The 57,671-nt window shown below is 59.2% G+C and carries 48 protein-coding genes and 2 pseudogenes (1 of these 50 cut by a window edge); 32 read left to right on the forward strand and 18 right to left on the reverse strand.

The features are described from left to right. Nucleotides 1-311: 311 nt before the first annotated feature. The 3 genes from ftsZ (at nt 312) to QSK43_RS08390 (ending at nt 3,246) form a co-directional block, all read left to right on the forward strand. Nucleotides 312-1,274 (forward strand): cell division protein FtsZ, encoded by a 963-nt coding sequence (ftsZ, locus tag QSK43_RS08380; RefSeq protein WP_332303064.1) that lies wholly within the window; start codon nt 312-314, stop codon nt 1,272-1,274. Nucleotides 1,275-1,473: 199 nt separating this feature from the next. Beyond that, nucleotides 1,474-2,172, forward strand: coding sequence for a GntR family transcriptional regulator (locus QSK43_RS08385; protein WP_332303065.1), 699 nt, complete (start codon nt 1,474-1,476; stop codon nt 2,170-2,172). Between the two features lie 108 nt (nt 2,173-2,280). Next, the gene (locus tag QSK43_RS08390) at nt 2,281-3,246 is read left to right on the forward strand and encodes a dihydrodipicolinate synthase family protein (RefSeq protein WP_332303066.1); all 966 of its coding nucleotides are present in this window, start codon (nt 2,281-2,283) and stop codon (nt 3,244-3,246) included. A gap of 279 nt (nt 3,247-3,525) precedes the next feature. Here QSK43_RS08390 and QSK43_RS08395 read toward each other — a convergent pair whose 3' ends face one another. Further along, a complete protein-coding gene (locus tag QSK43_RS08395; protein ID WP_332303067.1) occupies nt 3,526-4,563 on the reverse strand; it encodes an Ldh family oxidoreductase in 1,038 nt (345 codons plus the stop codon). A 417-nt stretch (nt 4,564-4,980) separates the two neighbouring features. Between QSK43_RS08395 and QSK43_RS08400 the strand changes: the two genes are divergently transcribed. From QSK43_RS08400 to QSK43_RS08430, 7 genes are all read left to right on the forward strand, one after another. Continuing rightward, complete coding sequence (locus QSK43_RS08400; RefSeq protein ID WP_332303068.1) at nt 4,981-5,787, forward strand: ABC transporter substrate-binding protein; 807 nt, start codon at nt 4,981-4,983, stop codon at nt 5,785-5,787. Nucleotides 5,788-5,856: 69 nt separating this feature from the next. Continuing rightward, nucleotides 5,857-6,522, forward strand: coding sequence for an amino acid ABC transporter permease (locus QSK43_RS08405; RefSeq protein WP_332303069.1), 666 nt, complete (start codon nt 5,857-5,859; stop codon nt 6,520-6,522). A 12-nt stretch (nt 6,523-6,534) separates the two neighbouring features. After that, complete coding sequence (locus tag QSK43_RS08410) at nt 6,535-7,188, forward strand: amino acid ABC transporter permease (protein WP_332303070.1); 654 nt, start codon at nt 6,535-6,537, stop codon at nt 7,186-7,188. Continuing rightward, nucleotides 7,181-7,903: an amino acid ABC transporter ATP-binding protein gene (locus QSK43_RS08415; protein WP_332303071.1), complete on the forward strand. Its 723-nt coding sequence runs from the start codon at nt 7,181-7,183 to the stop codon at nt 7,901-7,903. Before QSK43_RS08410 ends, QSK43_RS08415 begins: the two co-directional genes overlap by 8 nt. Beyond that, on the forward strand, nt 7,903-9,144 hold the full coding sequence (locus tag QSK43_RS08420) for an NAD(P)/FAD-dependent oxidoreductase (protein ID WP_332303072.1): 1,242 nt from the start codon (nt 7,903-7,905) through the stop codon (nt 9,142-9,144). Before QSK43_RS08415 ends, QSK43_RS08420 begins: the two co-directional genes overlap by 1 nt. Before the next feature lie 12 nt (nt 9,145-9,156). Next, nucleotides 9,157-10,866 carry a cis-3-hydroxy-L-proline dehydratase gene (lhpI, locus tag QSK43_RS08425; protein WP_332303073.1) on the forward strand — a complete coding sequence of 570 codons (1,710 nt, stop codon included), beginning with the start codon at nt 9,157-9,159 and terminating at the stop codon, nt 10,864-10,866. Between the two features lie 97 nt (nt 10,867-10,963). Then, the gene (locus QSK43_RS08430) at nt 10,964-11,992 is read left to right on the forward strand and encodes a trans-3-hydroxy-L-proline dehydratase (protein WP_332303074.1); all 1,029 of its coding nucleotides are present in this window, start codon (nt 10,964-10,966) and stop codon (nt 11,990-11,992) included. Nucleotides 11,993-12,138: 146 nt separating this feature from the next. On the opposite strand, the gene QSK43_RS08435 is transcribed toward QSK43_RS08430, so the two are convergent. Both QSK43_RS08435 and QSK43_RS08440 read right to left on the reverse strand, forming a co-directional pair. After that, the gene (locus QSK43_RS08435; RefSeq protein ID WP_332303075.1) at nt 12,139-13,161 is read right to left on the reverse strand and encodes a LacI family DNA-binding transcriptional regulator; all 1,023 of its coding nucleotides are present in this window, start codon (nt 13,159-13,161) and stop codon (nt 12,139-12,141) included. A gap of 157 nt (nt 13,162-13,318) precedes the next feature. After that, the gene (locus tag QSK43_RS08440) at nt 13,319-13,639 is read right to left on the reverse strand and encodes a hypothetical protein (RefSeq protein WP_332303076.1); all 321 of its coding nucleotides are present in this window, start codon (nt 13,637-13,639) and stop codon (nt 13,319-13,321) included. 294 nt (nt 13,640-13,933) lie between these two features. On the opposite strand from QSK43_RS08440, the gene QSK43_RS08445 reads away from it, so the two are divergent. The 17 genes and pseudogenes from QSK43_RS08445 (at nt 13,934) to QSK43_RS08525 (ending at nt 36,738) form a co-directional block, all read left to right on the forward strand. Beyond that, a complete protein-coding gene (locus QSK43_RS08445; RefSeq protein ID WP_045021389.1) occupies nt 13,934-14,737 on the forward strand; it encodes a transporter substrate-binding domain-containing protein in 804 nt (267 codons plus the stop codon). 68 nt (nt 14,738-14,805) lie between these two features. After that, complete coding sequence (locus QSK43_RS08450) at nt 14,806-15,510, forward strand: amino acid ABC transporter permease (RefSeq protein WP_332303077.1); 705 nt, start codon at nt 14,806-14,808, stop codon at nt 15,508-15,510. After that, on the forward strand, nt 15,507-16,166 hold the full coding sequence (locus QSK43_RS08455; protein WP_332303078.1) for an amino acid ABC transporter permease: 660 nt from the start codon (nt 15,507-15,509) through the stop codon (nt 16,164-16,166). Before QSK43_RS08450 ends, QSK43_RS08455 begins: the two co-directional genes overlap by 4 nt. After that, complete coding sequence (locus QSK43_RS08460) at nt 16,147-16,878, forward strand: amino acid ABC transporter ATP-binding protein (protein WP_332303079.1); 732 nt, start codon at nt 16,147-16,149, stop codon at nt 16,876-16,878. Before QSK43_RS08455 ends, QSK43_RS08460 begins: the two co-directional genes overlap by 20 nt. A 23-nt stretch (nt 16,879-16,901) precedes the next feature. After that, nucleotides 16,902-17,837, forward strand: a complete 936-nt coding sequence (locus QSK43_RS08465; protein ID WP_332303080.1) for a 2-hydroxyacid dehydrogenase — start codon at nt 16,902-16,904, stop codon at nt 17,835-17,837. Nucleotides 17,838-18,029: 192 nt separating this feature from the next. After that, nucleotides 18,030-20,249, forward strand: coding sequence for a putative bifunctional diguanylate cyclase/phosphodiesterase (locus tag QSK43_RS08470; protein WP_442967802.1), 2,220 nt, complete (start codon nt 18,030-18,032; stop codon nt 20,247-20,249). Between the two features lie 81 nt (nt 20,250-20,330). Continuing rightward, nucleotides 20,331-20,546, forward strand: a pseudogene (locus tag QSK43_RS08475) (porin); the annotation flags it as partial. 303 nt (nt 20,547-20,849) lie between these two features. Then, nucleotides 20,850-21,785, forward strand: coding sequence for a LysR family transcriptional regulator (locus QSK43_RS08480; protein WP_332303081.1), 936 nt, complete (start codon nt 20,850-20,852; stop codon nt 21,783-21,785). Nucleotides 21,786-21,897: 112 nt separating this feature from the next. Next, nucleotides 21,898-22,377 (forward strand): formate dehydrogenase subunit gamma, encoded by a 480-nt coding sequence (locus QSK43_RS08485; RefSeq protein WP_332303082.1) that lies wholly within the window; start codon nt 21,898-21,900, stop codon nt 22,375-22,377. Further along, nucleotides 22,374-23,930: a formate dehydrogenase beta subunit gene (locus QSK43_RS08490; protein WP_332303083.1), complete on the forward strand. Its 1,557-nt coding sequence runs from the start codon at nt 22,374-22,376 to the stop codon at nt 23,928-23,930. Before QSK43_RS08485 ends, QSK43_RS08490 begins: the two co-directional genes overlap by 4 nt. A 4-nt stretch (nt 23,931-23,934) precedes the next feature. Further along, nucleotides 23,935-26,817, forward strand: coding sequence for a formate dehydrogenase subunit alpha (gene fdhF / locus QSK43_RS08495; protein WP_332303084.1), 2,883 nt, complete (start codon nt 23,935-23,937; stop codon nt 26,815-26,817). Nucleotides 26,818-26,888: 71 nt separating this feature from the next. Next, nucleotides 26,889-27,227: a formate dehydrogenase subunit delta gene (locus QSK43_RS08500; RefSeq protein ID WP_332303085.1), complete on the forward strand. Its 339-nt coding sequence runs from the start codon at nt 26,889-26,891 to the stop codon at nt 27,225-27,227. A 132-nt stretch (nt 27,228-27,359) separates the two neighbouring features. Beyond that, on the forward strand, nt 27,360-29,012 hold the full coding sequence (locus tag QSK43_RS08505; RefSeq protein ID WP_332303086.1) for an OFA family MFS transporter: 1,653 nt from the start codon (nt 27,360-27,362) through the stop codon (nt 29,010-29,012). Nucleotides 29,013-29,177: 165 nt separating this feature from the next. Then, entirely contained in the window at nt 29,178-30,167 is a 990-nt protein-coding gene (locus tag QSK43_RS08510; protein WP_332303087.1) for a Bug family tripartite tricarboxylate transporter substrate binding protein, read from the forward strand. A 577-nt stretch (nt 30,168-30,744) separates the two neighbouring features. Further along, nucleotides 30,745-32,535 (forward strand): ABC transporter ATP-binding protein, encoded by a 1,791-nt coding sequence (locus tag QSK43_RS08515; protein WP_332303088.1) that lies wholly within the window; start codon nt 30,745-30,747, stop codon nt 32,533-32,535. Nucleotides 32,536-32,958: 423 nt separating this feature from the next. Continuing rightward, entirely contained in the window at nt 32,959-35,724 is a 2,766-nt protein-coding gene (locus QSK43_RS08520) for an autotransporter family protein (RefSeq protein ID WP_332303089.1), read from the forward strand. Nucleotides 35,725-35,814: 90 nt separating this feature from the next. Next, the gene (locus tag QSK43_RS08525; RefSeq protein WP_332303090.1) at nt 35,815-36,738 is read left to right on the forward strand and encodes a DUF2865 domain-containing protein; all 924 of its coding nucleotides are present in this window, start codon (nt 35,815-35,817) and stop codon (nt 36,736-36,738) included. A gap of 52 nt (nt 36,739-36,790) precedes the next feature. Here the strand turns inward: QSK43_RS08525 and QSK43_RS08530 are convergent, their stop codons facing one another. Together QSK43_RS08530 and QSK43_RS08535 are read right to left on the reverse strand one after the other, a co-directional pair. Continuing rightward, nucleotides 36,791-38,386: an EAL domain-containing protein gene (locus QSK43_RS08530; RefSeq protein ID WP_332303091.1), complete on the reverse strand. Its 1,596-nt coding sequence runs from the start codon at nt 38,384-38,386 to the stop codon at nt 36,791-36,793. Nucleotides 38,387-38,676: 290 nt separating this feature from the next. Then, nucleotides 38,677-39,066, reverse strand: a complete 390-nt coding sequence (locus QSK43_RS08535) for an SH3 domain-containing protein (RefSeq protein ID WP_332303092.1) — start codon at nt 39,064-39,066, stop codon at nt 38,677-38,679. 442 nt (nt 39,067-39,508) lie between these two features. On the opposite strand from QSK43_RS08535, the gene QSK43_RS08540 reads away from it, so the two are divergent. Then, a complete protein-coding gene (locus QSK43_RS08540) occupies nt 39,509-41,452 on the forward strand; it encodes a methyl-accepting chemotaxis protein (RefSeq protein ID WP_332303093.1) in 1,944 nt (647 codons plus the stop codon). A gap of 190 nt (nt 41,453-41,642) precedes the next feature. Here the strand turns inward: QSK43_RS08540 and QSK43_RS08545 are convergent, their stop codons facing one another. Further along, nucleotides 41,643-43,658 carry a hypothetical protein gene (locus QSK43_RS08545; protein WP_332303094.1) on the reverse strand — a complete coding sequence of 672 codons (2,016 nt, stop codon included), beginning with the start codon at nt 43,656-43,658 and terminating at the stop codon, nt 41,643-41,645. 190 nt (nt 43,659-43,848) lie between these two features. Between QSK43_RS08545 and QSK43_RS08550 the strand changes: the two genes are divergently transcribed. After that, nucleotides 43,849-44,280, forward strand: a complete 432-nt coding sequence (locus QSK43_RS08550; RefSeq protein WP_332303095.1) for a GNAT family N-acetyltransferase — start codon at nt 43,849-43,851, stop codon at nt 44,278-44,280. A 146-nt stretch (nt 44,281-44,426) separates the two neighbouring features. Here QSK43_RS08550 and QSK43_RS27150 read toward each other — a convergent pair whose 3' ends face one another. Further along, nucleotides 44,427-44,765: a hypothetical protein gene (locus tag QSK43_RS27150; RefSeq protein WP_442967804.1), complete on the reverse strand. Its 339-nt coding sequence runs from the start codon at nt 44,763-44,765 to the stop codon at nt 44,427-44,429. On the opposite strand from QSK43_RS27150, the gene QSK43_RS08560 reads away from it, so the two are divergent. Beyond that, on the forward strand, nt 44,764-45,765 hold the full coding sequence (locus QSK43_RS08560) for an alpha/beta fold hydrolase (protein ID WP_332303096.1): 1,002 nt from the start codon (nt 44,764-44,766) through the stop codon (nt 45,763-45,765). The genes QSK43_RS27150 and QSK43_RS08560 overlap by 2 nt on opposite strands. Then, a pseudogene (locus tag QSK43_RS08565) lies at nt 45,762-46,030 on the forward strand (aspartate-semialdehyde dehydrogenase). The gene QSK43_RS08560 and the pseudogene QSK43_RS08565 overlap by 4 nt, the downstream one beginning before the upstream one ends. Nucleotides 46,031-46,199: 169 nt before the next feature. Here the strand turns inward: QSK43_RS08565 and QSK43_RS08570 are convergent. Further along, nucleotides 46,200-47,357, reverse strand: a complete 1,158-nt coding sequence (locus QSK43_RS08570) for an esterase (RefSeq protein WP_332303097.1) — start codon at nt 47,355-47,357, stop codon at nt 46,200-46,202. 258 nt (nt 47,358-47,615) lie between these two features. Here QSK43_RS08570 and QSK43_RS08575 point away from each other — a divergent pair, with 258 nt between their 5' ends. Further along, nucleotides 47,616-47,738 (forward strand): hypothetical protein, encoded by a 123-nt coding sequence (locus QSK43_RS08575; protein ID WP_332303098.1) that lies wholly within the window; start codon nt 47,616-47,618, stop codon nt 47,736-47,738. Nucleotides 47,739-47,930: 192 nt separating this feature from the next. On the opposite strand, the gene QSK43_RS08580 is transcribed toward QSK43_RS08575, so the two are convergent. The 10 genes from QSK43_RS08580 to QSK43_RS08625 all read right to left on the reverse strand — a co-directional run. Then, nucleotides 47,931-49,472 carry an aldehyde dehydrogenase family protein gene (locus tag QSK43_RS08580; protein ID WP_332303099.1) on the reverse strand — a complete coding sequence of 514 codons (1,542 nt, stop codon included), beginning with the start codon at nt 49,470-49,472 and terminating at the stop codon, nt 47,931-47,933. 11 nt (nt 49,473-49,483) lie between these two features. Next, nucleotides 49,484-50,371 carry an NAD(P)-dependent oxidoreductase gene (locus QSK43_RS08585; protein ID WP_332303100.1) on the reverse strand — a complete coding sequence of 296 codons (888 nt, stop codon included), beginning with the start codon at nt 50,369-50,371 and terminating at the stop codon, nt 49,484-49,486. A 135-nt stretch (nt 50,372-50,506) separates the two neighbouring features. After that, nucleotides 50,507-51,418, reverse strand: a complete 912-nt coding sequence (locus QSK43_RS08590; RefSeq protein WP_332303101.1) for a LysR family transcriptional regulator — start codon at nt 51,416-51,418, stop codon at nt 50,507-50,509. 63 nt (nt 51,419-51,481) lie between these two features. Beyond that, nucleotides 51,482-52,639 (reverse strand): M20 aminoacylase family protein, encoded by a 1,158-nt coding sequence (locus QSK43_RS08595; protein WP_332303102.1) that lies wholly within the window; start codon nt 52,637-52,639, stop codon nt 51,482-51,484. 59 nt (nt 52,640-52,698) lie between these two features. Continuing rightward, nucleotides 52,699-53,217, reverse strand: a complete 519-nt coding sequence (locus tag QSK43_RS08600) for a hypothetical protein (protein WP_332303103.1) — start codon at nt 53,215-53,217, stop codon at nt 52,699-52,701. Then, nucleotides 53,214-54,047: a DUF3100 domain-containing protein gene (locus QSK43_RS08605; RefSeq protein WP_045021325.1), complete on the reverse strand. Its 834-nt coding sequence runs from the start codon at nt 54,045-54,047 to the stop codon at nt 53,214-53,216. Before QSK43_RS08605 ends, QSK43_RS08600 begins: the two co-directional genes overlap by 4 nt. 231 nt (nt 54,048-54,278) lie before the next feature. Next, the gene (locus QSK43_RS08610) at nt 54,279-55,478 is read right to left on the reverse strand and encodes an amidohydrolase family protein (RefSeq protein WP_332303104.1); all 1,200 of its coding nucleotides are present in this window, start codon (nt 55,476-55,478) and stop codon (nt 54,279-54,281) included. A 36-nt stretch (nt 55,479-55,514) separates the two neighbouring features. Further along, the gene (locus tag QSK43_RS08615) at nt 55,515-56,480 is read right to left on the reverse strand and encodes an ABC transporter ATP-binding protein (RefSeq protein WP_332303105.1); all 966 of its coding nucleotides are present in this window, start codon (nt 56,478-56,480) and stop codon (nt 55,515-55,517) included. Continuing rightward, complete coding sequence (locus QSK43_RS08620; protein WP_332303106.1) at nt 56,477-57,460, reverse strand: ABC transporter ATP-binding protein; 984 nt, start codon at nt 57,458-57,460, stop codon at nt 56,477-56,479. Before QSK43_RS08620 ends, QSK43_RS08615 begins: the two co-directional genes overlap by 4 nt. Further along, nucleotides 57,457-57,671: the 3' end of an amidohydrolase family protein gene (locus QSK43_RS08625; RefSeq protein ID WP_442967805.1), read on the reverse strand. Its footprint extends 1,282 nt past the window's final position; the window shows 215 of its 1,497 coding nt (coding positions 1,283-1,497); the start codon falls outside the window, past its right edge; it ends in the stop codon at nt 57,457-57,459. Before QSK43_RS08625 ends, QSK43_RS08620 begins: the two co-directional genes overlap by 4 nt.

Consider the following 57,671-nt stretch of genomic DNA (forward strand, 5'->3'; position numbering starts at 1 on the left):
TCCAAAGTGAGATAAACATGGTGAATGGAGTGTAAACGACATGGCTTTTCGGCTATCACCTGTGAATAGCGAAGCAGTTGATTCGGTTTGGTTTTCATCCGGGGAAGGGGTCGGAGACAGTCGCCGCAGCGCATCTTCGCCCTGGAGCACGAGCCTTTTACCGTAAACGGCCGAAAGGCTCACTGCAAATTCAAAGCGTTACAGCGTCCTTCATTCGCCAGGAAGGAAGCGCCGGAACGTCGCCGATCATTCGAGTGCCGAGGTCAAAAAAACGGCGCGAGACCCTATGAGTTTAGAAAGAGAATAAAACGATGACCCAGTCTCCGCGCGCTCCGATCGCCCGCAACACGCCCAATATCGCTGTCATCGGCGTTGGTGGCGGTGGCGGCAACGCAATCAACAACATGATCGCCGAGGGCATCAGCGGTGTTGATTTCATCGCGGCCAATACCGATGCGCAGGCGCTGAAGAAAACCAACGCACCGAGGCTCGTGCAGCTTAGCTCCGAACTGACCGGTGGGCTGGGAGCGGGGGCGGACCCGGAAGTCGGCCGGCAGGCGGCGATCGATTCGCTCGATGAGATCATGGATCACCTGAACGGTTACGACATGTGCTTCATCACCGCCGGCATGGGCGGCGGCACCGGCACGGGCGCTGCACCCGTCATTGCGGAAGCCTGCCGTGCGAAGAATATCTTGACCGTTGGCGTGGTCACGCTGCCGTTCAGCTTCGAGGGTGCGCGCCGCATGCGCGCTGCCGAATACGGTTTCGCGAACCTGCTCAACACCGCCGATACCGTCATCGTCATCCCCAACCAGAACCTTTTGCGCATCGCGGATCTAGGCACCACCTTCGAAAACGCCCTGAAGACGGCCGATAAAGTTCTGTCGCTCGGCGTGCGCTGCATCACCGATCTCGTCCTGCGCGAAGGTCTGGTCAATCTCGATTTCGCCGATGTGCGTTACGTGATGAAGAATGGCGGGCGCGCGCTTATGGGCACGGCGCAGGCCAAGGGTGCAAAACGCGCCTCGGAAGCGGCAGCGGCGGCCATCGCCAACCCGCTGCTCGGCGAGCCGTCGCTGAAGGATGCGCGCGGTGCGCTCGTTGCCATCTCGGGCGGCAATGATCTGACACTATACGAAATCGACGAGGCGATGACGCTGGTGCGCGAGGCTGTCAGCGAGGAGACCGACGTGGTGATGGGCGCCTCCTTTGATCCAACCCTGGACGGTGCTTTCAAGATTTCCGTCGTGGCCACCGGTCTGCGTAACTGAGACCCAGTCCTCAAGTCGGTGCTGTTGAACGCGCCTACGTCGCAAATTGAATGGTTGAAGCCGTCGCGGGTAATTTTCGCGACGGCTTTTTGTTATTTTTGAACAATTATTCCGCCATTCGAATTGGCAGCGCCGCGACGCGGCGTTGATAACAAAAAAATATAATAGTACTCTTTATGTCGACAAGAGGGATTTGGTTATGACGGATATAATTGCTTCTGCCGAGCGTAAGCGTGGCTCCGGCGTGAAGATGGTCTACGATCTGCTGCGCGACGAGATTCTCGATCTGGTCCTGCCGCCCGGCAGCCCCATCGACGAAGTGCAGCTTGCCGAACGGTTCAAGATGTCACGGACACCCATTCGCGAGGCGCTGGTGCGACTTTCGGGTGAGGGGCTGATCGATACGTTGCCGAACCGCTCGACCATGGTGTCGAACATCGATTTCCTCAACATGCATACCTATTTTGATGCACTGGTGCTGATGTACCGGGTCACGACGCAGTTGGCTGCCCAATATCACCGCTCCGAAGATCTGGCGGAAATCCGCGCTCATCAGGCGGAATTCGCCGTTGCGGTGGAAGCGCAGGATGCGCTGGCGATGATCTCTACCAATGCCGCACTTCACCTTTCCATCGCGGAAGCTGGACGAAACCCCTATTTCACCACGCTGTTCAAGCGCCTGCTGGATGAGGGGCGGCGCATTTTGCGGCTCTACTACCAGTCCTATGATGACCGCCTGCCGAAGCGTTTCGTTGATGATCATAACGAGATGATTGCGGCGATTGCCGCGCGTGACACCGCCCTTTCCGAAAAACTGGCCCGCGAGCACGCCGAACAGATCGTGCAGCAGGTGCAGAAATTGCTGGTACGCAATGAGCGCCTGGAAATAAAGCTGTAGCCTGTCGAATTCTTGTCGACAAATAAAATACAATATTGTAATGTCCTTGTCGAAAGGGTGGCGCGGACGTGCGTCCATTCCCGAAAAACATGTCCTTAGGAGCTAGTAATGACGGCCAGCATTTTTTCCGGCGTGATTCCCGCGTTGATGACCCCCTGCAAGGATGATCGCACACCCGATTTCGACGCGCTTGTCCGCAAGGGCAAGGAACTGATCGCCGACGGCATGTCGGCCGTCGTATATTGCGGTTCCATGGGTGATTGGCCGCTTCTGACGGACGAGCAGCGCATGGAAGGCGTGGAGCGTCTGGTGAAGGCTGGCATTCCCGTCATCGTCGGCACCGGCGCGGTCAACACGGCGTCCGCAGTCGCGCATGCCGCCCATGCCCAGAAGGTTGGTGCAAAGGGTCTGATGGTCATTCCCCGCGTTCTCTCCCGCGGTTCGGTCATTGCCGCCCAGAAGGCGCATTTCAAGGCCATTCTTGCGGCTGCTCCCGAAACTCCTGCGGTCATCTACAACAGCCCCTATTACGGTTTCGCCACCCGCGCGGATCTCTTCTTCGCCCTGCGTGCCGAACACAAGAACCTCGTCGGCTTCAAGGAATTCGGTGGTCCGGCGGATATGCGTTACGCCGCTGAAAACATCACAAGCCGTGATGACGAAGTTACCCTGATGATCGGTGTCGATACCGCCGTTTTCCACGGCTTCGTCAATTGCGGCGCAACCGGCGCCATCACCGGCATCGGTAATGTTCTGCCGAAGGAAGTCATCCACCTTTGCAAGCTGTCGCAGGCCGCCGCCAAGGGCGATGCGGATGCCAGGCACCGTGCTCTGGAACTGGAGCAGGCGCTGGCCGTGCTCTCCTCCTTCGATGAAGGCCCGGATCTGGTTCTCTATTTCAAGCACATGATGGTGCTGAAGGGCGACGGGGAATACACGCTGCACTTCAACGAGACCGATGCTCTGAGCGACAGCCAGCGCGGTTATGTCGAGACGCAGTTCAAGCTGTTCAACAGCTGGTACGCCGACTGGAGCAAGCTTCCGGGCGCGGTGCAGGCCTGCAAGGCAGCCTGATTACTTTCTGCAGTGAAAAGGCCCGCGCTTGCGGGCCTTTTTGCGTATTATGACGCTTGATTGCTCTCTTCCGTCGTGCCGGACTTGATCCGGCATCCAGCCACGGCGCGTCTGCGCCGTGAAAGGAGTCTCTCGCGATCAAGGACTTGATCGCGCTAGACCCCGGATCAAGTCCGGGGTGACGGAGTGGGATGCTACGAAGCTGCAAAAAGGCGGGGTAACTTTGTCATCCACACGGCCCGCAGTCGCGGGCTCTTTTTATTTCCGCACCCAACACGGTCAGGAGATCGCGTCCAGTCCCTTTTCCAGCAACCGGTCGAGCCCGGCTATTTCGGCGGCAGTGAGAGTGATGCCTTCGCTTTCGGAGTTGGCGCGGGCGGTGAAGCGGCGGCCGGAGGGCAGGCGGGCGCCCTGGCCGATGATGGCGTCGAACAGGATTTCAGCCCGCTGGAAGGGATCGCCGGGGCGGCCCTTGGCGAAGGCTTCCGGGGAAAATGCAACTATCAGCTCCCCATGGAACGGTGCAAGCGCCGTGGTGCCAAGATAATCCAGCACCTCGGGGCTGGTGAGGTCGCCGATCATGATACCCGCGAGAAGCTCGATCATCGTGCCGATGGCCGAGCCCTTGTGGCCGCCGAAGGGAAGCATGGCGCCGGCAAGCGCAGCCTCCGGGTCGGTCGTCGGGTTGCCGTCGGCATCCATTGCCCAGCCTTCGGGCAAGGATTTCCCCGCACGCCGGTGCAGTTCTATCTCGCCGCGCGCCGCAACAGATGTCGCAAAATCAAAAACATAGGGGGAAGTGTCCTTGCGAGGCCAGCCGAAGGCGAAGGGGTTGGTGCCGAGCAGCGGCTTGCTGCCGCCCGTTGGGGCGACGGTGGAATAGCTCGGACACATGACGAGGCCCGCTAGACCGTTTGCGGTCAGCCCTTCGACTTCCGGCCAAAGCGCCGAGAAATGCGTGCAATCATTGATGACGAGCGCGGCGATGCCTGAGCGTTTCGCCCGTTCCACCAGAACCGGCAGGCCAAGCTCGAAGGCGGGGTTGGCAAAACCACCGTTGGCGTTGACTTTCACAATGGCCGTGCCGTCGTCCTCGGCCACTTCCGGTATCGCGTCGGGTTTCACCTTGCCCGCTTTGACGGTGCGCAGGGCGCCTTCGATGCGATAGATACCGTGCGACTTGCAGGCGTCCCGTTCGCCGGCGACTATAACGCGTGCAAGCGCTCCCGCCTGTAAGGCATTCAGCCCCGCCTTGCGGAAAATCGCCTCGACCCGCTCCAGAAGCCCGTCGATTGTCAGGATGGTGGTGTCGCTCATCATAGTCCTCCAATATCAGGCTCGCACACTTTGAATACATAAAGTATACAAAGGCTAATCGATTGCAACTCGTCTTTTCGGCATCTTGCCTGAAGTGAGCGTCGGCCCAGATCCCGTCATTTCATTCTTGCGGGGTGATAGCGTTGCGGGCGCAGGCGCCACGAAATCAGGCAAAGATCGATCCAGCGGCACCGCGCCGACCGCTACCTGGTAACGGCGACGGCAAGAGCAGGGAAAATAGATCGACCCTTAATATCAAGCAGTTGATCTGCGGAGCTTGCGTGTCGCAACAATCCGTTCGCAAACGCAAAAAATTCTTTTTGTATACTAGTTGTATTTTTAGGTTGATTTATAGCTCCCGTGGGGAAATAGTGACCGCGCCTTCAACGGCAGAGCAATTCTGGGAGCAAATCAACAATGAAAAAATCGATCATCGTCGCCGGCCTGCTGGCCGCCGCTTTCGCTATCACTCCGGCCAAGGCCGACAAGCTTGACGACATCATTTCGTCCGGCACGCTGCGTTGCGCCGTCGTGCTCGATTTCCCGCCCATGGGCGCGCGTGATGACGCCAATAATCCGATCGGCTTCGATGTCGATTATTGCAACGATCTTGCCAAGGCGCTCGGCGTCACGGCTGAAATCGTCGAGACGCCTTTCCCCGAGCGCATTCCGGCGCTGATGTCCGGCCGCGTCGATGTCGGTGTCGCTTCCACCTCGGATACGCTGGAGCGTGCTAAGACGGTCGGCATGACCGTGCCTTACTTCGCCTTCGAAATGGCTGTCACCGCCAACGACAAGTCCGGCGTCAAGTCCTTCGAGGACATGAAGGGCAAGACCGTCGGCGCGACTGCCGGAACTTTCGAAGCCATTGCGCTCGAAAAGACCGTCAATGAATGGGGCGTAGGTGAGTTCCGTCCCTACCAGACGCAGGCAGATGTTTTCCTCGCCCTCAGCCAGGGCCAGATCGACGCCACCGTGTCCACCTCGACCGTTGCGCAGGCCAACGTCAAGACTGGCAAATTCGCCGGCATCTCGGTGGTCGGCAAGGCGCCCTATGACATCGACTATGTCGCGCTCTTCACCAACCGTGACGAATACGGCTTCATCAACTACCTGAACCTCTTCATCAACCAGCAGGTTCGCACCGGTCGTTACGCCGAACTCTATGAGAAATGGGTTGGCGGCGAAGTTCCCTCGCTCACCGTCAACGGCGTTTATCGCTGATCAGGATTTTTCGTAAACGGCGCGGTCGACATGACCGCGCCGTTGATCGTTTCTGAAAGGTGAGAGCGTATGTTCAATTACACATTCCACTGGAATCAGGCGCTGAAGGCTTTGCCGCAGCTTCTGGACGGTGCGGTGGTGACGCTGCAGATCGCCATTCTGTCGATGGTGATCGGTCTTTCCTTCGCTATCGTGCTGACGCTGTTCCGGCTCTCCGGCAACCGCATTCTCAGTGCTTTCGCCGCCGTCTGGGTGGAGATTGCGCGCAACACACCGGCGCTGTTCCAGATTTACATGGCCCATTTCGGCCTGGGCAATTTCGGCATCCACCTCAGCCCCTTTACGGCGCTTCTGGCCGGCATCGCCTTCAACAATGCCGGTTATCTGGCGGAGAATTTTCGCGGTGCGCTGAAGGCCATTCCGGACACGCAGACGCGGTCCGGCCGTTCGCTCGGCATGACGTCGATGCAGACCTTCCGTCTCATCATCCTGCCGCAGATGCTGCGTGTCGCCTTTCTGCCCGCCACAAACCAGATGGTATGGGCGATCCTGATGACCTCGCTCGGCGTCACGGTCGGCATGAATACGGATCTTGCCGGCGTCACGCAGGCATTGAACGCCCGCTCGTTCCGCACCTTCGAATTTTTTGCGCTCGCTGCGGTCATCTATTACGTGATCGCCAAAATCGTCACCCTCGCCGCCAGAATGCTGGCCTGGCGTCTGTTCCGTTACTGAGAGAGGTGCGCCATGTTTGAAACCGCTCTCACCTGGAGTGATCTCGCCTTCCTTGCCAAGGGTGCGGGGATGACACTTGCCGTCACCGCCGTCGCCGTTACGGCAGGCACCATCATGGGGATCATCTTCGGCGTCATCCGTTTCCAGCTCGGGTCCTACTGGTCCCTGCCGCTGACCTTCGTGCTGGATATTTTCCGCTCCGTACCGCTGCTCATCCAGCTGGTGCTCGGCAACGCATTCCAGTCGATCGCCAAGCTCGGCTGGCCGCCATTCACTACTTCCTGCGTGGTACTGTCGCTTTATACGGCGGCCTATTGCACGGAGATCGTGCGTGGCGGCATCGGCGCCGTTCCGTCCAATACGCGACGCGCCTGCCGATCACTGGGCATGACCTGGTCGCAGGACATGCGCTACATCGTGCTGCCGCTTGCGACCCGCGTGTCGCTGCCTTCGTGGATTGGCCTGACGCTCGGCGTCATGAAGGATTCTGCGCTGGTGCTGTGGCTCGGCCTTATCGAGCTTCTGCGCGCCTCGCAGATCCTCGTCACCCGCCTGCAGGAACCGCTGACCATTCTTATGATCTGCGGCGCCATCTATTTCCTTATCAGCTTCCCCATCGCCCGTTTCGGCGGGTATCTCGAAAGACGGTGGTCCCCCAATGATTGAGATCGAAAACGTCCGCAAATCCTTCGGCCCGCTGGAGGTTCTGAAAGGGATCAACTTGACCGTCAACAACGGCGAGGTTGTCACCATCATCGGCGGTTCCGGCTCCGGCAAGTCGACGTTACTCACCTGTATCAATGGCCTTGAGCCGATCGACAGCGGCAAGATCGTCATTGACGGCACCGAGGTGCACGCCAGATCGACCGACCTCAACAAGCTGCGCCGCAAGGTCGGCATCGTCTTCCAGCAATGGAACGCCTTTCCGCATCTGACGGTGCTGGAAAACGTCATGCTGGCGCCACGCAAGGTACTGGGCATCTCGAAAGAGCAGGCCGAGGAAATTGCGGTCAAACAACTGACCCATGTGGGGCTGGCAGAAAAGCTGAAGGTCTATCCCAACCGCATGTCCGGCGGACAGCAGCAGCGTATGGCGATTGCGCGTGCGCTCGCCATGTCGCCGGAATATATGTTGTTCGATGAAGTCACCTCCGCGCTTGATCCGATGCTGGTGGGGGAAGTGCTCGATACGCTGAAGATGCTGGCCGACGAGGGTATGACGATGATCTGCGTCACCCATGAAATGGCCTTCGCACGTGATGTGTCGAACCGCGTCGCCTTCTTTCATCAGGGCGTGATGGCGGAAATCGGCACGCCGGATCAGCTTTTCGGTGCGCCGCAGCATGCCGAAACGCAGAAATTCCTGTCGAGCGTGCGGTAATGCCTGCAAACGACGTCATCGTCATAGGGGCCGGTGTTGTCGGCCTTTCGGCGGCAATCGCGGCGCAGACGCGCGGTCTTTCGGTCACTGTCATCGATCGCGAAGGTCCGGCGTCGGGCGCATCCGCAGGGAACGCCGGTGCCTTCGCTTTCACAGATATCCTGCCGCTCGCATCGCCGGGCATTCTCTGGAAAGCGCCGAAGTGGCTTCTCGATCCTCTCGGTCCCCTCAGCGTGCCGCCGGCCTATGCGCTGAAGATCGCGCCGTGGATGTTCCGTTTCTGGCGGGCCTGCGCCGCCTCCAGGGTAGAGCATTCCACCGCTGCCCAGACGGCGCTGATGGATCTTTCGAAATCCGAGCTGGAACCCTTCCTCAAAAAGACGGATACGATCGCCATGCTGCGCAAGGAGGGCAACCTTCAGGTCTATGAAAGCGAGGCAGAATTCGAAAGCTCGCTTGCCGGCTGGAAGGCGCGCGAGCGGCACGGCATCGAGTTCCGGCATCTCAACGCCGAGCAGATGGCCGATATACAGCCTGGCATCGCGCCGCGTTTCACCTGCGGCACGTTTACACCGGGCTGGCATTCCATTGCCGATCCGAAGCTTTATACGCTGACCCTTGCCGAGCATTTCCGCACCATCGGTGGTCGTTTCGAGCGCCTCGACATCGCAGCGCTCAGACCGCTGGAAGATGGTATCGAGGTGGTGAGCCATGACGGGCGAACCCGCAAAGCCGGCAGGGTCGTGCTGGCGGCGGGTGCTTTTTCGCATCGCATCGCCCGTTCGCTTGGGGAAAAAATTCCTCTGGAAACGGAACGGGGGTATAATACCACACTTCCGTCCGGTGCCTTCGATCTGCGCACACAAGTGACCTTCGGTGGTCATGGTTTCGTCGTCACGCGGCTTTCTACCGGCATTCGCGTCGGCGGCGCGGTGGAACTGGGTGGGCTTGAACTGCCGCCAAATTTCACCCGCTCGGAGGCGCTTCTGGCCAAGGCGGCGAGCTTCCTGCCGGGCTTGAAAACTGAAGGCGGCAAACAATGGATGGGTTTCCGCCCATCGCTGCCGGACAGCCTGCCGGCGATCGGGGCGGCGCGGCACACGGCGCGCGTGGTCTACGCTTTTGGCCATGGCCATCTGGGGCTGACGCAATCGGCGGGCACGGCCCGCATCGTCGCCGATCTTCTGACGGGGCAAAAACCCGTCATCGATATAAGGGCATTTTCGCCGCAACGTTTCTGACGGGGATTTTCAATGTCTTCTTCCGTTTCGACAACAACCGTTCCTCAGGCGCGCAGCATCTTGGCCGGTGCGGCTGAAGGCGCGGTGATTGCCACGAGCGAGGCGCTGAGCTTCTGGGGCGGGGTCGATCCCGCCACCGGCAAGGTTATCGACGTGCACCACCCGCTGCACGGCGTCCGTCTCACCGGCGGCGTGCTGTTCATGCCGTCGAGCCGGGGCTCCTGCACCGGTTCGGGCGTGTTGCTGGATCTTATCGTGACGGGCCGTGCGCCCTCGGCGCTGGTTTTCTGCGAGGCCGAAGACGTACTGACGCTCGGCGCGCTGATTGCCGCCGAAATGTTTGGCAGGCCTTTGCCGGTGCTGCGCCTCGACGCGGAGAGTTTCGCCCGGTTTTCTCAAGCCGCTCATGTCCGTATCGATGAAAAGATCATCGAGGCCGATGGCGTTTCCCTCGTAATCGCGCCGTCGGCGACGGCACATCTCGATCTCAAGGGTGATGATCGGGCAATGCTCGAAGGCCGCGACGGCATTGCCGTGCAGCAGGCGATGCGGATCATCGTCGCCATGGCCGCCCAGCAGGGAGCATCAGCGCTTGTGGATGTCACGCAGGGCCATATTGACGGCTGCATCTATGCCAGCCCCGCCAATCTCACTTTCGCGGAAAAAATGGCGGAGATGGGCGCAGGCGTGCGTGTGCCAACGACGATGAACGCCATTTCGGTGGACAAGGCAAACTGGCGGACGCAGGGAGTGCCGGAGGATTTCGGCGATCCGGCCGCAAGGCTGGCGGATGCTTATGTGCGCATGGGTTGTCGGCCCACCTTCACCTGTTCGCCTTACCTGCTCGACAGCGCGCCGCAGGCCGGCGACATGATCGCCTGGGCGGAATCGAATGCGGTGATCTTCGCCAATACGGTTCTCGGTGCGCGCACCGCCAAACATCCGGATTTTCTCGATCTGTGCATTGCGCTTACGGGCAGGACGCCGCTTTCCGGCGTCTATCTGGAGGAAAACCGCCGCCCACAGCGCATCGTTGATGTCGCTTTGCCACAGGGCATAAACGACGCCTTCTGGCCGCTCGTCGGTTATCTGGCCGGCAAGGTTGCACCCGATTGCATTCCACTTTTGCGAGGTCTCAGTGCTGCCAATCCTTCGCGGGATGATCTGAAGGCGCTCTGCGCCGCCTTCGGTACAACGTCCGCCGCTCCGATGCTGCACATCGAGGGCGTGACACCGGAAGCCGGGCTGGCTCCGAATGAGACGGCTGACACCGTCATCATCTCGCTTGCCGATATGGCCGCCGGCTGGTCGCTTCTCAATGAGGGGCCGGAGGATGTGCAACTCGTCGCCATCGGCAGCCCGCACGCCTCGCTGGAGGAATGCCGCGCGCTCGCGGCTGCATTCGCCGGTCGCAAACGCCATGCGAATGTTGCCGTCATTGTTACCGCCGGACAGCAGGTCATCGACGCAGCAGAGCGGGACGGCACTTTGCAAAGCCTGCACGACAGCGGCGTGCAGGTATTGCCTGATCTCTGTTGGTGCTCCATCTCCGAACCGGTCTTTCCGACGAAAACCCGCACCCTGATGACCAATTCCGGCAAATACGCCCATTACGGTCCCGGCCTCAGCGGCCGCGCAGTGCGCTTCGGCAGCCTTGCCGAATGCGTGGAAAGTGCGCTGACCGGCCGTGCTGTTTCCCGCCTTCCATCCTGGCTTTCCTAGAGCGCGTACAGACACGCGCTCTATCTTTGGTTTCATTCATTTTCCGGACGTAAAACCGCTACGCACTTTTACTGGAAATGCTCTTGAGGAGATTTAGATGCGCAGTATCAAGACCGTTCACGTCATCTCGGCCCATGCGGAAGGTGAGGTGGGGGATGTGATCGTCGGTGGCGTCAAGCCGCCGCCGGGCGAGACGATCTGGGAACAGAGCCGGTTCATCGCCCGCGACGAGACCCTGCGCAATTTCGTGCTGAATGAGCCGCGCGGCGGTGTGTTCCGTCACGTCAACCTTCTGGTGCCGCCGAAACATCCGGATGCGGATGCCGCCTTCATCATCATGGAGCCGGAAGACACGCCACCCATGTCCGGCTCCAACTCCATCTGTGTTTCTACCGTGCTGCTGGATGGTGGCATCGTGCCGATGCAGGAGCCGGAAACCCATATGCTGCTGGAAGCGCCGGGCGGGCTCGTGAAAGTGCGTGCCGAATGCCGCAACGGCAAGGCCGAGCGCATTTTCGTGCAGAACCTGCCGAGCTTTGCCGCGCGGCTGGGTGTCGAACTCGAGGTGGAAGGTCTTGGTGTTCTCAAGGTCGATACGGCCTATGGCGGAGACAGCTTTGTCATTGTCGATGCCGAAGCGATGGGCTTTAGCCTCAAGCCTGAAGAGGCGCATGACATTGCCCGCCTCGGCGTGCGCATCACCAATGCCGCCAACAAGGCATTGGATTTCGATCATCCCGAAAATCCGGACTGGCGGCATTTTTCCTTCTGCCTGTTTGCGGGCAAGGTGGAACGCTCCGAAGAAGGTCTGCGGGCAGGGGCGGCCGTGGCCATCCAGCCGGGCAAGGTGGATCGCTCGCCCACCGGTACGGCGCTTTCGGCCCGCATGGCAGTTCTGCATGCGCGCGGAGAGATGAAAGAGGGTGAGACGTTGACTGCAGTGTCACTGATCGGCTCGACTTTCACCGGCCGTATTCTCGGAACGACAACAGTTGGCGACCACCTGGCCATTCTGCCGGAAATTTCCGGTCGCGGCTGGATCACCGGCATCCACCAGCACATGCTCGATCCTTCCGATCCCTGGCCGGAAGGGTATCGACTGACGGATACATGGGGTGCGCGTTAAAGCGCAAGAAATCTCGCATGAGCGGGCAAGCTCGCGGCTCACGGCTGACCTTGCCCCCTCAATCCGCCGCCGCGATCTTCTCCCCGGCAGGGAGAAGGCGAAAGGCGCACCCACTCGCTAATGGCGTATGCTGTACCTGCGGCCGATCAACCGCCAGCCCGCTTCGTCGTCTCGCGCACAATCAGCTCGAACCCGACATCTACGCGTGCACCTTCGGGAACGGCAGCGCCTTTTTCCGCTTCCAATATGGAAAGCAGCAATTCACCCGCCTTGCGGCCGATCATCTGGGCGTCGACCCTGATTGTCGAAATCGCCGGATAACATTGCCTGCCTATGTCAAAGTCGCCAAAGCCGAGGATGGAAATGCGTTCGGGCACATGAATGCCCCGTCGATGGCACTCCATCAACGCGCCGACAGCGGAAATATCCGAGACTGCGAAGATCGCCTCGACATCCGGTTCCCTCGCCAGCAGCGAGCCGAGCGTTTTTGCCCCGTGGTCATAGGAAACGGGGGCGCTGCCTTCGCGGATGATGAGGTCGTCGGCAATGCCGGCTTCGCGCAGCGCTGCACCAAAACCGAGGAGGCGGCTTTCGCCGCGCCAGTCCTTCACATCCCCGTCAGCGCGTGAACCGAGCGCGCCTATCCTAGTATATCCAAGTGATATCAGGTACTTGGCGGCGTTTCTTCCCACTTCGTAGTTGGAAAATCCGACCGCGTGGTCGATGGGATGTTCGGGAACGTCCCAGATTTCCACGATCGGAATGCCGGCGCGCATCAAAACTTCGCTCGCCATCTTGGTATGTACGGTTCCAGCTACCACTATGGCGTCAGGGCGGCGCTCCATCATGGTGCGGATGACGCGCTCCTCCTCCTGCAAATCATACATCGTATAGCCGATCAGCAATTGGTAGTCGGCGGCCCGGAGCGCATTGGCAAGCCCTTGCGCGCTGTCGGCGAAGTTGGAGTTGGTGAGCGTCGGCAGGATGGCGGTGATGAAATTGGTACGACGGGAGGAAAGCGATCCGGCGATTCTATCAGGCACATATCCCAGCTGCTCGATGGCTTTCATCACCTTCCGGCGTGTGTCTTCAGACACCAGCGCCGGATCGGCCAACACCCGCGAGACGGTCATCTTGGAGACGCCCGCGAGTTTGGAGACATCGCTCATGGTTGCTTTTTTTGACGTGACTAACGCTGCGGCCAAGGGCGTGCGCTCCACCAAAGCATGTCTCCCTAAATTCGAACCGGTTCAGGACAAGACATACACGAAGATATCAAGGGAAAGCACGCCGCATGATTACGCATCAGTGCGGCGTGCACCGGATTTATGCGATGCGGCTATAGACGAGGTGATAAAAGCGCCCGTCGCACATGCTCATCATCTCATCCGTCAGCGCCCGGCCTTCCAGCCTGACCGGGGAAACCAGCGCTTCTTCGACGGCTTCCATGGAGGGATAGTCGATTTCCTGGACCATGATGATATCCGCTGCGTCCGGGTCCATGCGGTCTGTGCGCATTACCCGCACGGCCTGCGCGTTGGGCATACGTTTCCAGACCGGCAGAAGTTTCTCCTCCACGATCCGGAAAAACTCCTCCTCCCGGCCGGTGTGGATCTTGCCTTCAAAAATTGCCGAGCGCGTATACATGGTTTCCTCCCGAATGAATGCCTGATGCAACAGATCTGTAGATCGGACTTGCAATGATACCGATAACATGCATTATTGATCCTGCCAAGAACGTGAACTGGTGTCGACAAGAGGAAAATCGATAACTGGTGAAAATCATTGAATTTCGTTGAAAATTCCAACGATTTTTGACTTTTGCGTCTCCTTGGGAGGAGTTTTTTTAAACCGCGTCAAAATGTTATCGAGAACATTTTTCGGTTTTGGCAAGGCCGCTGTTCCCATTCGGGCAGCCACTAAAAGGTTGGAGGAGAAACCATGAGCATTTCCAGATTTTTGAAGAACATGACCGTTGCAGTCGGTGTTGCCGCCGCTACGCTTGCTGCGTCGACTTCGGCTTATGCCGTTTCACTCAGCGAGATCACCGCGCGCGGCAAGGTCAAGATCGGCGTCCTTACCGGTGCGCCGCCGATGGGCATGGTGGATGAGAAGGGCAATCCTTCCGGATACGACGTGGATGTTGCCAATCTGATCGGCTCCTATCTGTCGCTACCGGTCGAACTCGTGCCGCTGACGCCGCCTGCGCGTATTCCGGCCCTTCAGACCGGCAAGGTCGATTTCCTCGTTGCGACGCTTGCGCCAACCGGCGAGCGCGCCAAGACGGTCATGTTCACGCAGCCCTACAGCGCGTTCAACATGGACATCATTTCCGGCAAGGACCAGAAGTTCGAAAATCTGGAGAGCCTGAAAGGCAAGCGCGTTTCGGTCAATCGCGGTTCATCGCAGGAAACCGCGCTGCGCAAGGCCAATATCGAAGGTCTCGAAATCGTCGTCTACGAGGATGATTCCACCAGCGCGCAGGCTCTGCTTGCCGGTCAGGTGGATGCCGTAGCGCTGCCGTCCACGGTTGGTGAGGCAATCATCAAGCAGCGCCCGGAAGCCGGTCTGCAGGTTGGTTTCACCTTCTTCCAGCAGGGTAACTCCATGGCGACGAAGCTTGAGGATCTCGAACTGCGTCAATGGCTGAACACCTCCATCTACCTCATGAAGATGTCGGGCGATCTCGACCGTATTTCCGTGAAGTGGACCGGTCGTCCGCTGCCGCAATTGCCTAGCTTCTGATTGAGCCTTTCAACGCGCCCGCCGGAACGAAAGCTCCGGCTGGCCGGGAAATGTCAACGGAGTGACGCATGTCCTATACATTCCAATTCGGCGCGCTCGCCCAATACCAGAACGAGATTCTGAACGGCATATGGCTGACGATCAAACTGTCGGTCCTCTCCATCGTGCTCGGCTGCGCTTTCGGCATTCTTCTAGCCTCGCTGCGCTCCATCAATGGCGGCATCGTCCGCATCATGGTGGATGCCTATGTGGAGGTGATCCGCAACACACCGTTTCTGGTGCAGCTTTTCATCGTCTATTTCGGTCTGCCGGGTCTCGGCTTCCGGGTGGGGGCGGAGACTGCAGCACTGATCGGCATGACGATCAATCTCGCCGCCTATTCCACGGAAATCATCCGCGCCGGGATCGAGGCGGTGCACAAGTCGCAGATCGAGGCGGGTGAAGCTCTGGGTTTCACCAGGTACCAGATCTACCGTCACGTCATCATCGTGCCGGCCATTGCCAAGGTTTACCCCTCGCTTTGCAGCCAGTTCGTGCTGATGATGCTGGCATCGAGCATATGCTCGGCCATTTCCACGCATGAGCTTGCGGCCGCCGCAGCCTTCGTGGAATCGCAGACCTATCGCTCCTTCGAGGTCTATATCGTCGTCACGCTCATCTATCTTGCGCTGGCGCTCAGCCTGCGGCTCATCCTTGCCCTTGTCGGCATGTGGCTGTTCGGCCGCCGCGTGGCGCGCAAGACGATGACCGCTTTGCCGGAGGTGCAGTCATGACTCTTCGAACATTCGGCTGGAACGAGTTTGGCTTCCTGCTCACCGCCCTGCAATGGACCGTGCTTCTGACGATCATTGCGCTCATCGGCGGCGGTATTGTCGGTTTCCTTATCGCGCTTGCCCGTACCTCCAATCTGAAGGCGCTGCGCATCGCTGCCGGCACCTATATTCAGGTCATTCAGGGCATTCCGGTGCTGATGATCCTGTTCCTTTCCTATTACGGCCTCAGCCTTGCCGGACTGGAACTGCCACCGCTGATCGCTGCCGGCGCGTCCATGACGATCTATACGTCCGGTTACCTCGCCGAAATCTGGCGCGGCTGCATTCAGGCGGTGCCGAAGCAGCAATGGGAAGCGTCGGAATCGCTGGCGCTGACCCGTGCTCAGCAATATCGCTACGTCATCCTGCCGCAGGCGATCCGCATTTCCCTGCCGCCGACCGTCGGTTTCGCCGTTCAGGTCGTCAAGAATACGTCCATCGCATCGATCATCGGTTTCGTCGAACTGGCGAGAGCGGGGCAGCTCATCAACAATGCCACGTTCCAGCCGTTCCGCGTCTTCGTCGCGGTGGCCGTGCTTTATTTCATCGTCTGCTACCCGTTGTCCCAGCTGTCGCGTTGGCTGGAAAGGAGGCTTCATGCCGGAAGTAATCGTTGAAAACGTTCACAAGAGCTTTGGCGCTCTGGAAGTCCTGAAAGGCGTGTCGCTGACGGTCGGTCGCGGAGAAGTCTTCGCCCTCATCGGCCGCTCGGGTTCGGGCAAGAGCACGCTGCTGCGCTGCATGAACGGACTGGAGAAGATCAATTCGGGCCGTATCGAGATCGCTGGTCATGCGCTTGGCGACGATGCCAAGGCGCTGCGCAAGCTGCGTACCGATGTTGGCATCGTTTTCCAGAGCTACAATCTTTTCCCGCATCTGACGGTTGGCGAAAACATCATGCTCGCCCCGCGTATCGTCAAGGACGTGGCGAAATCGGAAACGAAGGACATTGCCCGCGAGGTTCTGCAACTTGTCGGCCTGTCGGAAAAGTACGATTCCTATCCAGACCAACTTTCCGGCGGTCAGCAGCAGCGTGTGGCGATTGCCCGTTCGCTCGCCATGCGGCCGAAGGTGATGCTGTTCGACGAGGTAACCTCGGCGCTCGATCCCGAACTGACGGAAGAGGTGCTGACGGTTATGGAAAACCTCGCCAAAGGCGGCATGACCATGATCCTCGTCACCCATGAAATGGCCTTTGCGCGGCGCGTCGCAACCGAAACCATCTTCATGCATAAGGGCAAGATTTGGGAGCAGGGCCGCTCAGTGGAGCTTTTCGCCAATCCGCAAACGCCGGAACTCCGGCAATTCGTCAAGGCCGATGTGAGATAAACCACCGGCGCAAAGGAAGTTCAATGACAACAGAAATTTTGCAACTGTGCCCGCTCATCCCGGCACTGGAAGAAGAACTCGCCCAGCGCTTTGCCGTGCATCGCCTGTTCGAGGCTACAGATAAAGCCGCCTTCCTTGCCGAGAAGGGGGCGTCGATCCGTGGCGTTGTCACCGGCGGCCATATCGGCCTGCCGGTGGATATCGGTGCGGCTCTCCCCAAGCTTGAAATCGTCGCCATCAATGGCGTCGGTTTCGACAAGGTCGATCTGGCTGAAGCGAAACAGCGCGGTTTCCGCGTCTCCAACACGCCGGATGTACTGACAGCCGATGTTGCGGATCTGGCGCTCGGCCTCGTTCTGGCGCAGGCGCGCAAGCTGCCGCAGGCGGACCAGCATGTGCGCACGGGCCAATGGCTGAAGGGCGATATGGGGCTTTCCACCCGGGTTGCCGGCCGCCGTTACGGCATTTTCGGCCTCGGCCGCATCGGCCAGGCGATCGCCAAACGACTTGAAGGTTTCGACGCGCGCATTTCCTATACCGCCAGAAATCGCCGTGATGTTCCCTACGACTATTTTGACAGCATCGAGGCGCTGGCCGCCAGTTGCGACGTGCTGATCATCGCTGCCGCCGCCACCGCCGAGACACGCCATATCGTCAATGCGGATGTCCTGAGCGCCCTAGGACCCCAAGGCGTGCTCGTCAACGTGGCGCGTGGTTCGCTGGTGGACGAAAAGGCGCTGGTCGAGGCCCTTGCCAGCGGCAGGATCGGCGGCGCAGCACTTGATGTCTTTGAGGATGAACCGCGTGTTCCGGGAGCGCTTTTCGCTTTCGACAACGTCACGCTCGCCCCACATGTCGGCAGCGGCACACACCAGACACGGCGGGCCATGGCCGATCTCGTTCTCGCCAATCTCGATGCGCATTTCGCTGGCAAGACCTTGCCGACGCCCGTCGCGTGACAAACCCAAATATGATGCAATAGAGGCGGACGGCGCCCGTGTTTTTTCGGTGCCGTCCCTTTCGCACTATCCAGCCGCTTATCGGCGCGGCGGCAAAAGGCTGTATTACTCCGCAATCTTTCCAATGTTCACATTTATATAATACGTATAGTCCTACTATTCTGCCTTCTTATGCAGTAATGAGGCGGATAGGTGCGTTCCAAAGGCCCGAAGACATCCTTGCAGAACCGGCCGCCGAGAACGAAACCCGGCGAGGCTGTCGTGTCATCCGTCATTCCCGTAACGGGCGAAAATCCTCACCCGTCCTACCGGCATACCCTTCTGGAAGCGATGATCGACCATGTGCCGGATTTCATCTATGCCAAGGATCTGGAAGGCCGTTTCCTCTTCGCTAACCGCGCGATCGTCGTCGAAAACGGCTTCGACACCGTCGAGGAACTAATCGGCCTTACCGACTCCGATATTCACGGCGATGCGGCGCACCTTGCCGGCATTCCGGAGACGGAGGCGCGGGTGATGCGCACCGGAGAGCCGGATCTCGGTTATGAGGAACGCGCCATGCGCGGTGAGATCGACCGCTGGCTGATGATGTCGCGCGTGCCGCTGAAGGACAAGGCCGGCAACATTATCGGTGTGGTCGGCGCCTCGCGGGATATAACCCAGAAAAAGGCCTCGGAGAGACTGCTTCAGGCGCAGGCGCGTATTCTTGAAATGATTGTCGCGGCGGCGCGTATCGAGGATTTTCTCGTGGAGTTCGTCAAGGCCATCGAAAATCTCGCCACCGGGTTTGCCTGCGCTGTTCGGGTGTTCGATGCGGCGGCTGGCGAACCCTCGGTCTATACCTCACCGGCGCTTGCGCCGCATGCGGAGCTGGGAGCGCTTGTTTCCAGCGCCACTGATCCCGGGGACCTCACTCCTCCGGAAGATCATATTGCCTTCAGTTTCGACATTCCGGCCAGCGAAGGCAAGGCGCACGGCTTTGTCTGGTGCATGCTGGCGGGCCGTGAGCCGGATGCGGCGCTTTTTGAGTTTATCGGCGCTGCGGCGCGTATGGCGGGTCTCGCGATAGACCGTAAACGGGCAACGGAACATATCGCCTTTCTCGCTGATCACGACATGCTGACCCGGCTGCCCAACCGCCGTTTTCTGGATACGAGGCTGCCTGAAATACTGGCAGCAGCGGGTAAACAAGGGCGGAAGATTGGCATCGGCTTTCTCGATCTCGATAATTTCAAGCAGATCAACGACACGCTGGGCCACAGCATCGGCGATGCGTTGCTGTCGCAAACGGCCGAGCGCATCGCGCGCAGCGTTGGGCGAAAAGATCTTGTGTTGCGGGTGGGCGGGGATGAATTCGTCATCATTCTGGAGAACCAGAAGGAAGATTTCGAAAGCCGCCTGCAGCGCATCCGGGCGGCGGTCTCGCAGCCGTTGCGTCTCGGCAATTACGACATCAAGGTCACATGCAGCATAGGCATGGCCTTTTTCCCGGAGCATGGGGAAACGACGGCGGAAATCGTCGCCGCTGCCGATCTTGCCATGTATGAGGCCAAACACAATGGGCGCAATGGCATCGCCACCTTCACGCCGCGCATGGCGGATGACCTGAGGAAAAAGTTCACTCGTATCGAGGAACTGCGCAAGGCGGTGGAGAAGGACGAACTGGTGCTGAATTTCCAGCCGCAGGTGGATCTTCTCACCGGGCGCATCAGCGGCGTCGAGGCGCTGGTGCGCTGGCAGCATCCGGCGGAGGGCCTGCTGGGTCCTGCGGAATTCATCGGGCTTGCCGAAGAGACCGGCCTCATAGTGGAGCTGGGGGAAAATATTCTGAGAAAGGCCTGCCATCAGGCGCAGGCGTGGGTTGCAGCTGGCCTGTCCCCCGTCAAAATGGCGGTCAATATTTCGCCAAGGCAGTTTCAGAGCGGGCTTGTAGAGCAGATCAAGTCGGTGCTGAAGGAAACCGGTCTTGCGCCATCCCTGCTGGAAATCGAAATCACGGAGACCCTCATCATCCAGGATGTGGAAACATCCGTGCGGATCATGCGGGCCATCAAGGAGATGGGCGTCAGCCTGGCGCTGGACGATTTCGGCATTGGTTATTCCTGTCTTGGCATGCTCAAAACCTTTCCCTTGTCATGCCTGAAGATAGACCGGTCGTTCCTCACCCACCTGCCGGAAAAAACCAAGGACAGCGCCATTGTCTCCATCATGATCCAGCTTGCGGGATCGCTGGGTATCGATGTCGTCGCCGAGGGCGTGGAAACCGGCGAGCAAGCGGCATTTTTGCGCGCCGCCGGTTGTCCCTATGGACAGGGTTATTATTTCAGCCGCCCGGTGCACGCGGAAGCGATCGGCGGCATGCTGGCGAACATGACGGCATTCCCCACCGGCTTGTCCAGCGATATGCAATAGGCCCGCCCTGGCGGCCCATTATGCTTGGACCGGCTGGGGTGAACTGGCGGCGCCATCGCTTTTCTTCACATCCATTCTTGCAATGAGTGGGCCGTTGCTGCTGAATATGACATCAAGGCGACCGACAAGCTGAAGATCACCCCCTGCTTCCAGTGCTACGGCAGAGACGGTCTCGTTTCGTTCGACGAGTTCTCGAGCAACGACGCCTGGAAGGCTGGTCTGACGGTTGACTACAAGATCACGGACGGTCTCACTGTCGACGTAGACACCAAGCCTGAAGCTTGGATAAACGGGTGAGTAACTAGCTCCAGTCAAAATAACTGACATGACCTCAGGTTTGCTCCCGGTCGCTCCAGGCCGGGGGGTGTTTCGGGCGAAAGAGTGAGGGCGCTTTTGTCAACAATGTCATTGCAGGTACCGCAGGCGTGTGATGCGTCGACCGTCTTCGAGAGGCGTGGTTGCCGTGTCGAGCGCGAAACACCGGAACCGGCGGCCGGCTTCCTGTGCGTTCACTCCGGAGGGTTTGCGACAAAGCCCGCCTCGCTCTAGTGTCCGCTTTCGCACCGGCCCGCAGAATGGCCGTGTGCCACGGGAGGCAGGATGATCGATAAGCTGGAGTTTTTCATAGCGCTTGTGCGTGCGCAGCATTTCGGGCGGGCCGCGGAGGAGTGCGGCATTTCGCAGCCGACGCTGTCTGCAGCCATCAGGCAACTGGAGGATCAACTGGGCGTGGTGCTTGTCGTCCGCGCGGCGCGATATCAGGGCCTGACGCCCGAGGGGCAGCGGGTTCTCGAATGGGCAAGGCGCATTGTTTCCGACACCCGCACGATGCGGGAGGAAATGCGGGCTGCGCGCAAGGGTCTTGCCGGGCATATTCGGCTTGCTGTCATTCCCACTGCTCTCGCCATGGTGCCGCGACTGACCGAACCGTTTCAGGCGCGTCACCCGGCCGTCACCTTCTCCGTCACCTCCCGGACTTCGTTGCAGGTCCTCAGTCAGATCGAAAATCTCGAGATCGACGCGGGAATCACCTATCTCGACAACGAACCTCTGGGCCGGGTAACGACGGTTCCGCTTTATTCCGAGCGATATCACCTGATTGCGGCGGCCGGCACGCCGCTTGCCGATCAAGAGAGCGTGACCTGGAAGCAGGTTTCCGGTCTTCGGCTTTGTCTATTAACTTCCGACATGCAAAACCGCCGAATTATCAACAAGCACATGGCGGAAGCTGGTGTCGAGGCGAAGCCTACGCTTGAATCGAATTCGATGATCGTGCTGTTTTCTCATATCCGCACGGGGCAGTGGGCCTCGATCATGCCACGTAACATCGCGGAATCGTTCGGATTTCCAAAACAGATCCGAATGATCCCCATTGTCGAGCCGGATGCCGAGCATCTTGTCGGCCTGATTGCCACCTATCGCGAGCCGCACACGCCGCTCGTATCCGCGCTGTTGCACGAGGCACGATTGCGCGCCGCAGCCTCCGCTTTTGATAGAAATTCCCTATCGACTGACGGAAAGACGATATTGACCTGATCTTGGTCCGCTAGCCATTCTTTCATCATCAGGCAGCGCGGTGCACCGGGACAGGATGTGGAGGTCCCCCGGTCCAGACGCCCGCCATCCGTCGGTTTGGGAGGACTGGCTCATGAATATTCGTGCTGTCGCCGTGGATGAGGCAACGCGTGTGCAGGCTATCATCGACGGCTGTCTGCATCTGGAAGGGCCAATGCTGCCTATCCTGCACAGGGTGCAGGAAGAATTCGGTTACGTGCCGGAAAGCGCAAAGCAGGTCATAGCCCTGGCGCTGAACGTATCCCGTGCAGAAGTGCATGGCGTCGTCAGCTTTTATCCCGATTTCCACGATCATCCCGCTGGGCGTCATGTGTTGAAGCTCTGTCGGGCCGAGGCTTGCCAGTCGATGGGCTGCGAACCTCTTGCCGTTACCATCAAGGAAAAACTCGGCGTCGATTGGCACCAGACGGCAGCGGATGGTTCGGTGACGCTTGAGCCGGTCTTCTGTCTCGGGCTCTGCGCCCAGGCGCCCGCTCTGATGCTGGATGGCGAAGTTCACGCCCGGGTGGATGAGCACTGTCTAGGCTACATTCTGGCGGAGGTGCGCCGATGAGCGTGACCGTTTTCGTGCCTTGCGATTCCGCAGCACTCGCCGTTGGCGCCGACCGCGTTGCCGATGCTATCCAGCGCGAGGCCGCATCCCGCAATCTTGATATTCGCCTTGTCCGCAATGGCTCTCGCGGTATGCTTTGGCTAGAAGTACTCATCGAGGTCAGAACCGATCATGGCCGGGTCGCCTATGGCCCAGTCAAAGCCGCAGATGTGTGTGGCCTGTTCGATGCGGATTTTTTGGATGGTGGCGATCATCCGCTCTGTCTTGGGCCGACGGAGGAAATCCCGTACCTGAAAAACCAGACGCGCCTGACCTTCGCGCGCTGCGGCGTGACCGATCCGCTTTCGCTGGAAGACTACCGTGCCTGTCAGGGTATGAAGGGGCTGGAAAAGGCGGTTTCGATGCTGTCTGCCGAGATCGTCAAACAGGTCACCGATAGCGGGCTTCGCGGACGCGGTGGCGCCGGTTTCCCGACAGGTATCAAGTGGAAAACCGTGGCGGATGCCGCGGCTGACCAGAAATACATCGTCTGCAATGCCGACGAGGGGGATAGCGGCACCTTTGCCGATCGCATGATCATGGAAGGCGATCCCTTCGTACTGATCGAGGGCATGGCCATTGCCGGTCTTGCGGTTGGGGCAACCAAGGGCTTCATCTACACCCGCTCCGAATATCCCCATGCGATCAGGACGATGGAAAAAGCCATCGAGGTCGCCCGGCGTGAAGGGGTGATCGGCGCGTCTGTTCTCGGCTCGGGCCATGCGTTCGATCTCGAGGTGCGCATGGGTGCCGGTGCCTATGTATGCGGCGAAGAAACCTCGCTGCTCAACAGTCTCGAAGGCAAGCGCGGTACGGTACGCGCCAAGCCGCCGCTTCCCGCCCTGCAGGGTCTGTTCGGCAAGCCGACGGTGGTCAACAATGTCATATCATTGGCTTCGATCCCGGTGATCATGGATCGCGGCGCGGCATTTTACCGGGATTTCGGCATTGGCCGCTCGCACGGCACGATCCCGATCCAGCTTGCCGGAAACATCAGGCATGGCGGGCTTTACGAGACCGCTTTCGGCCTGCCGCTCGGGCAATTGGTCAATGATATCGGTGGCGGCACCATTACGGGCCGGCCGGTCAAGGCGGTTCAGGTCGGCGGCCCACTGGGCGCTTATTTTCCCGTGTCGCTGTTCGATACGCTATTCGACTATGAGGCATTTACCGCCGCAGGCGGCCTGATCGGTCATGCGGGCATCGTCGTCTTTGACGACACTGCCGATATGCTGCGCCAGGCGCGTTTTGCCCTTGAGTTCTGTGCGGTGGAAAGTTGCGGAAAATGCACGCCATGCCGGATAGGCTCGACACGCGGCGTCGAAACGGTCGACAAGATTTCACTCGGGATAGAGACCGAGCGAAACACGGCGCTGCTGGAGGATCTCTGCGAAACGATGAAGTTCGGTTCGCTGTGCGCGCTTGGCGGTTTTACGCCTTATCCCGTGATGAGCGCACTCCGGCATTTCCCTGAGGATTTTGCCCCCATCCCACGTGTCGAAGCGGCGGAGTAAGACCATGGCCCTTGTATCTGAAATCGACTACGGAACGCCGAAATCCAACTCGACAGAGATGCTCACGCTAACGATCGACGGCCGCGAGATCACTGTGCCGGCGGGAACCTCCATCATGCGTGCTTCGAGGGAAGCGGGCATCGATGTTCCCAAACTCTGCGCCACCGACATGGTCGACGCCTTCGGTTCCTGTCGTCTCTGTCTTATCGAGGTGGAGGGCCGAAACGGCACCCCCGCCTCATGCACCACGCCGGTGGCTTCCGGGCTTGTCGTCCACACCCAGACGGAACGCCTGAAGCAGATTCGCAAGGGCGTGATGGAGCTTTATATCTCCGACCACCCGCTCGACTGTCTGACCTGTGCCGCGAATGGCGATTGCGAGTTGCAGGATATGGCGGGCGCGGTCGGCCTGCGCGACGTGCGTTACGGTTATGACGGCGACAACCATGTGAAGGCCCGTGGCAGTGATGGCGACCTTAACGCCAACTGGATGCCCAAGGACGAGAGCAACCCGTATTTCACCTATGATCCGTCGAAATGCATCGTCTGTTCCCGCTGCGTGCGCGCCTGCGAAGAAGTGCAGGGAACGTTTGCGCTGACCATTGAAGGGCGCGGCTTCGAAAGTCGTGTTTCGCCCGGTGCGCATGAGGCGTTTCTGGATTCCGAATGCGTTTCCTGCGGCGCCTGTGTGCAGGCCTGTCCGACGGCGACGCTGACTGAAAAATCGGTGATCAAGATCGGTCAGCCGGAACATTCGCTGGTCACTACCTGCGCCTATTGCGGTGTCGGCTGCTCGTTCAAGGCGGAAATGCGCGGCGAAGAACTGGTGCGCATGGTGCCGTGGAAAGACGGTCAGGCGAACCGCGGGCATTCCTGCGTAAAGGGCCGTTTTGCCTATGGTTATGCCAGCCACCGCGACCGCATTCTCAATCCGATGATCCGGGAAAAGATCAGCGACCCGTGGCGCGAAGTGAGCTGGGACGAGGCATTTTCCCATGTCGCTTCAGAATTTCAGCGGATTCAGGGCAAGTATGGCCGCGAATCCATCGGCGGGATCACCTCGTCTCGTTGCACCAATGAAGAGACGTTTCTGGTCCAGAAGCTCGTCCGCGCCGGTTTCGGCAACAACAATGTTGATACCTGCGCCCGCGTCTGTCATTCGCCGACGGGTTACGGGTTGGGGCAGGCCTTCGGCACCTCTGCCGGAACGCAGAATTTCGATTCCGTCGAACATTCGGATGTCATCCTCGTCATCGGCGCCAACCCGACGGACGGTCACCCGGTTTTCGGCTCGCGCCTGAAGAAGCGCCTGCGTCAGGGCGCCAAGCTGATCGTCGTCGATCCGCGCCGCATCGATCTCGTCCGCACGCCGCATGTGGAGGCGTCTTTCCACCTGCCGCTGCAACCGGGAACGAATGTTGCGGTGCTGACAGCCCTTGCCCATGTCATCGTCACCGAAGGATTGTTCGACGAGGCCTTCATCCGCGAGCGTTGCGACTGGTCGGAATTCGAGGACTGGGCAGCTTTCGTGGCTGAACCGCAGCATGGTCCGGAGGAAACCGAAATCTTTACCGGCGTGCCCGCCGAGGAGCTGCGCGGTGCCGCCAGGCTCTTTGCCAAGGGTGGCAACGGCGCGATCTATTACGGGCTCGGCGTCACCGAACACAGCCAAGGCTCCACCACGGTCATGGCGATTGCAAATCTTGCCATGGCGACTGGCAACATCGGCCGGCCCGGTGTCGGCGTCAATCCATTGCGCGGCCAGAACAATGTGCAGGGTTCCTGTGACATGGGGTCTTTCCCGCACGAGCTTCCCGGCTATCGCCATATTTCCGACGATGCCACCCGGGAAATATTCGAAAGACTCTGGGGCGTTACCCTCAACAACGAACCGGGATTGCGCATTCCCAATATGCTGGATGCCGCCGTGGATGGCAGCTTCAAGGGCATCTACATTCAGGGCGAGGACATTCTCCAGTCGGACCCTGATACCAAACATGTTTCGGCCGGTCTCGCCGCGATGGAATGTGTTGTCGTGCACGACCTGTTCCTGAACGAGACGGCGAATTACGCGCATGTCTTCCTGCCGGGTTCCACCTTCCTCGAAAAGGACGGGACCTTCACAAATGCCGAGCGGCGCATCAACCGTGTACGCAAGGTCATGTCGCCGAAGAACGGCTATTCGGATTGGGAGGTCACCCAGAAGCTCGCACAGGCCATGGGGCTAACCTGGAACTATACGCATCCGTCGCAGATCATGGACGAAATCGCCGCCACAACGCCGAGCTTTGCCGGTGTCTCCTATGACTATCTGGAGAGCCGGGGCTCGGTGCAGTGGCCCTGCAACGAGAAATTTCCGGAAGGCTCGCCTATCATGCATGTGGACGGTTTCGTGCGCGGCAAGGGCAAATTCATCCGCACCGAATATGTGGCGACCGACGAGCGCACCGGCCCGCGCTTTCCGCTTCTGCTCACCACCGGCCGCATTCTGTCGCAGTACAACGTCGGCGCGCAGACAAGGCGGACGGAGAACGTTGTCTGGCATGAGGAGGATCGTCTGGAAATCCATCCGCACGATGCCGAGCAACGCGGCGTCAAGGATGGCGACTGGATCAAGCTCGTCAGCCGTTCCGGCGATACGACATTGCGGGCGCTGATTACCGATCGCGTGGCGCCGGGGGTGGTCTACACCACCTTCCACCATCCCGGCACGCAGGCAAATGTCATTACCACCGACTATTCCGACTGGGCGACAAACTGTCCGGAATACAAGGTCACCGCCGTGCAGGTATCGCCCTCGAACGGGCCGACCGAATGGCAGGAGGAATACGATGCGCTGGGCCGCCGTTCGCGGCGGATCGCCGGCAAGCTCGAGGCGGCCGAATAATCGGGGCCGGGGCAATCCCGGCCTTTTGAAAACGTGAACGTCGTCCGTCAGGCGGCGCGGGGAAAACAGCCATGCTGCTTAATCACACCGACGAAAAACTGGTGAGAATGGCGAACCAGATCGCGACTTTTTTCCTCTCCCAGCCGGACGATATCCGCGTCGAAGGTGTTGCCACTCACATTAACAAATTCTGGGAACCCCGTATGCGCAAACGGTTTTTCGAGATGGTGGATGCAGGTGCCGGGGAGTTTTTGCCGCTGGTGCTCGCCGCAGCGCTCAAGATCAGGAGGCCCGGAGCGCCAGTCGCCGATGCGGTCGGGCTAGGTGACGACGCCAAGGGTGCGCCGGGCGGCGAGGGCGCTGCTGCGGGCTTGTCCCTTTCCGAACCGAGCATTCCCGAAACCACGTAAGGATAGGCGGCGAAACGCCGCAAGCAGGCATCGCCGTTTGGGAGGACATGCGGCGGTTTCGGTTACGCCCGGTCGATGCGGCCAATGGGGTGCAGCATGGTAGTCCAGATATTCACGAGGGAGGTAATATCGATGGCAGTTGCAGACATATCTGCGGGAAGGACGGCGCAAGCCGGCTTTCTGGACCGCGAACGGATTATAGCAAAACCGGGCTTCAACCGCTGGCTGGTGCCGCCGGCGGCATTGGCCATTCACCTGTGCATCGGCATGGCCTATGGCTTCAGCGTCTTCTGGCTGCCGCTGTCTAAGGCGCTGCCGGCGACGGACCCCAGTTGCGCCAGCCTTACCCTTGTCGGCGCGCTGTTCACTACCGAGTGCAACTGGCGCGTGGCAGATCTGGGCTGGATCTATACGCTGTTCTTCGTATTGCTCGGATGCTCGGCGGCGATCTGGGGCGGATGGCTGGAAAGAGTGGGGCCGCGCAAGGCAGGCTTCGTTTCCGCCTGCTGCTGGTGCGGCGGTATTCTGGTCGCAGCGCTTGGTGTGATGACGCACCAACTCTGGCTGATGTGGGTCGGGGCAGGTGTCATCGGCGGCGTCGGTCTTGGTCTCGGTTACATCTCGCCGGTATCGACATTGATCAAATGGTTTCCCGACCGCCGCGGAATGGCGACCGGCATGGCCATCATGGGTTTTGGCGGCGGCGCGATGATCGGCGCACCGCTTGCCAATCTCCTGATGAATACCTTCAAGACGGACACAACAGTCGGCGTCTGGCAGACCTTCGTCGTCATGGCGCTGATCTATTTCGCCTTCATGATGGCGGGGGCCTTCGGTTATCGCATCCCGCCGGCGGGCTGGCGTCCGGAAGGCTGGACGGCCCCGGCAGCCAAAAGCGCGATGATCACCAACCGCCACGTTCATCTGCGCGATGCGCACAAGACGAAGCAATTCTGGCTCATCTGGGCGGTCCTGTGCCTCAACGTGTCAGCGGGTATCGGCGTGATCGGCATGGCATCGCCAATGCTGCAGGAAATTTTCGCCGGTTCGCTGATCGGGCTGCCCGGTGTGGGCTTTGCCGAGCTGGATGCCGGCCAGAAAGGCCAGATCGCCGCCATTGCAGCGGGTTTTACCGGCCTGCTTTCGCTGTTCAACATCGGCGGCCGCTTCTTCTGGGCGTCGATGTCCGACAAGATCGGCCGCAAGAATACCTATTTCTGCTTCTTCGTTCTCGGCATCATTCTGTATGCGCTGGCGCCGACGCTGGCGACGATGGGTTCCAAGGCGTTCTTCGTTCTGGCGCTGGGTATCATCCTGTCTATGTATGGCGGTGGCTTCGCAACTATTCCCGCCTATCTCGCCGATATCTTCGGCACGCAGTTCGTCGGCGCGATCCATGGCCGCCTGCTGACGGCCTGGGCAACGGCGGGCATTGCCGGGCCGGTGGTCGTCAATTACATCCGCGAAGCACAGATCGCGGCCGGTGTCGCGCCGGGGCCGGCGCTCTATACCAGCACCATGTATATATTGGCGGGCATGCTGGCGATTGGCCTTATCGCCAACGCGCTGGTGCGGCCGCTGCCTGAGAAATGGTTCATGCCGGATGCGGAAGTGGCCGCACTGCAGGCCAAGACCGCCGCCGCCAATGCCGGGCCGACCGGTTCCTTCGGCATCGGCAGGGGCGGTCTCGATGCCAAGGCCGCGCTCGCCTGGGCCGCCGTCGGCATACCGCTCCTCTGGGGTGTGTGGGTCACCGTCAGAAGCAGCCTCGCGCTGTTCGGCTGACTTGCCGCAACCGTTGACAACACCGGGCGGCCGCAGGGCTGCCCGGATTTTTGTTCAGTCGCTAGGCTCCGTCTCGTTTTCCGGCCGCAATGTCAATTGCTTGCTCTCAAGGCCATTTGAGCTACTATGCGCCGATGGCGGGGAGGCCATTCCACAGGAGGGTTCATGAATTACCGGTCTTTGAGACGGCGCATGTTGTTGAAACTTGGCGCCACGGCAGTTTCTTTTTGCATGTTGGGAATGACGGCAAGCGCGCAGGGCTTTCCTGATCGAACGATTACGCTGGTCGTACCCTTCGCTGCGGGCGGCTCCACCGATGTGGTTGCCCGGGTTATCGCACAGAAGATGGGCGATGAGCTTGGTCACCAGATCGTGGTTGAAAATATTGCCGGAGCCGGTGGCAATCTCGGCGCCGACCGTGTCGCACGGGCCGAACCCGACGGTTACACGATCCTGATGGGTACCGTTGCCACCCACGCGCTCAATCCGCTTATTCTCAAGACAAAGCCCTATGACCCGGAAAAGGATTTCGCCCCGGTCTCGCTTCTGGTGGTGGTTCCGAATGTGCTGGTCGTCAATCCGAAGCTGAACGTCAACAGCGTCGCGGAACTGATCGCGCTCTTAAAAGCCGAACCGGATAAATATGCCTATGCGTCTTCCGGCAACGGCACGCCGCTGCATCTTTCAGGTGAACTGTTCAAGAGCATGACGGGCGTGAGTATGCAGCACGTTCCCTATAAGGGCGCAGGTCCGGCGCTCAACGATCTTCTCGGCAACCAGATCTCGATCATGTTCGACAATCTGCCTTCGTCGTCCGGCCACATCAAATCCGGCACCTTACGGGCGCTTGGCGTAACGACCGCTGAACGCGCCTCGTCGTTCCCGGATCTGCCGACCATTGCCGAAACCGTGCCGGGCTATGAAACCTACACCTGGAATGCGCTGTTTGCGCCTGCCGGCACGCCGGCCGAGGTGGTGGATACGCTAAATGCCGCTGCCAAGAAAGCGCTTGCCGATCCGGCCGTTGCTGCACGCATGGCGGAGTTCAGCGCCAGGATCGTCGCCTCTTCGCCCGATGAGCTGAAAAGCCACGTTGCGGCGGAAATCGCAAAGTGGGAGCCCGTCGTCAAGAACGCAAACGTGCAGATGGACTGATCGAGCACTGCATGCCAGAGCATTTCCGGTAAAAGCCCATAGCGGATTCATGTCTGGAAAATGGGCGAAAACAAAGAGATAGCTCGTGTCGAGCGATTCCGTTTAAACGGGACGTTCTCTAAGTCTCTGAACTGCTGCGCACCTTTGCTTCGGGTGCGCAGCGCAAAGCGGCGGCTGCGGGAAACCCATGTCCGCGCCCGCGGCATCGACAGGTTCCGGCATTCCGCCCCTAAACCTGACAGCCCATAAATTGTGCTTTTTTTGCATCACGTTTCGTAAGGTTGCAAAAACCCGGTTGGCAATGGCGTGCCGGTCGGGTACAAATTACTCATCGCGTCAAATCGAACCCAAGGGAGGCGTTGCATGACACCAACATTCATCGAAGTCCTCCCGCGTGGAATGAACCGACACTAGGTCATTTCCATTCGTGCCCCGCCCTGAGCGCGCACGACATGCGGTTTTTTCCTTCATAGCCCGATTGATCTGACGGGATCATTTCGTCTTCTGGCCGGGCTGTGCCATCCAACTCTCTATTCTGAGGACCGGTTGCCGAACGCATGGCGCCGGGCTGGTTAAAATGTCTCGCAAGAAGCTCGATTTCCGCGCCGATGCCTATCGCCATGTGCTCGGCTTTGTTTTCCACCACTGGAGCCACCGGCCGCTTCTGGTTGGAACTCTTATTGTACTGGTCATTGCCAGCACATTGGCCGAAGTCATGGTACCGGTTTTTTCCGGCCAGATCGTCGATGCCATTGCTGGCGGCAGCGGGGACGATCGGGCACTGCGCGCCTTCGTCATCGTGGTGACGCTGGGGCTGACCAGTGTGGTGCTGCGCTGGTTCATCTTTACCGGCATTATCCGGCTGACGCTGCGGACCATGGCGGATGTCACGAATAACGGTTTCCACCGGGTACAGCGGTTCTCGACCGACTGGCATGCCAACAGCTTTGCCGGCTCGACGGTTCGCAAGATCACGCGTGGCATGTGGGCGCTTGATTCACTCAACGACCTGCTGCTCATTGCGCTCCTGCCGTCCATCGTGATGCTTGTGGGCGCCACCATCGTGCTTGGCAGCTACTGGCCGGTCATGGGCCTGATCGTCGGTGCTGGATCGCTGATCTATATCGGCGTCACCGTGGCGCTCTCCATGGGTTTCGTGTCGCCGGCGGCAAGACTTGCCAACGCCTGGGACACCAAGCTCGGCGGCGCGCTGGCGGATGCTATCAGCTGCAATTCGGTCGTCAAAGCCTTCGGCGCCGAAAATCGCGAAGAATCCCGGCTGGGCCACGTGCTGGCCAAGTGGGATAAGCGCACGCGCAGGACATGGAAACGCGGCACGCTGAGTGGCACGATCCAGGGCTTCATGATGGTCTCCATGCAGGCCGGTATCCTTGGAACGGGCCTTCTCATGTGGCAAAAGGGGCTGGCGACGCCGGGCGACATCACCTTCGTGCTGGCGATGTTCTTCGTCTTGCAGGGCTATCTGCGCAATGTCGGCCAGGACATCCGCAACCTGCAACGTGCCGTCAACGACATGGAAGAACTTGTGCTGCTCGAGAAGATGCCTTTGGGTGTCGAAGACAGGCCGGATGCCACGCCGATCAGGATAGAGAAGGGCGAGATCGTCTTCGATCGTGTCACTTTTCAATATGGCGCGCATCCCAGCCCGCTTTATGACGACTTTTCGGTCACCATCAAACCGGGCGAGCGTGTGGGGCTGGTCGGGCATTCGGGTTCGGGCAAGACGACCTTCGTCAAGCTTATCCAGCGGCTTTACGATGTGAATTCGGGCTCGATTCGCATTGACGGGCAGAATATCGCCAAGGTCTGTCAGGCAAACCTGCGCAGCCAGATCGCCATCGTGCAGCAGGAGCCCATCCTGTTTCACCGCACGCTGGCGGAAAACATCGCCTATGGACGGCCGGACGCCTCGCGGTGGCAAATCGAGCAGGCGGCGAAACAGGCGAGCGCCCACGATTTCATCATGTCCCTTCCCAAGGGCTATGAGACCATGGTGGGGGAACGCGGTGTCAAGTTGTCGGGGGGAGAACGGCAGCGTGTCGCCATTGCCCGTGCTTTCCTCGCGGATGCGCCACTCCTGATCCTGGACGAGGCGACGTCGAGCCTCGACAGCGAGAGCGAAGTGCAGATCCAGCAGGCCATGGAACGCCTGATGGACGGCCGCACTACGCTGGTCATCGCACATCGGCTCTCCACGGTGCGGGCGCTGGACCGGCTGCTGGTGTTCGACAAAGGCAGGATTGTCGAAGAGGGCGACCACCAGGCGCTGATCCGGCTCAACGACGGCATCTATCGCCGGCTGTTCGAGCGGCAGGCGCTGGAGTTGACCAAGGGTCTGGTAGCTTGAGACGAAACGCCGGGGCGATGCTCCGGCGTTCTGCTTTTGCACGTTCGGGGAATGCGTTCGCCCCATGAGGTGGCTCTGCTTCGTGCCGCACGGCGTTATGCCATGGCCATGAGCCTCCTGAGTCGTGCACCAAAGAGATGGACCTTGTTATTCCGCGAGCCCTCGGTACGCAGACCGAGAGGATGGACGTTTTTGTCGTGGCTACTAATTTTCAACCATAAGAAGTAACTTCTTGTTTGCGAAGTCCGCGTCAATTTGTCGCATTCCTGCCACATCATCACAAAAAACGGCAGCACCTCGATCGATCCTTGGTTGTGCCGGTAAAAATTAGCAGTCTTTAATATTCACGGGAAGAAGCTCGGGGGAGTTGTACTTCGCCAGCGCGAAGGCTTGGTGGCTGCGGATACCGAAAGGCGGAGGACGATGCGTTACCGTATCATTATCAACCGGACCACGACACTTTTGTCCGGCACGACACTTATGACCGGATTGTTTTTCCTTTCCACCACTCCCGCGGGCGCGGCCTGCAGTTTTCTTCCAACTCCCGGAAATGACACCTATATCTGTGACAGCGGGACGTCCATCGGCGGTTTGAGCGATCTCAGCGGTGATAATACGCTGCTTCTTCCAGCCGCCGGCACGGGGACCATCGCGGGCAACGTCACATTTGGCGCCGGTGCAGACAGGATCGAAATTTATTCCGGCAGTATTAACGGCGCTGTCGTCCAGGGAGACGGCAACGACAGCGTTGTTATTTCCGGCGGGACCGTTACCGGCAATGTGCAGCAAGGCAGCGGCATAGACGATTTCCGGATGACGGGCGGCACCATCCAGTCGCTCAATCAGGGCGACAATCTCGACAATTTCTTCATGTCTGATGGACGTATCATCGATGCCTTTGACGATGGCGATATCGCTACCATGACGGGTGGCCGTATCGGCCGTGTCAACATGAAGCTCGACGATAACGTCTTCGACATGTCGGGCGGCATTATCGACAAAAACCTGGTGACGGGTTTTGGCAATGACACCATCATTCTCTCGGACGGAACGATCGGCGGCAACATCAGCGTCAGCGGCGGAACCGACAGCGTAACCGTTACCGGTGGCGTGATTGGCGGCAACGTGCTGATGAGCTTCGGCAACGACAGGTTCGACTGGAATGGCGGCGGCATCATCTATGGTGCGATCGACCTTGGCGGGGATAACGACACCGCCACGCTCACCAATCTGGCCAATGCCCACATAGGCGCGACCACACAGATAAGCGGTGGTCTGGGAACCGACAGCCTGACGATGAACAACGTCAAGACACAAGGCGTCGCCCGCTTCGACAGCTGGGAAACGATAAACCTCACCAATGACAGCGAGCTTGTTTTCGGCGGAACGCTGACGCTTGGTGACAGCGGTACCGGCGCGGGCACGTTGACGGTGGATTCCGCCAGCACGATCTATGGCGGCGGGCAGAACGGAAGAGTTTCCGCCTTCACGGCCGGTGCTTTCGCCAATCTGGTAAATTCAGGTCGCATCGATCTCACCAATGGCGGCGCCAGTGCCTCGGATACGTTCACGATCTCCGGCAATTACCTGGGCAATGGCGGCCAGATCTTTCTCGACACAGTTCTAGGCAGCGACGGCTCCGCTTCCGACAGACTGGTCATCGACGGAGGCACTGCATCCGGCAGCACGGGGATGAACGTGGTCAATGCCGGAGGTTCCGGTGCGATGACAACCGCAAGCGGGATCATGGTTGTCGAGGCCGTGAACGGTGCGGCCACCACCGGCGGCGCATTTGCGCTCAACAGCCGCGTTGCCGCCGGTGCCTACGAATATTATCTGTTCAAAGGTGGCGTTTCGGCCGGCACTCAGGACAATTGGTATCTCCGCTCGACGATCGTGTCAGGCGGCGGGGCGATTGCAGGCGCCCCGGACCCGCTTCAGCCGATCGTTGTACCGGAGGCCGAGGCGCCTGATATCACCGGAGCGCCGCCGCCTTCGCAACTGCCGCCGACGCCCATTCCGACCGAGGGAGATCCGACGACGGATCCGACGGACCCGACGCCTCCCATCAATGCGGGCGATCCGCAGCCGGAAGCTCCACCCACGCCACAGGCGGCAGAGGCTGCAGATCCTCCTCCTGCGCCACCCGTGCCGCCGACCACGCTCGCACTGATCCCCTCCGCCACCGCCACGCCGCCAACACCGGGCGCCACGCCGGTGATTGCCGATATCGTGCCGCTCTATCGCGTCGAGGTTCCGACCTATTCGGCTGCGCAGCCCCTGGCGCAATATCTGGCTCTGTCGACACTCGGCACATTCCATGAGCGGCGCGGCGAACAGGCGCTGCTTCAGGATGACGGATGGATGCCCAATACATGGGGCAGAACCTTTGGGCAGAACACCGAGGTGAAGTGGGACGGTACGGTTTCGCCGAGCTTTGATGGCAATCTCTACGGCCTTCAGGCCGGACAGGATCTGCTCGGCCGTGAAACCGGCGACGGGCATTTCGACCGGTTCGGTCTTTTCGTCGCCTATGCGAAAATGGATGGCGATGTGAAGGGGCAGGCGCTTGGCTGGAACGACCTTTCCGTGGGTAACGTCAAAATCAGCGGTACAAGCGTTGGCGGGTACTGGAGCCACATCGCGCCGCAGGGCTGGTACGTGGATGCCGTCTTCATGGGAACCTGGTTCGACGGCCACGCCTCCTCAAATGCCGGCCAGTCGATCGACATCGACGGTTCCGGCGTGACCGCCTCGCTGGAAGGCGGCTATCCGATCGCTCTCAACGACCGCTGGAACCTCGAACCCCAAGCCCAGATCGTCTGGCACCATCTCTCGCTGGATGATACCTCCGATCGTTTTTCCTCGGTCTCCTTCGACAGCGATGACACCATCACCGGCCGGCTGGGCTTGAGGCTGCAAGGCAAATACGAGACGGGCGCCGGGCTCATCCAGCCCTATCTCAAGGCAAATCTCTGGCACAGCTTTTCATCCGACCAGACGGTGCGTTTTGCGGGCGATCCGATCGTTACCGAGATCGGCGGAACCTCGCTCGAGCTTGGCGGTGGCGTCACCGCCTCTCTGACGGAGACGGTCAGCCTGTTTGCGACGGTGGACTATACGACCAATCTCGGAGGCGAGAAAACGCGCAGCTGGGAGGGCAATATCGGCCTTAGCGTCAAATGGTGATCGGCAGGCGGTCGGCACACCAGGAGAGTTGGCCGCTCGCCGGAAATCAGACCCGTAATGCCACTCTCTAACGTAAGGTGAGCTTGTCTCATGTTGCTCCGTTGGTTTTTGCTCTCGACATGCGGCCTGATCCTTCTTGCAGGCTCCGACCCGGCTTCGGCCCAAAGCTGCTCGACGATAAGAAGCCAGATTGGGGCGAGCGCCAGCGCATCCGGCGCGGAAACAGCGCAGAAGCAGCGCCAGATAGCCGCCATCCGGGTGCTCGAAAGACAACGGTCCTGCACGCCTGAGAAGGCCGCATCTGGCGGGTTGTTCAATGCCTGCCGGGGGCTTGCCCGCCAGCGGGCCGATGCCGAGAATGAGCTTGCGGCGGCCCGCCGGAGCGAGCGTTCCGTCTCGTTGCAGGCACGCTACCAGGCGCTTGGATGCGAGAGCGCCAAACAGCAGCGCACGACCGCGCCGGAGCGACGTGCGGGGGGATCCGACGGTTTCGGCAGCTATGCCCGCAACGCCCTGTATTATTGCGTTCGTCCCTCGGACGGGTATCACTTTCCTGCGCCGAACTCACAGTTTGGCGGATCGGATTATGCCAAATTCGCGATCGACCAATGCCGCTTCATTTGCGAAAATCCGGCTATGACTGTCTATGTTCTTGAAGATCCGCAGCTGGAAACATCTGAGATGCTGTCGGTTGAGACGAGAACACCATATAAAAGCCTTGCGACCGCATTTCGATACCAGACCGATCCGGGCGCGAGTTCATGCAACTGGCCCCGCTATTTCGCGCGGATCAACGAACTCAGCGCCCGCACCGTTTCGACCACCGATCTCACCGGTTCCATAATTCCTGTTCCGTCTCTGAGGCCGCAAAACGTCACATCCCCTGTGGCGGCTTTCGCGAAACCCGTTTCGCCGCAGAGTGGCGATCGGACAGTCCGGATCGTGGGGCCGGTCTTCCTTCAGGATAGCGAAGGCGAGTTCAGAGCCAAGGTTCAGTTGGACAAGGAGCGGTAGGTCCAATGGATAGTCAGCGATAGCCGGTTGCCCGCATACCGGCGTTGCCGTTCTATTTGGCCGCCGCCTGAATGATTTCAGGGGACGCCCCGTATTTCTGTTTCGTGAGGCGATGGTAGGCAACGAATTCGCTGACGGGCAGCGCTTTGGAAAACAGCCAGCCTTGCCCAAAGTCGACGCCCTGCGCCTTGAGATATTCCGCCTGATCCTCGGTCTCGATACCCTCCGCCACGGTAAACAGACCGAGCGCTTTGGCCATGCCTATTATGTGCGATGTAACCGAGCTTGTCGCAGTATCCTTACCCACCGTGTCGACAAAGGATTTATCGATCTTCAACGCATCCATCGGAAGACCCTGCAGATATTGCAGGCTTGAATAACCGGTGCCGAAATCATCGATCGCTACCGAGTGGCCGCGCCGCCGCGCCTCGGCAAGCGTGATCTTTGCCGCTTCGATATCGATGAAGCCGCGCTCCGTCGCTTCCAGCCAGACTTGCTCGGGCCTGATGCCCGTATGCTTCAGCTTCTCCGCGATGACGGTGAGGATGCGACCGGATGCGACATCCGCCGCGCATAGGTTGACGGCGATATGCAATGTTCGGTCCTCGACGAGCACCTTCCGCAGATCGGTGACGATGGCATCGACGACCTGATCGGTAATCGCCAGGATCAGCCCGCTTTCTTCCGCCAGTGGAATGAAGAGATCAGGCCGCACCAAAAGACCGTCCGGCCGTCGCCATCGGACAAGCGCCTCCGCTCCGATGCAGATACCCGTCTTCAGTTCCACGATCGGCTGGTAGTGAACGATGAATTCGTGCTTCCGGACGGCAATGCCGAGTTCGGCAAGGGGCGACAGACGGTTCCTCGATAACCAGATCACCGTCCCGACAAGGAATGCCGCGATGATCGCACCGGCGGGCAGGTAAAATACCTGCTCGCCCCGAACCTTCGCGGTAATGTTTGCACGCGGTTCCATTGCAATGGCAACCAGCCCGTCACCGCGGCTGACGGCGTAGATCACCTCGTCCGTCATGCCTCTTTTGGATTCGTCCGCCAGTGCTTTCACAAGCTGCGGGTCGGGCGCGTTCAGCTGGTTTATCAGAACGCCTTGTTCGTTTGTAAGGGCAAGGGACATGCTGTCATCGATAAGAATATCGACAAAACGCGAGGGGGCGACGAGAACATTGTGAGCGCCGAAGTGAAGCGCCGTCATTCGCGTGCCCTGGCTGACAGTCGGCTCAATCCGGACGGCGACTTCCATTCCGTCGGGTGTCGTATATTCGGTGCGGGATTTAGGAAAGGACCCGTCGGTAACGCCCCAGGACGTGCATTTCAGGTGGCCGTCCTCGAAGTACCCGACCTCCTCCACCGTCGGTGCACTCATCGTCAGCTTGCGCATCAATTCGATGTGTTCGGCGGAGCACGGCGGCAGATGGGCGGCCTCGACAGTGCCCAGAACATTCTTGGCGGCCTTGAACGTATCGGATGCACGTTGAACTGCCTGGCTCGCAAGGCCTTTCAGGGTGTCCTGATCCTTCCTGACGGCAATCACCCACGATGTATAGGCCATTGTCGCAATAGGGATGACGGCGCCGAGGACTCCCAGAAGAACGCCAAGTGCGATGATGCGGGAACGTCTTGCTTCCATCTAACGGTACTCTCGCGGACGCAATTGCGCGTTACTATCCATGCGCCTGTCAGATATTTTTTCCAATATCATTCCGATCGTTCGACCGGCAAACGGCCCCAGCCCGCTTGAATTTCAGATGAACTACCGTTCGAAGCCACAAATCAGACCAAGCCCGATAGCCCCTCCAAAATGGCGGCATCAGACTTGGCCAGAATTCAGTCCGGAGTAATGGCAGGCCGCTCCGCAAAACTCAAAGACTGGTCCGTAAAGGTCACAACCAGGAAGCCGTTTGGGAAGCGCCCATTTTTTCACCGGGGGCAGGGATAACCCGGAGCGATCCTGCATGTAGGACGGCCGGGCCTGTTCCAGTGCGGAGGTCTCGGCCGGTGCGGCGGACGAACGATGATCGTCGGCGCAATCACGACGGGTCTTTGCCACCCCGCGTGACGCACATAATTGGCTGAAACCCAACCCGAAACACCAAACGCCCGCACGCTGCACCAGTTGGAGACACAGCGACCGACGTTCACCCGCGCACCCGCAGGCAGCGTAGCGATCTTTTGATAGCCCGCTCCAGGGCCGCTGCGCATGTTGACATTCGCAGTCGTGTGTCCTGGCGCCGCTGCCGCTATCGCCTGCATGAATAAAAGGCAGAAACCGCCAAATATCACCGTTTTGAACCCGTTTTGAAACATCATCGTCCTCCCGGCTGCTTCAGAGTTAGTTCAACTCCGGCGGGAATAATGTCGCACTGCCCTCGCGAACACAACGTGATGTGCCAAATATAGTAAATTGTCCGAGCGCCTGGCCTGTTGTTTGGGTTGCCGGTTTGACGGCGCAATATCGCTCTGCTCAAAATCCATGCCCGCGCAATCTGGCGCCGCCGCAAAATGTCATCATTTGCATGGCTGAGGTAACACTTCATTCAGTGGTTTCGTGAAATCTAAAATAAGCAGGTTCCAATGTTTCATCGTCGGAGCCGGTAGAACAAGTGGCTCACTCGGTCTGCCTCGTGGCGGTTCGAACGACGATATCCCCTTGTCGCCCCATGAGGGGCAACAGCTACCAGCGATGTTTCATCATATGGTTCCCTGACGTCCCGAGCGGGCGGCTGGCGGAGCGCTTGCCTTGAGGCCATTCATGTCTTTCCTGAAGAACACCAAGATAAAAACGAAGGTCGTTTTTGTCATCTCGCTGATGAGTTTGATGTCGCTTTCCGGTATAAGCTACGTCAGCCTGCAATACAAAAATACCGATAACGTCTATAGCGATTTCATCGCCAATGAGGCCCTTGCTGCGGTGCTGAATGCCAGAACCAGCGGGAACCTCAATGCGCTCGGCATGCAGATGCTTCGCGCCAGCCTTAATGACCCGACCAGCAGTGATTTCGAAGCCGCCGTTAAAACCTTCAGAGCTGACCGCAAGCAACTCGAAGAACGGCAGAACAAGATCATGGAACTTGTGCCGGCTCGCACGGATGCCGCCCGTGACATCCTTAAGGGTGTTGTCGAAGTTGAGGACATCGGCAATCAGGTCATTGCCCTGACGCAGGCAGGACAGCGTGCCGAGGCACAGCAGATGGCGCTCAACGTCCTGCGGAAGATAACCGAGGTCTCGCCGAAAATCAGTGCGGGTAACGAGCAGCTTATCCAGGTCATGAACGAGGGGAGAGCGGGTCTCACAGCCAGCACCGACACGACGATCTGGACAAGTCTGCTCGCTATTGCACTTGTTTCATTGGCGCTGATTGCACTTGGCCTGTTTGTTTCCTCCCGTGGCATCACCACCCCGATCGCACGGCTTCGGGCACGGATGGGATCGCTGGCAGCCGGGGATACGGCGAGCGAAATTGACGGAATGGATCGCAGGGATGAAGTCGGGCAGATGGCCGCTGCGGTTCAGGCGTTTCGCGAGAACGCAATTGAGCGTGTCCGGCTTGAGAACGAGACTGAAGCCAACCGGTCAACCTCGGAGAAGGATCGGATCGAGCGCGAAAAACAGAAGGCGAAAGAATCCGCCGACGTGCAATTTGCCGTCGACAACCTTGCTACGGCGCTTTCGAAGATTTCTCAGGGCGATGTGACTTACCGCATCGTTCAACCCTTCGTGCCCAGCCTGGATGGCATTCGCGGCGACTTCAACAAGGCCGCGGAGCAACTGCAATCGACCCTGAGCCAGGTGGCACAGAATGCGCGCGGCATTGACTCCGGCGCCAATGAGATCAGGGCTGCGGCAGACGATCTGGCGAGACGCACGGAGCAGCAGGCGGCAGCCGTTGAAGAAACTGCGGCTGCGCTGGAAGAGATCACCACAACGGTGAAGGACTCGACCAGACGTGCGCAGGAGGCGGGTCAACTCGTCGGTCGTGCAAAAATCGGCGCGGAAAAGTCCGGGGCAGTGGTTCAGAACGCCGTTGCTGCAATGGAGCAGATCGCCAAATCCGCCAACGAAATTTCCAACATTATCGGCGTGATCGACGAGATCGCCTTCCAGACGAACCTTCTGGCACTGAATGCGGGCGTGGAAGCAGCCCGCGCCGGTGACGCAGGCAAAGGGTTTGCCGTTGTCGCACAGGAGGTTCGCGAACTGGCGCAGCGTTCCGCCGGTGCCGCCAAAGAGATCAAGAATCTGATCACGACATCGAATAGTCAGGTTCAGCAAGGCGTGCAACTGGTTGGCGAAACCGGCAGGGCGTTGGAGTTGATCGTCACGGAAGTGCAGGAAATCAACCGGCACGTCCTAGCAATCGCGGAATCCGCGCATGAGCAATCTTCCGGTCTCCAGCAGATCAATACGGCTGTGAACCAGATGGATCAGGACACCCAGAAAAACGCCGCCATGGTGGAGGAAAGCACTGCCGCAAGCCACGGTCTCGCACGTGAGGCTTCCTCGCTCAACGGGTTGATTGCCCAGTTTAAATTGTCCGAACGCGGTTACGGCGAAGCCTCTGCACCGGTTCGCACTGCCTCTTCAGCGGACAGACCCACAGCTTCTCCCGCCCGCAATCTTGGTGGAAAAATCAGGGCCGCGTTCTCTGGCAACGCCGCGCTGAATACCTCTGCGGATAACTGGGAAGAGTTTTGACAGTCGCCGCGTTGTTTACGCCTGACGCCAAGTAAGGCACCGAAAGCATCGCCTTGAACGCTGGCACCGGAGATTGGAGATTCAGACTCTGGTCTCCGGTGTCCTGTTTTTGAGCGATAAAAACCTGCTCGCCCCCGGACTGACTCAACTCATAAAACTGGAAATTGAGCCGTTCGGGAGCGCGGAATGCTCACTCGGCCGTCGCCTGAATATCGACTTTGTCGAGAAGAAGCATCGGATTATCGGACGCCGCAACCAGATCAAAAAGTCCAAGGCCATTTGCACCTGTGGATTTGACCGTTACCGTCAGGGTGCCGGGAGTGCTGATAAAGCGAACCAGCGCTTCCACCGCGCTTTGCAGTTTCGGCTGTTCAGCCGCGACCTGCTGCAACATCACGCTGGCCACCAACGTCAGAGTGCCGCGCACCTGATCCTCGGTCATCTCGTTTTGTAGAGCATAAAGCTTGATAGCCTTGGCCATCATACCTTCGTCCCTGATCGTGAGCTTCACCTCGCGACCCGCGAGCCCGAAAAGGGCGGCCTGAGTGCGGTTGACGTCGAAGGAGAAAAACTCCTCTGTGAACCCGCTCACCAGACCGGAAAAATTGACACTGCCAATGTCCTTGCCGCTGATAGCGATATCCCGGATCACCAGATTCTTGTTCGGTTCGTCCCAGCCTGCGGCGAGGGCGTAAGAAAAGGCGAGGGTCTCGAGGCCAAGCTTGCGCGCTTCAACAAAGACTTCCTCCGATGAATCTACCGGGATGGGAAGAGCCAGGTCATCCTGCCTGATCTGGATATCGGTCGGGATGCCATTGAAGGGCTTTGTCAGCCCCATCTCGAAATTCCTGAGTGTGAACTTGATGCGTTCCGGCGTGCCCGCTGTCTCTTCCTCTTCCTTTTTCGGAGCGGCGACATCGAAGTTGATACCCCCGACGCGGACCGTTCCCAGTTCCGGTATCAGGTGATTGAACGGAAAAGTTTCAATCTGTGTCTCATCGAGCCCCACGATCTGGGAAAGACCGTCGATTGTGGAGCCCCAGTCAAAGCCCTTGATGCTGGCCTCGGCGACTTCGATCTTGTCCTCGCCACTTCCGACCGACATGCCATTCAGGCCGAAATCAAGCTTTCGGCTGTCCATCTGCATTTCGATACGGTCAATGGCGACGTTGACCCTTTTACCGGCCGACCCTTCGCTTTCGTCCGGTGCGTCGGCCTTAAACCCGAGCAACTGCATGTTGCTCTTGCCGATCATGTCGAGAATGGACAGACCCTTGGCGAAAAATGCCTGGCGTTCCTGCGGCGAAAGCTCCTCAGTCTTTGCGGCCGCGGTCAGTGCTTCCAGCGTTTCCACAAGCGGCTCGGCCGGCATGCGGGCGCTGAAGCCGTCGCTACGCACTTCGTCATAGCTGAAATGACTGTCCCCGTCAGAAAACGAAATCTTGCTAACGGACAGCGGGCCATAAAGAGGCCTTGCTTCCTTGTCTTCAGGGCCTGCTTTTTCCGTGTAGAGCCTTGCGAGGTAAGCGGTATCGAAGTCCTGACCAGCTGTGGCGCCGGTTGACACGACCAGATGCTTTTTCTGCACCACACCATTGCCGTCCGGCAGGCCCATCTGGATGTCGTAGCTGGCGTTGTCGGCTGAATACCTGACGATACGGCCGTTGGCGATGTCAGAAAAAGCAACGTTCTTGTAAACAGCCTTCTGCTCGGTGTCGGCCATGGACTGCGTGAACGTCACCTCAGGTGTGGAGATGCGCGTTGCGGCGAAGCGCTCTATACGTTTGGCGAGAGATTTGTCACTCCCATCGCCGGAGGCCTCTGCGGGGACAGATTTTTCGAAAGCGGCATTCTCAACGCGCGCATGCGCCATCGAGATCTTCCCGGTTGGCACATCAATATCGATGTCATTCATTTCCAGCGCGCCATCCAGGAAAGGAAGTTTGGGACGTCCATCGATAGCCGCAATTTGAATATTTTTGCCATCTGCAAGCGGCAAAGTCAGATCACGAACATGAATCTGTCCGAGAAAATCGACCTCTACGGAACGGGCGGTTGCGCCACTGCGAGCAACGAGTTCGCTGACCTTTGCTTCGTAGAAGGCTTTGCCCCCGATGACACCCGCCGCAGCCACAGCAATAATCGCAACCGTCGCCCATAGGGCTTTGCTCCGGCCCTTGCCGGTCTGGGTATTTACCTGATCCACGAAGTTGGTCCTCTGCGATGCGAATTGAGACTATGCGCCTTTTAAGCACGCAAAAGTTGCTCGGCAAGTAGCAGGCACCGGGACAGTTAGACATTATTTGTAACAGGATTTCCCAGTTGCGTGGTACAGAGCGGTACGGCGACACAGGCGGGTGACTGTTTGCAAAGACGTCACTGTTAGAAAGCATGTAATGGAGGGTATCATATTGACCCGGGATGGCTATCGCATCGAGTGTAGAATCCCGAACGTCGATGACTATCTGCGTCTGCGGCATCAGTCCGGTCTCAGTCCCTTTACGAGAGAGGCGGCCGAAAAAGGCTTGCCCAACTCTATCTTTGGCGTCAGCGTGATGAGCGGTGACGTGGTAGTCGGTATGGGTCGCATTATCGGCGACGGAGGCTGCTTCTTTCAGGTCACCGACATCGCGATAACACCCGAGCATCAGGGCAGGGGGCTTGGTAAGATGATCATGGCAGCACTGTCGGACCATATTGATAATCAGTTGCCGGAGAGCGCTTACGTCAGTCTGATCGCCGACGGCCAGGCAAACCGCCTCTACCGGCAGTTCGGTTTCACTGAAACCGCCCCGCGCTCGGTAGGGATGGCAAGGAAAGTTTGCTGACCAGCGGACATCCCCATCTTATGGCAGGTTATTGTTTCCAATGCAGACGCCGCTGCGAGCCGCCCGCAAACCATGCTTTCTGCTGCGCTGGCGTTTCCTTCGCGAATGCTTGAAACTGTTCAGTCATGTCTTCGCCTCCAGCGATGTCAACGGCGTTTGCCGCGCAGGGAGTTGTGCCAGATTAACGGCGCGTCGATTCGCCAGCTTGCTTCGCTGGTTTGGTAATGTGTTCGCTCGCTGAGCGATTCCCGACCGCGAGCAATTGGGCGTTCGCGAAACTGCGGCGGTGCCGGCGCGATCACGCGCGAGCCGATAGGCAGCGATGCCACAATTCGCAGGGTGCCCAACGGCTCCGTGCGTGCCGTTTTCTCCACCTGCCCGATGTTTCGGCATTGCGCAACACCACGTGTTTTCTCACGGAGCCGTAACATGGCATCGAAACTCGCTCGACCATTCCGCCGGCTCACGTTGATGGCCTCTTTCATGCGCTTTTCTCTCGGTCTGGTGGCGCTGTTGGTTCTGCTGGTTGCGGCTGGCAGTGCCTATGAGGCGCTGTCGCGGGATTGGGCTGAGGTGAAATTTCCGCCTGCAGGCAGGCTTGTGGATATTGGGGGACGCAAGATCCATCTCGACTGTCGCGGCCAGGGATCGCCGACAGTAATTTTCGAGGCAGGACTCGACAGTTACAGCGCGCTTTCGTGGGCAAAGGTGCATGACTCCGTGGCGGCTGTCACCCGCGCTTGTACCTATGATCGCGCGGGGATTATGTGGAGCGAGCCAAAGTCTACGCCACAGCACGCCGACGCGGTGGCGGACGATCTTCATGCGGTTCTGACAACGGCCGGAGAAAAAGGGCCCTTCGTTCTGGTTGCTCATTCACTCGGCGGGCCTTACAGTATGGCCTACACTCGAAAATTCGGCGATCAGGTCGTGGGGCTGGTGTTCGTTGATGCCTCGCATCCGGACCAGGTCGCTCGATTTGCCGAAGTGGCAGATGCGCCGTCCGATTCCACCAGCGAAGTCTTGAAGACCGCGTCGAGCCTCGCCTGGACCGGCATCATCCGCCTCATGGCGTCGACTGACGGAGTGTCCGGCGTTCCGACATATGTCACAGAACAGGTCAGGGCCTTTGTCAGTCCGTCACTGACGGCAGTGGTCTCTGAGAATACGAACATCGATCGGACACTGGCGGAGGCGGGTAACCTCCGCACGTTGGGTAATCGCCCTCTGGTCGTGCTCACGGCGATGGAGCCGCTCAGCGATGTTTCGTTAAAAGCGGAGTCCCGACGGGAGGAAACACGTCGTCGCGATGTCTGGAGAAAGCTGCAAGAGGACGAGGCCTCCTGGTCGACGCGTAGCCGGCACCAGCTTCTGCCGGATTCCGGACATTATATCCAGTTCACTCGGCCCGACGCGGTGATTGCAGCCATCCTTGAAGTCGTGAACAAACTGCGGCTGGAGAATATCGAGGTGGACACACTCTGACGGCGATTGCCCCGTCGCCAGTTCAGGGGCTAGGGTCTCTCACGAACACGCGCATCCTGTACCACGTCCCGGAATTCGAATCCGTTCTTCATACCCATGTCTGGCAGGACTATAATCTAGCCCCCGATCTTCCACAGATGCAGAATTCCTCGATTTTCGGCAGGCCAATCTCGACGGACCGCTGCACTCCGTCCGTTATATGCATCAACGTCTGATCGACCCGAATGAATGGCGGCGCGTTGATGGCGAATCCAGGTTGCAATGACTCTTCGACCTGGACTGCGCATCCTCCCGGCCGACGCTCCCTGATAGCTGAAGTCACCGCAGGCAGAACCGGCATCGACCTTGATGCATCTGCTTCAAGACACCATCGGCTCTGCGCAGCATTTTTGGTCTTGTCTAAGGTCCTCGCCGCCATCGACCTCGATTTGGCATTACTTCTTAAACACCCTTTCCAGGAACGCTGCGAGCGAAGGACGCCACACGTCCATTTCATGCGCGAGGTCTTTGTATTCTACGTAGTCATGAGCGATCTTTTTTTCGTCCAGTATGGCCTTGAGGCCGGCGATATCTTTGCCTGTTATCTCGTCCTTGGTGCCGACGGTGACGGTGAAGTTGCGTAGTGTGGCATTGATCTTTTCAGGATCGTTCAACGTCGCTTCTACAGCCTTGTTCGGGACGGTAGTGGTGGAAACACCGCTGAACGTGGCGACCCAGCCGAATGTGCCGAGGTGGGTCAGGCCGGAGACCAGCGCCTGATAGCCACCTTGCGAAAGGCCAACAACAGCGCGTCCTTCTGCGTCGTCACGCACGCGGTAGTTCTGCCTCATGTAGGGAACGAGGTCCTCCATTAATTCCTTGTCAACCGCGATAGCGTTCAGCGGATAAAAATTCTTGCGACGGTCGGCTCCGGGAAAGTTTTCCGGGATCGCTTCGGGGATATCGGCCTCAGTATCGGGAATGACGACAATCATCGGCTCGATTTTCTTTTCGGCCAGCAGGTTGTCGAGAATTTGTGGTGCACGGCCTTGGCTGACCCAAGAGGCGACCGTGTCCCCAAAGCCGTGATAGAGGTAAAGCACGGGCAACGGCTCGGAGGAATCGCTGTAGCCCGGCGGCGTGTAGATATAGGTCTGGCGTTGAGATTTCAGCGCCTTGGACGGGATCGTCACGAGGCGAAGTTCGCCATGGGGAACTTCGCGGATATCCAGAATGCTGCCGGGCACCAGAATGAGGCTCGTATTTACCTGACGCTGCGGTTTGGGTGAATTGGTGCCTGTATCAATGCTGCGGAAGCCGTCCACATTGAAGTAATATTCGTATAGATTAGGCTTCAGTATTTCGCTCCTTACGCTCCACAAGCCGTTCTCAGCCTTCTTCATTTCCAATGGGAGGCGTTGGCCGAGGACGATCGAAACGGCCTTCGCAGCGGGAGCAAAGAGACGGAAGCTGATCCTACCGTCCTTTTCGACGGAAGTGACGAATTCGTTCAGAGGGCGGTCGGCGGGCGGTACCGCGGGCAAATCCAAAGCCATGGCCGGTGAGCTCACAATGCAGCTGGCGATAATGATGCAAGGCAGTAACAAACGCATGAAAACCTCCTCCAGATCAAACGGTCCCGTGTCGAGACTGGCAGAGGTATCTGGCCTTATCGACCGCTTTACACTTTAACTCGCGAATGCGCTCGAAATCGAAAGCAAAGATACGCCACCCGCACGCAGCGCTCATCAATCATTTGATGTGGGACCGTCCACCGGCATTCCTGTGCTTCTGCCTCCAGTATGGGCGTCATTCCGTGAACTTTGCTGCCAGCCGGTTGTTAGAGCTATTCCAGCAAAAGGAGTTTAAGGATGAGACTGATCCTGGGCATTCTCATGGCTGCCGTCCTTATTGCAATGGTTACCTATATGGTATCAGGCGATCGTACTGTGGAGCAGCAACCATCACCCCACGCCATCGATCAGGGCGGTTAACGGGCGGCTGATTCAGCTAACGAGGGCGGAGTGGCCGCAAGGCACCGGATATGGCCGTGCTTTGGCGCGTTGAATAACAGGCAACGAAGATCGAAAGAAACAAAGGTGCCTCGCAGGATCGAAGTCACAGAGGCAACCGGTGGCGAGGCCTTCGGAAAGACAAGGACCGGGTCATGCCCGGTCCTGTCTCGATCAGCCCGAGAAATAACCGAAGGTAACGACCGGTTCGGCTGCGGTTTCGACCCAGATGCTTTTTGTCTGGGTGTAGGCGAGAAGCGCGTCCCTGCCGCTGGAGCGGCCGTAACCGCTTTTGCCAAATCCGCCGAAAGGCGACATCACGCTGATGGTCTTGTAGCCGTTGATCCAGAACGTTCCCGCCCGAACCTGCGAGGCGACCCGGTGTGCCCTTGCGACGTTCTGCGTCCAGACAGCCCCGGCAAGCCCGTAGGGATTGTCATTGGCGAGCGAGATTGCTTCCTCCTCGGTATCGAATGGCGTAACGCCGACGACCGGACCGAAAACCTCTTCTTTCGAGATCGTTGCATTCGGAGAGACGTTGTCGAGGATGGTGGGCGCGAAATAGAAGCCGCCTGTTTCCTCGAGGTGCTCCGGCCTGCGTCCACCGGCGGCCAGATGCGCGCCTTCGCTGATGCCTTGCTGAACCATCTCACTGATCTTGTTCCATTGGCGCAGATTGTTGATCGGGCCGACCTGGGTCGTGTCGAGATAGGGGTCGCCAACGGGAATCTTCGCCGTTGCCGTTGCATAGCGTTCAACGAATTGCTGGTGAACGGAACGGTGGACCAGCAGCCGCGAACCGGCAACGCAACTTTGTCCCGCACCGCCAAAAATCGCCGATTGGGCGCCGAGGATTGCCCGGTCGATATCGGCGTCGTCGAAGACGACGTTGGCCGATTTGCCGCCCAGTTCGAGAATGCAGGGAACCACGTTCCTGGCTGCCGCCGCGGCGATCAGAGATCCCGCTTGCGCCGATCCGACGAACACGACGAGACCCGTCTTGGCGTGGGCCACAGCTGCCTGTCCTGCGGTCACGCCCTGGCCTGCGATGACATTCACCAGGCCGCGGGGTGCTCCACCCTGCTCGCAGAGAAGACCCAGAATGATCGTGCTGAGCGGCGTCAGCTCGGAGGGCTTGATGACGACCGCGTTGCCAGCGCAGATGGCGGGAGCGATCTGCCATCCGCCGGTGTTCAGCGGCGCGTTCCATGGCGTGATCTGTACAACCACACCGATCGGTTCCTGGCGTGTGTAGTTGAGGTGGGAGGTGGGAACGGGAATGACGTCGCCATGCAGCTTGTCGCACCATCCGGCGTAATATTCGAACATCTCCGCGACCTTGACGACTTCGCCACGGATATCGCGGATCGGCCGGCCGGCTGAGCGGCTTTCGATTTCAGCGATGTCGGCCGAATGTTCGCGGATCTTGCGGGCGATCTCGTTCATGACCCGTCCGCGGCCGGAGGCGGTGAGCTGCATCCATGCGCGTTGCGCCTTCGCTGCGGCATCCATTGCGCTGTCGACCACCGATCTGTCGGCGTCTTTGTATGTCGCGAAGGGTTTGCCGCTGGAGGGATCGGTGAGGGCGAGTTCTTCGCCCGAACCGAAGACGATCTCACCATTGACGAAACTGCCGATCTCTTCGGTGCCGATGAAAGCCTTGAGGATTTCGCGGATGCGCGGACCCGGATCGCGGATGATATCTACGTTGCCCATAATGCTCGTCCTTAGTTTGAAGAGGGTTGGAAAGCGCCCATGCGGGTAAAGTCGTCGGTGTCTTTCAGGTCGCTCGAACCGGACCAGAGTTTTGCAACGACCTCAGCCATCGGCAGGTCTGCGCCGGTCCTTGCTGCAAGCTCATGCGCAAGCCGGACGTCCTTTCGCATCAGTCCCATCGAGAAACCGCTGTCGAACCTGTCCGACATGATCCACGTTGGGAAATGCACTTCGCTGATCATCGATCGCCCTGACGCCGCGTTGAGAACGCGGAGCGCCGCTTCGGGATCGATCCCTGCGGCCAGAGCAAGCTTCAGACCTTCGCTGGTCGTTACCATGTGTGCTGCGGCGAGAAGGTTGTTCACCAGCTTGGCGACATTGCCCGCACCGCTTGGCCCTACATGCAGGGCTTTGGCCGCCATGGCTTCGATGGCTGGTCGTGCAAGGGCGACGTCTTCGTCAGTGCCGCCAATCATCATCGTCAGCTTGCCAGAGGCAGCACCAGACGGTCCGCCGCTGACCGGCGCATCCAGAAAACCGTGACCAATCAAGGCAAGCTTTGCGGCAAGCTCGCGGCTGACATCCGGTTCCGACGTTGAGGTGTCGATGATGATTACCCGCTGATTGCTCCGGCTTTTCAGAACTTCGATCTGGTCGTTCACCACGCTGGCGACGTCCGTGGCCGTTGGCAGCGAGAATACCAGGAAGCTGCTCTCCTCAAAGGCGTCGGCGATGGTATCTACGGCAATGACACCCGATTGTTGCGCCAGTGCTCTCCTGTCGTCCGACAGATCGAAACCCAGCGTCCGGAAACCCCTGCCAGCCAGCGTTTGAGCCATACCAAGGCCCATGCTTCCAAGGCCAATTATTCCAACAGTTGTCTGCTTTTCATCCGACATTTGATCGAACTCCCTTTATCTGCCATGCCACGTGGTATCGGCTGACGATCATTCAGGCGGTGACGTTCTCATCAAACAGGGATGCTCGGTAGTGAGGTGTCCGGGTACAAAGCGTTGCGGGTTCAGCAACGCCGATCAGGCTTTGAACGCCGTCATTTCGGCAGCGAGATATCCCGCGAGACGGTCTACCGACGTAGGCAGTCGGCGCCGTGCTTTGACCATCAGGTGGGCGCTGGCCTCGGACAGAAGCGGATCGCTCAGTTCGACGACGCCTAAGGCCGACCTCAGGAGTTCGGTGGACACGGCGAATTTGGGGAGGAATGTCACACCAAGTCCGGCGACCACGAAGCGGCGCAGAGCGTCGATGGACGGTGTTTCGATCAACGGTGTGACCGCTGCACCGCAATTGGCCGCCACGCGGCTGACCAGCTGGGTGACGCCATGTCCTTTGCTGAGCAAAGCGTATTGAGCGCCGGCCAGACAGTTTTCGAGCGCCACCTGCGGGTTGCTCAGCAGCGGGTGGCCGAGGGGAGCGACAAGGCAAAGCGGTTGCCGCGAAATGGCGAGAGACCGGACACGCACATCGATGGCCGGATTGTAGGCAATGCCGATATCCGTATCACCGTTGGCGACACTGTCGAGAAGGCTTTCGGTGCTTCCCAGCCGGACGTCGTAACGGATCGCCGGATAGACAGTGACGAAGGGCTTCAGACCGTGTTCGATGAGGTCCCCGAGAAAACCTTCACCGCAACAAAGCCGGATGCGCCTCTGTTGCACACCTTTCAACTGGTCGAGTTGCTCCGACAGCAGGCCGTTGTCTTCGAGAATGCGTTTGCCATGTTCAAACACCAGTTCTCCGGCGTCGGTCAGTCCAACGCCCCGACTTGTCCTGTCGAACAACGGCAGGCCGATATTCTTCTCGGTATCGGCGATCTGGCGGCTGACGACGGAAGGGGCGACATTGAGATGTTCCGCCGCACTGCGGATCGAGCCGAAGCGAACGACGGCCATAAACATCCGCAATGCTTTGGCATCCATGGTCTCCATCAACGCCATCCTGTGCCGGAACGATTATCGGGTCAATGCGCGTTGTTGCTGCAGCAACGGCCCTTACGCTACCTTGAGCTGGTCGCTGACGAGGGATACCCACATCTGCGCGCCCAGGGGAAGAAGCGCGTCGTTGAAGTCGAAATAGGCTGAATGGAGCCCCGGATTTTTGCCGGCCCTTTGCGCGCCAAGCCAGAAGTAACATCCGGCCTTTTCGCGGAGCATGAAGGAGAAATCTTCCGCAGCCATGCTCGGCATGGCGTCGACGACCTCGATCCCCGGCATGGTGGAGGCAATATTCCTGACGATCGCGGCGCATCCCGGATCGTTTATCGTCGCCGGATACCGGAAGTGATGATCGACCGTCGCGGTGCAGTCGAACCCGGTTGCGATGGAGGTCGCCAAAGCGCGGATGCGTGTCTCTATCTTTGCGCCGACATCTTCCTCGAACCAGCGCGTCGTGCCACGGATGACAACATCCTCCGGAATGACGTTCCAGGCGTCGCCTCCGTGAATCTGGGTCGCCGAAATGACCGCGGATTGCAGAGGGGAGACGTTGCGGCTGGCAATGGTTTGAAGCCCGGAGACGATTTGAGATGCGGCCACGATCGGGTCTGCACCTTCATGGGGCATAGCTCCGTGAGCACCACGGCCGGTTATCTTGATCTCGAATGTCCCGAAGGCCGCCATCATCTGGTCGTCCCTGGCTACGCATTGGCCAAGCTCCAGTGCTGGCCAGTTGTGCAGGCCGTAGATAGCGTCCATCGGGAAGTCGCGGAACAGACCGTCCTCGACCATCGCCCGGCCTCCGCCTTCGTTTTCTTCGGCTGGCTGAAAAATGAAGTGAACCGTGCCGTCGAAGTTCAACCGGCTGCAGGCGCGGGCGGCAGCAAGCGCCATCGACACATGACCGTCATGGCCGCAGGCATGCATCTTGCCGGGTGTGCGGGAGGCATAGGCAAGTCCCGTTTGCTCCAGGATCGGCAGTGCGTCGATGTCGGCGCGGATGCCGATCGCCTTTGACGACGTACCGCGACTGAGCGTTCCAATCACTCCGGTCTTGCCGTAACCGGTGCGAACTGAATATCCCCATTCGGAAAGACGGGCAGCGATGAAAGCTGACGTTTCCTGCTCCTCGAAGCCCAGTTCGGGGTTCTGGTGCAGATGGTGCCGCCATTGAACGGCTTCATCGATTTCGGTGCCTGGGAAGAATTGCTGCATCGAGTCCTGCTCCTGAAGAATGCGGCCGTCTTGAAGGACGCCCGCTTCTGGTTCTGGTATTATTGGCCGCCGATCCGAAGCGCAATGTCTGCGATAAAGACCGAGCCAATATATGTGCCGAACATCACGCAGATGGCGACGATGACGATCTTCCATCCGGATTTTCGCGCGATGTCGAATTCGCCTTTGGTGAGAGCCAGGCCGCCATAGGCCAATGCAGGCGTCGCAAGAGCGAGGAAGTTAAGAGCCTCCACCTGCGAAATCACCCAGGCCGAACCCGGAATGCCCGGAACTGTCACGAGGATCGCTAGCAGCGACGTCCAGGCCACGCCCGGCAGGTAGAACGGCATGAAACGGGCAAACAGAAGTCCGCCGACCGAAACGAGGTACAATATGGTCATGCCCGGCAAGGCGGTAAGCGGGTCTGTGCCCGTGCCTACCCAGTTTGAGACCAGGCCGATGACGGATGCGACCAGCAGAAGTCCGGAGTATCGGACCACGTTGATTTTGCGCTCGTCTTCACCCTCGGATGGCAATGTGTGTTCAGCGGACGCGGTCTGGGTTGAATTCACACTCATATCTTCGCTCCTGTCTGAGCCACGTTGGCGGGGTCGTGGGGCCGTGATTTTTTATAAAGCCACTCCGTCAACGGAAGTGCCACGAACAGACCGACATAAAGACCGGTCGCATAGGTGAGGATGTTGCTGGCCGCTGCCAGAGCCAGAATGACGTCCTTGTTTTCCGGCATGACCGTGACGAGGCTGCCCGTACAGGCTGCCAGCATGCTGCCCGAGCCGACGCCACAGGACATTGCCAGTGCGCGATAATCGAACCATCCAAGTGCATGGATCAGAGGCGGCATGATTGCGAAGACGAATGTACCAATCAGCGTTCCGGTGGCATAGACGCCCATTGCGCCAGCTCCCTCAGGGCTGTTCAGGCCGTAACGATCGGCAATCAATGCGATGTTCGGTTCCCGGTCAATGGAGTAGGTGGCTCCGATCGCCTCACGGCCCATGCGCAGGAGAAACACGGCGACCGGGAAAGCGATCAGGATCGTCCCGAGATTACCTATTTCCTGTAAGACAAGCGCCGGGCCGGCCTCGATGATTTTCTCGATCTGAGGTCCGACCGTTGTTCCAAACTTCGCGATAAACGGCATGATAGCAATGGTAATCATGGTTCCGGAAAGTTTGACGGCGCTCGGTGGGATAAGTTTTGCCGTTTTTTTCAGGATATGCGGATTCAACGCTATGCCCATGGCAAACGCGTACAGGATCGGCAGAAACACGACCGTTCCTATTCCGATTGGAACTTTTCGGATGCCAATTATTTCCGCAACGACGACGATGGCCAGGACGATACCGTGCAGCCACCAGCTTCCTGCTGATGTTAGGGCTTTGCTCATGTCTTTCTTCCTCTGGTCGGTCACGCACCGATTGTTGTTCTTTATGTGCGTCGTCGACGAATATGAAGTGAGCTATGACACTTTGTAGTCCCGGAAGTGGGAACAATGCGTTGCTCGTTCAGCAACGGAGGGGCAGCTCCCTTTGACTGCCCGACCACGCACCGCTCTTCCGTTCGAACGTCGGCTTCGACCGGATGCTGACATGTTTAAAAAAGCCAGTGTCCATTCTCGTCAGCGTAAGACCTTGTTTGCCTCAGCCACGAGTTTTCCTCCCTTGAACACCTTTCGGTTCTTTGGAAAGGAGACAACGGCTTGGGGGATATTGGGAGCAGCGAGCGTAACGAAGTCGGCTTTGGCGCCGACCTGGATGCCGTAATTTTCTATATGAAGAGCTTTTGCACTCTCATTCGTGACGACATCGAATACGGCTTTCAGTTCGTCATCCGTGTAGAAGCCCGAGCGGTAGCCGATGATTTCGGCGCGATGCAGCATGTCGCCGTCGCCATAGGGCCACCAGGAATCGCGAATATTGTCGCTGCCGCTGAAAACCGTCACGCCCTCCCGTCGCAACAGGGCAACGGGCGGGAAAGTGTGATTGCCGGGCGCGTTTGTCATGATCGATACGCCGCTTCTGGCGATGGTCGCAGCAATTTTGCGGGCTGCGTCCAGGGGAAGGTCACCAAGCCCGTAGGCGTGGCTGATTGCGACATGGCCCTGCATGCCGAGCGCGACCGTTCGTGCACAAATCTCCTCAATGGTGAAAGCACCCATGCTTCCCGCATCGTGAAGATGGATGTCGATGTCCACTCCGTGTTTTTCGGCAACGCCGAAAACGACATCGAGGTGGCCGTTCACGTCACGGTCGAAACTCGCCGGATCAAGGCCACCGACGAGGTCCGCACCGAGTTTTATAGCCTCGTCCAGCAGTTCCGGTGTGCCGGGACTTTTCAAGATGCCGCTCTGGGGAAAGGCGACGAGCTGGATGTCGATCAGATCCTTGTAGTCCTCACGAAGGGCCAGAATGGTTTCCAGCGATTTCAGCCCGACCGAACCATCCACCATGACGTGGCTGCGCATATGGAGCGTTCCATTGCTGATGCAGAGATCGAGCTGATCACGCGCGCGCTTATCCATCGGTGCAGCGATGGCCATGTTTTCCGCCTGGAATGCGACCCGTTCGTGCACGTCGAAACCATTGGTGCAGGGGCGATGTGGTATCCAGTTGTCGCCGTAAAAGCTCGTGTCGAGATGGATATGCCCTTCGACAAATCCCGGGACAAGCAAATCTTCGGCGATGTCGATGATGGAAGCGGATGCCGTATCCGATCCGGCGGGCTCAATCGATGTGATCCGCCCGGCCTCCACATGGACGTCGCGCAACAGGCCGCCGGCGATTTTGGCGTTGGTGAAGACAGTCTTGGTCGTGTTCATGAAAACTCCTGATATGCATTATCACACGCTGCCGCTTTAAAGCGGGGCCATATGGCAGGCGACGACACCGCCGCCTTGGCGCCTGCGTGGTTTCGGGGCATCCCTGCTGCAAATATCTGCGGCAAGTGGACAGCGTGGGTGGAAGGCGCAGCCTTTCGGAGGATCGAGCGGGCTGGGCGGCTCGCCGCCCATCAGTGCCCGGTCGCGATTGGGGGCGGCCACGTCCGGGATCGTCTGGAGCAGCAATTTTGTGTAGGGGTGCTGCGGATCGGCAAAAAGGGCTTCCGTATCCGCCTCTTCCACAATCCGGCCGAGGTACATCACGGCAATGCGGTCTGCCATATGCCGTACGACAGCCAGATTGTGGCTGATGAAAAGATAGGTCAGGCCAAGTTCGTCCTGAAGCTTGCGCATCAGATTGAGGATTTGCGCTTGCACGGAGACATCGAGGGCCGATGTGGGTTCATCGCAGACAAGGAACTCCGGCTCGCTGGCCAGTGCCCGGGCTATGGAAATGCGCTGTCTCTGGCCGCCGGAAAACTCATGTGGATAGCGCCGACTGTCATCAGGTGAAAGACCAACGATCTTCAGCAGGTCGGCCACACGCTCGGTGACTGCGTCCGCACTATCGCGAAGGCCGAATTCGCGGATAGGTTCGGCAATGATGTCACCGACGCGCCAGCGCGGGTTGAGGCTCGCATGCGGGTCCTGGAAGATCATCTGCGCTTCCATTGGCTTCCCGTCACTGGCCGGTGCAAAGACGATGGCGCCCTCGGTCGGAGCATATAGCCGCGTCACCAATCGCGCTACCGTCGATTTCCCGCATCCGGACTCGCCGACCAGCGCCAGGCACTTGCCTTTCTTGACGATGAAGGTGACGTCCTGCACGGCATGCAAATAGCGTTTCGGTTTGCGCTCGATCATCCTGTTCAGCCACGGCGTCGAGACATCGAAGACCCGCGTCAACTGGTCGACCTCAAGGGCATTCTGGGAGCTTCTCATGCAACACCTCCGTTATGAAGCAGGCAGGCGACGGCACCATGTGCTTCGGGTATCAGCGCCGGGCGGATTTCGAGACAACGTGGGCCGACCGCGCCACACCGTGGATTAAAGGCGCAGCCGGGCGGAACAGCATTCAGCCGTGGCATGGCGCCGTCGATCTGTGTCAGACGATCGACGCGTGCACCGAGCGCTGGAATGGAGCCCATCAGGCCGCGCGTATAAGGATGTTTCGGGCGGGCGATGACGTCTTCGACGGCGCCGATCTCGATGATGCGGCCCGCATACATGACGGCCACGCGGTCGGCGGTCTCGGCAATCACGCCCATGTCATGCGTGACCAGCATGACGCCAGCGCCCTGTTCCCGGCACAGCTTGCGCAGCAGGCTGGTAATCTGCGCCTGTATGGAAACATCAAGCGCTGTCGTCGGCTCATCGGCAATGATCAATTGCGGGTTTCCTGCAAGCGCCAAGGCAATCACAACCCGTTGCCGCATACCGCCGGAAAACTGGTGCGGATAATGGTCGATGCGCTCGTCCGCGCCGGGAATACCCACCTGCTGCAGCAGGTGAACGCCGTGAAGACGCGCCTGCGCCCGACTGCGGTCCGAATGCAGTCGGACGGTTTCGATCAGTTGCTGACCAACGGAAAACAGGGGATTGAGCGACGTCAGCGGATCCTGAAATATGGCGCCCACCATGCGGCCTCGCACGTTTTCCATTTCGTTGTCGCTGAGATTATCCGTCCGTTTTCCGCCAATATGGATTTCGCCGGAAGCGATGCGACCGGGCGGTTCGAGAAGGCCGAGAACGGCCAGGCCGGTCATCGACTTCCCCGCACCTGACTCTCCCACGACACCGAGAATCTCTCCCCGCGCAATCGTCAGGGATACATCGGACAACGCAGTCAGAACGCCACCGCGTGTTGGGAATTCAACAGAAAGGCCTTTGACCTCGAGAGCGGGAGAGGGGCTGGTGTTCATGACGACGCCTCACTTTTGGGGGAAGGGTAGCTTGGCGGAAAAATCTCCTCCACCCGTGGGTGGCCAAAGGTGCGCACGGGATAGCGAGCGATCAGGCCGTCAAACTGTTGCTGCGCCTGGCTTCGTGCAGCGATCAGATCGATCCCGGCCACGTTCCCGTCACGCATCGAAATCCGTCCATCAACGATCGTTGCCCGGGTGACGCGACCAG

The sequence above is a fragment of the Rhizobium sp. GR12 genome (assembly GCF_036596185.1).
In the GTDB taxonomy this organism is placed as follows: Bacteria; Pseudomonadota; Alphaproteobacteria; order Rhizobiales; family Rhizobiaceae; genus Agrobacterium; species Agrobacterium nepotum.

Coding starts and splice junctions, on each gene's coding strand:
- QSK43_RS08450 (WP_332303077.1), top strand. CDS start 14,806: ATGTCCTATACATTCCAATTCGGCGCGCTCGCCCAATACCAGAACGAG.
- QSK43_RS08605 (WP_045021325.1), bottom strand. CDS start 54,047: ATGAGCAAAGCCCTAACATCAGCAGGAAGCTGGTGGCTGCACGGTATC.
- QSK43_RS08600 (WP_332303103.1), bottom strand. CDS start 53,217: ATGAGTGTGAATTCAACCCAGACCGCGTCCGCTGAACACACATTGCCA.
- QSK43_RS08585 (WP_332303100.1), bottom strand. CDS start 50,371: ATGTCGGATGAAAAGCAGACAACTGTTGGAATAATTGGCCTTGGAAGC.
- QSK43_RS08455 (WP_332303078.1), top strand. CDS start 15,507: ATGACTCTTCGAACATTCGGCTGGAACGAGTTTGGCTTCCTGCTCACC.
- QSK43_RS08510 (WP_332303087.1), top strand. CDS start 29,178: ATGAATTACCGGTCTTTGAGACGGCGCATGTTGTTGAAACTTGGCGCC.
- ftsZ (WP_332303064.1), top strand. CDS start 312: ATGACCCAGTCTCCGCGCGCTCCGATCGCCCGCAACACGCCCAATATC.
- QSK43_RS08575 (WP_332303098.1), top strand. CDS start 47,616: ATGAGACTGATCCTGGGCATTCTCATGGCTGCCGTCCTTATTGCAATG.
- QSK43_RS08530 (WP_332303091.1), bottom strand. CDS start 38,386: ATGGAAGCAAGACGTTCCCGCATCATCGCACTTGGCGTTCTTCTGGGA.
- QSK43_RS08490 (WP_332303083.1), top strand. CDS start 22,374: ATGAGCGTGACCGTTTTCGTGCCTTGCGATTCCGCAGCACTCGCCGTT.
- QSK43_RS08595 (WP_332303102.1), bottom strand. CDS start 52,639: ATGCAGCAATTCTTCCCAGGCACCGAAATCGATGAAGCCGTTCAATGG.
- QSK43_RS08620 (WP_332303106.1), bottom strand. CDS start 57,460: ATGAACACCAGCCCCTCTCCCGCTCTCGAGGTCAAAGGCCTTTCTGTT.
- fdhF (WP_332303084.1), top strand. CDS start 23,935: ATGGCCCTTGTATCTGAAATCGACTACGGAACGCCGAAATCCAACTCG.
- QSK43_RS08615 (WP_332303105.1), bottom strand. CDS start 56,480: ATGAGAAGCTCCCAGAATGCCCTTGAGGTCGACCAGTTGACGCGGGTC.
- QSK43_RS08580 (WP_332303099.1), bottom strand. CDS start 49,472: ATGGGCAACGTAGATATCATCCGCGATCCGGGTCCGCGCATCCGCGAA.
- QSK43_RS08390 (WP_332303066.1), top strand. CDS start 2,281: ATGACGGCCAGCATTTTTTCCGGCGTGATTCCCGCGTTGATGACCCCC.
- QSK43_RS08525 (WP_332303090.1), top strand. CDS start 35,815: ATGTTGCTCCGTTGGTTTTTGCTCTCGACATGCGGCCTGATCCTTCTT.
- lhpI (WP_332303073.1), top strand. CDS start 9,157: ATGTCTTCTTCCGTTTCGACAACAACCGTTCCTCAGGCGCGCAGCATC.
- QSK43_RS08420 (WP_332303072.1), top strand. CDS start 7,903: ATGCCTGCAAACGACGTCATCGTCATAGGGGCCGGTGTTGTCGGCCTT.
- QSK43_RS08590 (WP_332303101.1), bottom strand. CDS start 51,418: ATGGAGACCATGGATGCCAAAGCATTGCGGATGTTTATGGCCGTCGTT.
- QSK43_RS08505 (WP_332303086.1), top strand. CDS start 27,360: ATGGCAGTTGCAGACATATCTGCGGGAAGGACGGCGCAAGCCGGCTTT.
- QSK43_RS08415 (WP_332303071.1), top strand. CDS start 7,181: ATGATTGAGATCGAAAACGTCCGCAAATCCTTCGGCCCGCTGGAGGTT.
- QSK43_RS08410 (WP_332303070.1), top strand. CDS start 6,535: ATGTTTGAAACCGCTCTCACCTGGAGTGATCTCGCCTTCCTTGCCAAG.
- QSK43_RS08465 (WP_332303080.1), top strand. CDS start 16,902: ATGACAACAGAAATTTTGCAACTGTGCCCGCTCATCCCGGCACTGGAA.
- QSK43_RS08550 (WP_332303095.1), top strand. CDS start 43,849: ATGGAGGGTATCATATTGACCCGGGATGGCTATCGCATCGAGTGTAGA.
- QSK43_RS27150 (WP_442967804.1), bottom strand. CDS start 44,765: ATGAAAGAGGCCATCAACGTGAGCCGGCGGAATGGTCGAGCGAGTTTC.
- QSK43_RS08460 (WP_332303079.1), top strand. CDS start 16,147: ATGCCGGAAGTAATCGTTGAAAACGTTCACAAGAGCTTTGGCGCTCTG.
- QSK43_RS08445 (WP_045021389.1), top strand. CDS start 13,934: ATGAGCATTTCCAGATTTTTGAAGAACATGACCGTTGCAGTCGGTGTT.
- QSK43_RS08430 (WP_332303074.1), top strand. CDS start 10,964: ATGCGCAGTATCAAGACCGTTCACGTCATCTCGGCCCATGCGGAAGGT.
- QSK43_RS08405 (WP_332303069.1), top strand. CDS start 5,857: ATGTTCAATTACACATTCCACTGGAATCAGGCGCTGAAGGCTTTGCCG.
- QSK43_RS08480 (WP_332303081.1), top strand. CDS start 20,850: ATGATCGATAAGCTGGAGTTTTTCATAGCGCTTGTGCGTGCGCAGCAT.
- QSK43_RS08500 (WP_332303085.1), top strand. CDS start 26,889: ATGCTGCTTAATCACACCGACGAAAAACTGGTGAGAATGGCGAACCAG.
- QSK43_RS08570 (WP_332303097.1), bottom strand. CDS start 47,357: ATGCGTTTGTTACTGCCTTGCATCATTATCGCCAGCTGCATTGTGAGC.
- QSK43_RS08520 (WP_332303089.1), top strand. CDS start 32,959: ATGCGTTACCGTATCATTATCAACCGGACCACGACACTTTTGTCCGGC.
- QSK43_RS08440 (WP_332303076.1), bottom strand. CDS start 13,639: ATGTATACGCGCTCGGCAATTTTTGAAGGCAAGATCCACACCGGCCGG.
- QSK43_RS08515 (WP_332303088.1), top strand. CDS start 30,745: ATGTCTCGCAAGAAGCTCGATTTCCGCGCCGATGCCTATCGCCATGTG.
- QSK43_RS08395 (WP_332303067.1), bottom strand. CDS start 4,563: ATGAGCGACACCACCATCCTGACAATCGACGGGCTTCTGGAGCGGGTC.
- QSK43_RS08610 (WP_332303104.1), bottom strand. CDS start 55,478: ATGAACACGACCAAGACTGTCTTCACCAACGCCAAAATCGCCGGCGGC.
- QSK43_RS08485 (WP_332303082.1), top strand. CDS start 21,898: ATGAATATTCGTGCTGTCGCCGTGGATGAGGCAACGCGTGTGCAGGCT.
- QSK43_RS08385 (WP_332303065.1), top strand. CDS start 1,474: ATGACGGATATAATTGCTTCTGCCGAGCGTAAGCGTGGCTCCGGCGTG.
- QSK43_RS08535 (WP_332303092.1), bottom strand. CDS start 39,066: ATGATGTTTCAAAACGGGTTCAAAACGGTGATATTTGGCGGTTTCTGC.
- QSK43_RS08435 (WP_332303075.1), bottom strand. CDS start 13,161: ATGAGCGATGTCTCCAAACTCGCGGGCGTCTCCAAGATGACCGTCTCG.
- QSK43_RS08540 (WP_332303093.1), top strand. CDS start 39,509: ATGTCTTTCCTGAAGAACACCAAGATAAAAACGAAGGTCGTTTTTGTC.
- QSK43_RS08400 (WP_332303068.1), top strand. CDS start 4,981: ATGAAAAAATCGATCATCGTCGCCGGCCTGCTGGCCGCCGCTTTCGCT.
- QSK43_RS08560 (WP_332303096.1), top strand. CDS start 44,764: ATGCGCTTTTCTCTCGGTCTGGTGGCGCTGTTGGTTCTGCTGGTTGCG.